50 protein-coding genes, 3 pseudogenes and 2 riboswitches are annotated in these 56,830 nt (G+C 68.5%); of the genes and pseudogenes, 16 read left to right on the top strand and 37 right to left on the bottom strand.

Annotation, left to right across the window (positions count from 1 at the left end):
• From AWC03_RS05585 to modA, 4 genes and pseudogenes are all read right to left on the bottom strand, one after another.
• Positions 1–182, bottom strand: a pseudogene (locus tag AWC03_RS05585) (alanine and proline-rich secreted protein Apa); the annotation flags it as partial.
• A gap of 121 nt (positions 183–303) precedes the next feature.
• Positions 304–1,410 carry a sulfate/molybdate ABC transporter ATP-binding protein gene (locus AWC03_RS05590; RefSeq protein WP_085239538.1) on the bottom strand — a complete coding sequence of 369 codons (1,107 nt, stop codon included), beginning with the start codon at positions 1,408–1,410 and terminating at the stop codon, positions 304–306.
• Entirely contained in the window at positions 1,407–2,213 is an 807-nt protein-coding gene (locus AWC03_RS05595; RefSeq protein ID WP_085239539.1) for an ABC transporter permease, read from the bottom strand. The genes AWC03_RS05590 and AWC03_RS05595 overlap by 4 nt, the downstream gene beginning before the upstream one ends.
• A 3-nt stretch (positions 2,214–2,216) precedes the next feature.
• Positions 2,217–2,990 carry a molybdate ABC transporter substrate-binding protein gene (modA, locus tag AWC03_RS05600; protein WP_085239540.1) on the bottom strand — a complete coding sequence of 258 codons (774 nt, stop codon included), beginning with the start codon at positions 2,988–2,990 and terminating at the stop codon, positions 2,217–2,219.
• Between the two features lie 250 nt (positions 2,991–3,240).
• Between modA and AWC03_RS05605 the strand changes: the two genes are divergently transcribed.
• From AWC03_RS05605 to AWC03_RS05620, 4 genes are all read left to right on the top strand, one after another.
• Entirely contained in the window at positions 3,241–3,918 is a 678-nt protein-coding gene (locus AWC03_RS05605; RefSeq protein WP_085239541.1) for an SDR family oxidoreductase, read from the top strand.
• A gap of 59 nt (positions 3,919–3,977) precedes the next feature.
• Positions 3,978–4,895, top strand: a complete 918-nt coding sequence (locus tag AWC03_RS05610; protein WP_085239542.1) for an LLM class F420-dependent oxidoreductase — start codon at positions 3,978–3,980, stop codon at positions 4,893–4,895.
• A gap of 111 nt (positions 4,896–5,006) precedes the next feature.
• Positions 5,007–5,387, top strand: coding sequence for a DUF4189 domain-containing protein (locus AWC03_RS05615; RefSeq protein ID WP_085239543.1), 381 nt, complete (start codon positions 5,007–5,009; stop codon positions 5,385–5,387).
• A gap of 200 nt (positions 5,388–5,587) precedes the next feature.
• Positions 5,588–6,976 carry an NAD(P)/FAD-dependent oxidoreductase gene (locus AWC03_RS05620; RefSeq protein WP_085239544.1) on the top strand — a complete coding sequence of 463 codons (1,389 nt, stop codon included), beginning with the start codon at positions 5,588–5,590 and terminating at the stop codon, positions 6,974–6,976.
• 44 nt (positions 6,977–7,020) lie between these two features.
• On the opposite strand, the gene AWC03_RS05625 is transcribed toward AWC03_RS05620, so the two are convergent.
• A complete protein-coding gene (locus tag AWC03_RS05625) occupies positions 7,021–7,434 on the bottom strand; it encodes a PaaI family thioesterase (RefSeq protein ID WP_085239545.1) in 414 nt (137 codons plus the stop codon).
• Positions 7,435–7,691: 257 nt separating this feature from the next.
• On the opposite strand from AWC03_RS05625, the gene AWC03_RS05630 reads away from it, so the two are divergent.
• The 4 genes from AWC03_RS05630 to AWC03_RS05645 all read left to right on the top strand — a co-directional run bounded on the left by AWC03_RS05630 (position 7,692) and on the right by AWC03_RS05645 (position 12,103).
• Positions 7,692–8,111 carry a BlaI/MecI/CopY family transcriptional regulator gene (locus AWC03_RS05630; protein ID WP_085239546.1) on the top strand — a complete coding sequence of 140 codons (420 nt, stop codon included), beginning with the start codon at positions 7,692–7,694 and terminating at the stop codon, positions 8,109–8,111.
• 14 nt (positions 8,112–8,125) lie between these two features.
• Positions 8,126–9,076, top strand: a complete 951-nt coding sequence (locus AWC03_RS05635; protein ID WP_085239547.1) for a M56 family metallopeptidase — start codon at positions 8,126–8,128, stop codon at positions 9,074–9,076.
• A 101-nt stretch (positions 9,077–9,177) separates the two neighbouring features.
• On the top strand, positions 9,178–10,647 hold the full coding sequence (gene gndA, locus AWC03_RS05640; RefSeq protein WP_085239548.1) for an NADP-dependent phosphogluconate dehydrogenase: 1,470 nt from the start codon (positions 9,178–9,180) through the stop codon (positions 10,645–10,647).
• A 19-nt stretch (positions 10,648–10,666) separates the two neighbouring features.
• The gene (locus tag AWC03_RS05645) at positions 10,667–12,103 is read left to right on the top strand and encodes a GuaB1 family IMP dehydrogenase-related protein (RefSeq protein ID WP_085239549.1); all 1,437 of its coding nucleotides are present in this window, start codon (positions 10,667–10,669) and stop codon (positions 12,101–12,103) included.
• A gap of 13 nt (positions 12,104–12,116) precedes the next feature.
• Here AWC03_RS05645 and AWC03_RS05650 read toward each other — a convergent pair whose 3' ends face one another.
• Positions 12,117–12,743 (bottom strand): GNAT family N-acetyltransferase, encoded by a 627-nt coding sequence (locus AWC03_RS05650; protein ID WP_085239550.1) that lies wholly within the window; start codon positions 12,741–12,743, stop codon positions 12,117–12,119.
• Between the two features lie 291 nt (positions 12,744–13,034).
• Here AWC03_RS05650 and AWC03_RS05660 point away from each other — a divergent pair, with 291 nt between their 5' ends.
• From AWC03_RS05660 to AWC03_RS05685, 6 genes are all read left to right on the top strand, one after another.
• Entirely contained in the window at positions 13,035–14,402 is a 1,368-nt protein-coding gene (locus AWC03_RS05660) for a hemolysin family protein (RefSeq protein ID WP_085239552.1), read from the top strand.
• Between the two features lie 8 nt (positions 14,403–14,410).
• Complete coding sequence (locus AWC03_RS05665; protein ID WP_090421975.1) at positions 14,411–15,439, top strand: hemolysin family protein; 1,029 nt, start codon at positions 14,411–14,413, stop codon at positions 15,437–15,439.
• A gap of 291 nt (positions 15,440–15,730) precedes the next feature.
• Positions 15,731–17,926 carry a malate synthase G gene (locus AWC03_RS05670; protein WP_085239554.1) on the top strand — a complete coding sequence of 732 codons (2,196 nt, stop codon included), beginning with the start codon at positions 15,731–15,733 and terminating at the stop codon, positions 17,924–17,926.
• A 108-nt stretch (positions 17,927–18,034) separates the two neighbouring features.
• On the top strand, positions 18,035–20,071 hold the full coding sequence (locus AWC03_RS05675; protein ID WP_085239555.1) for a hypothetical protein: 2,037 nt from the start codon (positions 18,035–18,037) through the stop codon (positions 20,069–20,071).
• A 235-nt stretch (positions 20,072–20,306) separates the two neighbouring features.
• Positions 20,307–21,560 (top strand): 3-oxoacyl-ACP synthase KasB, encoded by a 1,254-nt coding sequence (gene kasB, locus AWC03_RS05680; RefSeq protein ID WP_085239556.1) that lies wholly within the window; start codon positions 20,307–20,309, stop codon positions 21,558–21,560.
• A gap of 65 nt (positions 21,561–21,625) precedes the next feature.
• Positions 21,626–22,498: a haloalkane dehalogenase gene (locus tag AWC03_RS05685; RefSeq protein WP_085239557.1), complete on the top strand. Its 873-nt coding sequence runs from the start codon at positions 21,626–21,628 to the stop codon at positions 22,496–22,498.
• Positions 22,499–22,513: 15 nt separating this feature from the next.
• Here the strand turns inward: AWC03_RS05685 and gcvP are convergent, their stop codons facing one another.
• The 12 genes from gcvP to AWC03_RS05745 all read right to left on the bottom strand — a co-directional run bounded on the left by gcvP (position 22,514) and on the right by AWC03_RS05745 (position 36,122).
• Entirely contained in the window at positions 22,514–25,351 is a 2,838-nt protein-coding gene (gene gcvP / locus AWC03_RS05690; RefSeq protein WP_085239558.1) for an aminomethyl-transferring glycine dehydrogenase, read from the bottom strand.
• A 42-nt stretch (positions 25,352–25,393) separates the two neighbouring features.
• Positions 25,394–25,518, bottom strand: a riboswitch (glycine riboswitch).
• Between the two features lie 2 nt (positions 25,519–25,520).
• Positions 25,521–25,618: riboswitch (glycine riboswitch) on the bottom strand.
• Between the two features lie 41 nt (positions 25,619–25,659).
• A complete protein-coding gene (locus AWC03_RS05695) occupies positions 25,660–26,265 on the bottom strand; it encodes a MerR family transcriptional regulator (protein ID WP_085239559.1) in 606 nt (201 codons plus the stop codon).
• A 282-nt stretch (positions 26,266–26,547) separates the two neighbouring features.
• On the bottom strand, positions 26,548–27,042 hold the full coding sequence (locus tag AWC03_RS05700; protein ID WP_007170013.1) for a bifunctional nuclease family protein: 495 nt from the start codon (positions 27,040–27,042) through the stop codon (positions 26,548–26,550).
• 105 nt (positions 27,043–27,147) lie between these two features.
• Positions 27,148–27,906 carry a transcriptional regulator FtsR gene (ftsR, locus tag AWC03_RS05705; protein WP_085239560.1) on the bottom strand — a complete coding sequence of 253 codons (759 nt, stop codon included), beginning with the start codon at positions 27,904–27,906 and terminating at the stop codon, positions 27,148–27,150.
• Positions 27,906–28,367, bottom strand: a complete 462-nt coding sequence (garA, locus tag AWC03_RS05710; RefSeq protein ID WP_276038948.1) for a glycogen accumulation regulator GarA — start codon at positions 28,365–28,367, stop codon at positions 27,906–27,908. Before garA ends, ftsR begins: the two co-directional genes overlap by 1 nt.
• A 262-nt stretch (positions 28,368–28,629) precedes the next feature.
• Positions 28,630–29,028: a glycine cleavage system protein GcvH gene (gcvH, locus tag AWC03_RS05715; protein WP_085239561.1), complete on the bottom strand. Its 399-nt coding sequence runs from the start codon at positions 29,026–29,028 to the stop codon at positions 28,630–28,632.
• Between the two features lie 28 nt (positions 29,029–29,056).
• The gene (locus AWC03_RS05720; protein ID WP_085239562.1) at positions 29,057–29,896 is read right to left on the bottom strand and encodes a DUF881 domain-containing protein; all 840 of its coding nucleotides are present in this window, start codon (positions 29,894–29,896) and stop codon (positions 29,057–29,059) included.
• Between the two features lie 99 nt (positions 29,897–29,995).
• Complete coding sequence (locus tag AWC03_RS05725; RefSeq protein ID WP_007170008.1) at positions 29,996–30,328, bottom strand: small basic family protein; 333 nt, start codon at positions 30,326–30,328, stop codon at positions 29,996–29,998.
• Between the two features lie 49 nt (positions 30,329–30,377).
• On the bottom strand, positions 30,378–31,304 hold the full coding sequence (locus AWC03_RS05730) for a DUF881 domain-containing protein (protein ID WP_085239563.1): 927 nt from the start codon (positions 31,302–31,304) through the stop codon (positions 30,378–30,380).
• Positions 31,297–31,926: a CDP-alcohol phosphatidyltransferase family protein gene (locus AWC03_RS05735; RefSeq protein ID WP_085239564.1), complete on the bottom strand. Its 630-nt coding sequence runs from the start codon at positions 31,924–31,926 to the stop codon at positions 31,297–31,299. The genes AWC03_RS05730 and AWC03_RS05735 overlap by 8 nt, the downstream gene beginning before the upstream one ends.
• 151 nt (positions 31,927–32,077) lie before the next feature.
• Positions 32,078–34,426, bottom strand: a complete 2,349-nt coding sequence (secA2, locus tag AWC03_RS05740; protein WP_085239565.1) for an accessory Sec system translocase SecA2 — start codon at positions 34,424–34,426, stop codon at positions 32,078–32,080.
• A 52-nt stretch (positions 34,427–34,478) separates the two neighbouring features.
• On the bottom strand, positions 34,479–36,122 hold the full coding sequence (locus AWC03_RS05745; RefSeq protein WP_085239566.1) for an acetolactate synthase: 1,644 nt from the start codon (positions 36,120–36,122) through the stop codon (positions 34,479–34,481).
• 93 nt (positions 36,123–36,215) lie between these two features.
• Here AWC03_RS05745 and AWC03_RS05750 point away from each other — a divergent pair, with 93 nt between their 5' ends.
• The gene (locus AWC03_RS05750; protein ID WP_085239567.1) at positions 36,216–38,141 is read left to right on the top strand and encodes a vitamin B12 ABC transporter pemease/ATP-binding protein BacA; all 1,926 of its coding nucleotides are present in this window, start codon (positions 36,216–36,218) and stop codon (positions 38,139–38,141) included.
• 43 nt (positions 38,142–38,184) lie between these two features.
• Here AWC03_RS05750 and AWC03_RS05755 read toward each other — a convergent pair whose 3' ends face one another.
• From AWC03_RS05755 to AWC03_RS05765, 4 genes and pseudogenes are all read right to left on the bottom strand, one after another.
• Complete coding sequence (locus tag AWC03_RS05755; RefSeq protein ID WP_085239568.1) at positions 38,185–39,648, bottom strand: FAD-binding protein; 1,464 nt, start codon at positions 39,646–39,648, stop codon at positions 38,185–38,187.
• Positions 39,645–39,752, bottom strand: a pseudogene (locus AWC03_RS28280) (hypothetical protein); the annotation flags it as partial. The pseudogene AWC03_RS28280 and the gene AWC03_RS05755, both read right to left, overlap by 4 nt.
• 2 nt (positions 39,753–39,754) lie before the next feature.
• Positions 39,755–40,255 carry a VOC family protein gene (locus tag AWC03_RS05760; RefSeq protein WP_085239569.1) on the bottom strand — a complete coding sequence of 167 codons (501 nt, stop codon included), beginning with the start codon at positions 40,253–40,255 and terminating at the stop codon, positions 39,755–39,757.
• A 117-nt stretch (positions 40,256–40,372) separates the two neighbouring features.
• On the bottom strand, positions 40,373–41,059 hold the full coding sequence (locus AWC03_RS05765; protein ID WP_208859402.1) for a TetR/AcrR family transcriptional regulator: 687 nt from the start codon (positions 41,057–41,059) through the stop codon (positions 40,373–40,375).
• A 112-nt stretch (positions 41,060–41,171) separates the two neighbouring features.
• On the opposite strand from AWC03_RS05765, the gene AWC03_RS05770 reads away from it, so the two are divergent.
• Positions 41,172–41,627 carry a nitroreductase/quinone reductase family protein gene (locus tag AWC03_RS05770; RefSeq protein ID WP_085239571.1) on the top strand — a complete coding sequence of 152 codons (456 nt, stop codon included), beginning with the start codon at positions 41,172–41,174 and terminating at the stop codon, positions 41,625–41,627.
• A 5-nt stretch (positions 41,628–41,632) separates the two neighbouring features.
• On the opposite strand, the gene AWC03_RS05775 is transcribed toward AWC03_RS05770, so the two are convergent.
• The 15 genes and pseudogenes from AWC03_RS05775 to AWC03_RS26770 all read right to left on the bottom strand — a co-directional run.
• Positions 41,633–42,316: an Rv1815 family serine proteinase gene (locus AWC03_RS05775; RefSeq protein WP_085239572.1), complete on the bottom strand. Its 684-nt coding sequence runs from the start codon at positions 42,314–42,316 to the stop codon at positions 41,633–41,635.
• Positions 42,317–42,411: 95 nt separating this feature from the next.
• Positions 42,412–43,302, bottom strand: a complete 891-nt coding sequence (locus AWC03_RS05780) for a sterol desaturase family protein (RefSeq protein WP_090423290.1) — start codon at positions 43,300–43,302, stop codon at positions 42,412–42,414.
• 138 nt (positions 43,303–43,440) lie between these two features.
• Positions 43,441–44,157, bottom strand: coding sequence for an MgtC/SapB family protein (locus tag AWC03_RS05785; protein WP_085239574.1), 717 nt, complete (start codon positions 44,155–44,157; stop codon positions 43,441–43,443).
• Positions 44,158–44,302: 145 nt separating this feature from the next.
• Entirely contained in the window at positions 44,303–44,623 is a 321-nt protein-coding gene (locus tag AWC03_RS05790; protein WP_085239575.1) for a DUF732 domain-containing protein, read from the bottom strand.
• 100 nt (positions 44,624–44,723) lie between these two features.
• Complete coding sequence (locus AWC03_RS05795) at positions 44,724–45,050, bottom strand: DUF732 domain-containing protein (RefSeq protein WP_085239576.1); 327 nt, start codon at positions 45,048–45,050, stop codon at positions 44,724–44,726.
• Between the two features lie 78 nt (positions 45,051–45,128).
• A complete protein-coding gene (locus tag AWC03_RS05800) occupies positions 45,129–46,538 on the bottom strand; it encodes a PPE family protein (RefSeq protein ID WP_085239577.1) in 1,410 nt (469 codons plus the stop codon).
• Between the two features lie 71 nt (positions 46,539–46,609).
• Entirely contained in the window at positions 46,610–47,869 is a 1,260-nt protein-coding gene (locus AWC03_RS05805; protein WP_085239578.1) for a PPE family protein, read from the bottom strand.
• A gap of 642 nt (positions 47,870–48,511) precedes the next feature.
• Complete coding sequence (locus tag AWC03_RS05810; protein ID WP_046182844.1) at positions 48,512–48,796, bottom strand: WXG100 family type VII secretion target; 285 nt, start codon at positions 48,794–48,796, stop codon at positions 48,512–48,514.
• Positions 48,797–49,138: 342 nt separating this feature from the next.
• Positions 49,139–50,971, bottom strand: a complete 1,833-nt coding sequence (gene eccA, locus AWC03_RS05815; protein ID WP_085239579.1) for a type VII secretion AAA-ATPase EccA — start codon at positions 50,969–50,971, stop codon at positions 49,139–49,141.
• Positions 50,968–52,167: a type VII secretion protein EccE gene (gene eccE, locus AWC03_RS05820; RefSeq protein ID WP_085239580.1), complete on the bottom strand. Its 1,200-nt coding sequence runs from the start codon at positions 52,165–52,167 to the stop codon at positions 50,968–50,970. Before eccE ends, eccA begins: the two co-directional genes overlap by 4 nt.
• Before the next feature lie 19 nt (positions 52,168–52,186).
• Positions 52,187–54,007: a type VII secretion-associated serine protease mycosin gene (locus AWC03_RS05825; protein ID WP_085239581.1), complete on the bottom strand. Its 1,821-nt coding sequence runs from the start codon at positions 54,005–54,007 to the stop codon at positions 52,187–52,189.
• Entirely contained in the window at positions 53,985–55,496 is a 1,512-nt protein-coding gene (gene eccD / locus AWC03_RS05830) for a type VII secretion integral membrane protein EccD (RefSeq protein WP_062899480.1), read from the bottom strand. Before eccD ends, AWC03_RS05825 begins: the two co-directional genes overlap by 23 nt.
• Complete coding sequence (locus AWC03_RS28085; protein WP_276328772.1) at positions 55,493–55,624, bottom strand: hypothetical protein; 132 nt, start codon at positions 55,622–55,624, stop codon at positions 55,493–55,495. The genes eccD and AWC03_RS28085 overlap by 4 nt, the downstream gene beginning before the upstream one ends.
• 137 nt (positions 55,625–55,761) lie before the next feature.
• On the bottom strand, positions 55,762–56,664 hold the full coding sequence (locus AWC03_RS05835; protein WP_062899479.1) for an ESX secretion-associated protein EspG: 903 nt from the start codon (positions 56,662–56,664) through the stop codon (positions 55,762–55,764).
• A gap of 87 nt (positions 56,665–56,751) precedes the next feature.
• Positions 56,752–56,830 (bottom strand): annotated as a pseudogene (locus AWC03_RS26770) (type VII secretion protein EsxI); the annotation flags it as partial.

Here is a 56,830-nt window from a genome sequence, read left to right on the forward strand (position 1 = left end):
GGACCGGCCGCCGGGGGCGGGGCCGTCGTCGTGGTCGGCGGGACCGGGGTCGGGACCTCCGGGTCGGCGTACGAGGTCGCCGGCAATGCGATCGTGACGGCGCTGGCACTGGTCACCGTGGCGATCGCCAGCGTCGCCCACAGGCCTTTGCGACGTGTCGAGTTGGGCTCCACCTGATCCATGGCGACGAACCTACCGTGTTACCGCTGTGACGCAAGGAGCCTTGCGGACAATTGCCGCGCCGTTTCGCCGATGTTGCCGACGCGCAACCCGCGGGGCGGCCGGGCGCTCCCGCCCACCCACTCAGTGCGCCGCCGGATGCAGCGCCACCTCGTGCGCTTTCACCGCGAACCACACCTTCTCCCCGGGCGCCAGCCGCAGTTCGGAGGCGGCGTCGACGGTGATCTCCGCGGCCAGCCCGGGAGCGCCGTCGGGTTGCTGCTCCCCGCGCACCAGCACCGCCGACCCGCGCATGTCCAGCTCTGCGATCGTCACCTCGACCGTGTTGCGCGGGCTGCCGAGCGGCCGCTCCCGATAAACCGCCACCGCCGTGGGCGGGAAGACCGCGATCGCATTGCGGCCCGGCGCCAGGTCGTCAGGCCGCTGGCTCGCGGCGGCCGCATGCCAGCGGGCACCGTTGCGCGCGCGCAGGGAGGCGTCCGGGGCGACGGTCCCGTTGACAAGGTTGATGCCCGCGATGCGCGCCCCGAAATGACTGCGCGGCGCAGTCAGCACATCGGAGACGGGCCCGATCTCGGCGACCGCGCCGCCCTCGAGCACCAGCACCCGGTCCGCCAGGGTGAACACGTCGAGCAGGTCGTGCGTGACCAGAACGACCGCGCAGCCAGTGCGGCGGACGACGCGGCGCAACACCGCGCGGATCGCCGCGGCCGCGGAGACGTCGAGACCGGCCAGCGGCTCGTCGAGCAGCAGCACGTCCGGCTCGGCGGCCAGCGCCCGCGCGATCGCCACCCGCTGGGCTTGACCGCCGGACAGCCGCCGCACCTTGCGGTCGGCCAGCCACTCGGCGTCCACCTCGCGCAGCCAGCGCAGCGCCGTGGCCTTCGCCTCGGCCCGGGCGGGGCGGAGACGCCCGCGGCGGCTGTGCGGCCCGAAGGCTACGTTGGCGGCAACGCTCATGTGCGGGAACAACAACGGCTGCTGCAACAGCAGACCGACACGGCGGTCGTGGGTGGCCACGTCGACCCCGGCCGCGGTGTCGGTGAGCACCCGGTCCCCCACCCGCACGAAGCCCCGATCCGGGCGGATCAGCCCGGCGATCACATGCAGCGTCGTGGACTTGCCCGCACCGTTGGGGCCGAGGACCGCCAACACCTCGCCCGACTGCACCGCGAACTCCACGTCCAGTGGGCGATCCGTCACGACGGCGCGCAGCTGCACCCCGCTCATGGCCGCGGCTGCCCGGCTTCGGCCCCGGCGAGCCGGTGCGCGCCCAGCCCCAACACCACCAGCGCCGCGACGGCCACCAACAGCATCGACAACGCTACCGCCGCGTCGGCGTCGGTCACCCGCTGCAGATAGATCTCGAGCGGCAGCGTGCGGGTGACCCCTTGGCGGGAGCCGGCGAAGGTCAGCGTCGCACCGAACTCGCCCAGCGAGCGGGCGAACGCCAGCACCGTTCCCGACGTCAGGCCGGGTCGCAGCAGCGGCAGGGTGACCCGCCACCAGACGGTGCTGGGCCGCGCCCCCAGGGTCGCCGCCACCACCTCGAAGTCGGCGCCCGCGGTGCGCGCGGCTCCCTCCAGCGAGATGACCAGGAACGGCAGCGACACGAAGGTTTGCGCCAACACCACCGCGGCCGTGCTGAACGCGATGCTGATGCCGGCCGCTTCGAGATAGCGACCGAGGAGCCCGAACCGGCCGAACGCGTAGAGCAGCGCGATCCCGCCGACCACCGGCGGCAGCACCAGCGGCAGCAGGATCAACGGCCGCAGCAGCCGCACCGGGCGCGCGGTGCTGCGGGCCAGCACCAGCGCCATCGGCACACCCAGCAGCACACACAGGGCTGTGCTGGCGGCGGCGGTCCGAAGGCTGAGCAGCAGGGCCGTCAGCGACGACGAGCTGGTGATCAGGGACCAGAAGTTCGGCCAGTCGACCTTGACCGCGATGGCCAGCAGCGGCAGCACGACGAAGACGGTCCCCACGGCGGCGGGGACGTATACCCACCGGGGCAGATCCGTCGGCCGGTGCACGGTTCAGGGTTTGGCGAAGCCCGACTGGGCGAGGATGTTCTGACCGGCCTCAGCGGTCACCAAGGCCACGAACCGCCGCGCCAACGTTGGTTGCGGCGCGTGTTTCAACACCGCGATCGGATAGCGGTTTACCGCGCCGGCGGCCTCCGGGAAACTCACGGTCGCCACCTTGTTCCCCGCGCCGCGGGCGTCGGTGACGTACACCAGCCCGGCGTCCGCCTGCCCGGTGGTGACCTTGTTGAGGACGTCCGTCACGCTCGGCTCCTCGCTCACCGGGTGCAGGCGCACTCCGGTGCTGTCTTCGACCCGTTGGGTTGCCGATCCGCACGGCACGGGCTGCTGGCAGACCACCACGCCCAGCCCGGGCCTGGCAAGGTCGGAGAAGGATCCGACCTTTTTGGGGTTGCCGGGCGCGGTGACGATCACCAACGTGTTGGAGGCGAAGTCCGCTGGGTCGCCGGCGAGCAGGCCGGCCCTGGCGACCGCGTCCATCTGCGCGGTGTCCGCCGAGGCGAAGACGTCGGCGGTCGCGCCCTGCGTCAACTGGGTGGCCAGTTCCGAGGAACCCGCGAACTCGAATTCGACGTTGCTGCCGGCGTTTTGGGCTTTGAACTGCGAGCCGATCTGGGTGAACGCGGACTTCAGCGAGGCCGCGGCGAACACCACGACGGTTCCCGGGCCCGCAGCGGGCTGGGCGGGCCGTGTGGAAGCGCATCCGGCCAGGCCCACCGCCAGTGCCATCGAAACCGCACCGGCCAGCATCCCGATCCGCCGCATGCGTGCACACTAACCCGCCGACGATGCGGTCCGCTGCGGGGCTTGATCGGCGCAAAAAAGTGGCGGCCGAATAGTTACGCAAATGATCCGCGCGTCGCGGCGTCAAGAATTTCGCCGACTAGCTACTGTCCAGTAACATCTAGGCAGATTGATGCCATAACGTGCTGAGATCCCAGGCAGTCCCCGCAGCGGGCCCCGTGGCTGGGCCGCGGAGCCCGGGTCTGGGTTCAACGTTGAACACGAGGAGGTCATGGCAGTGGAGGTGTTGGTCACCGGCGGAGATACCGAACTGGGGCGCACAGTGGCCGAAGGCTTCCGCGATGACGGTCACAAGGTGACCCTCGTGGGCGCGCGGCGCAGCGAGCTGGAGATCGCCGCCAAGGAATTGGACCTGGACGCCATCGTGTGCGACACCACCGACCCGGCGAGCCTGACCGAGGCCCGCACCTTGTTCCCCCACCATCTCGACACCATCGTCAACGTTCCCGCGCCCTCCCGGGAAGCCGGTGACCCCCGCACCTACTCCATCGCCGACACGGCGGATGCCTGGCGGCATGCCCTGGACGCGACCGTGCTGTCGGCGGTGCTGACGGTGCAGACCGTGGGCGATCATCTGCGCTCGGGCGGCTCCATCATCAGCGTGGTGCCCGAGAACGCGCCTGCCGGAAGCGTGGGCGCGGCGATCAAAGCGACGCTGTCGAATTGGGTCGCGGGACAGGCCGGCGTCTTCGGCACCCGGGGCATCACCGTCAACGTCGTCGCCGGCGGGCGCAGCGTCCAGTCCGGTTACGACGGCCTGTCCCGCACTCCCCCGTCGCTCGCCGAGGAGGTCGCTCGCCTGGCGTTGTTCCTGACCACCCCGGCGGCCCGCCACATCACCGGTCAGACGCTGCACGTCAGCCACGGCGCACTCGCTCAATTCGGCTGAGGGCGTAATCCGGCGTCGGGCCGTATCGTGTCGCGCGGAGCCGCACTACGGTAGAGCGCGTGGCGATTCGACTCGGTCTGCAGATTCCCAACTTCTCCTACGGCACCGGGGTGGAGGAGCTCTTCCCCACCGTCATGGCGCAAGCCCGCGAGGCCGAGGCGGCCGGCTTCGACTCGGTCTTCGTGATGGATCACTTCTACCAACTGCCGATGCTGGGAGATCCGGACCAGCCGATGCTGGAGGCCTACACCGCGTTGGGCGCGCTGGCCACCGCCACCGAACGAGTCCAGTTGGGCACCTTGGTAACCGGAAACACCTACCGCAACCCGGCGCTGCTGGCGAAGACCATCACCACCCTCGATGTGGTGAGCCAGGGCCGCGCGATCCTGGGCATCGGCACGGGCTGGTTCGAACTCGAACATGACCAGCTGGGTTTCGAATTCGGCACCTTCACCGACCGGTTCAACCGGCTCGAGGAGGCGCTACAGATCATCCTGCCGATGATCAAGGGCGAGCGGCCAACCTTCTCGGGCAAGTGGTATCAGGTGCGCGAGGCGATGGCGAATCCCCGCTTCCGCGAACACATTCCGCTGATGATCGGCGGCAGCGGCGAGAAGAAGACCATCCCCCTGGCGGCACGCCACTTCGACCACCTCAACGTGATCGCCGGATTCGACGAGCTGCCGGGCAAGTTGGAGGTTGTGCGGCGGCGCTGCGAGGAGGTCGGCCGGGACCCGGCGACGCTGGAGACCAGCACGCTGACCACGGTGCTCGTCGACGAGAGCGCGAAACCCGATCAGATCCCCGCCGAGATGACGCAGCGCATGGTGGTCGGCAGCCCCGACTCGGTCGCCGACCAGATCAAAACCAAGGTGCTGGACGCCGGCATCGACGGCGTGATCATCAACGTGCCGTTCTACACCCCCGGCGTGATCCGTGCCATCGGCGAAGCGCTGCGCCCGGTCGTCGGGCTGTAGCTCGCGCCCGCGTGGGGTCGCGGATTGGTCGCGCCGCGGTAATACTTCCCTGTAGCAGCGTCTACCTGCGCCCCACGGCGCAGCGCGGAAGAACAGGGCGGGGAGCAGGCCATGAAGAAACGAGCCCTGGCGGCGATCGCGGCCGGTGTGGCCTTCGCTGCCCCCCCGATCGCGCAGGCCGACAACAACTGGATCGCCATGGCGATCTCGGATTCCACCGGCCGCATCAACATCGCCGACGGAGCGGCCAGCCAGGGCGCGGCCGAGAAGGCGGTCATGGACACGTGCCGCAAGAGCATCAGCGACTGCCGCCTGCTGGCCAGCGGTGATGGCGGTTGCCTGGCGCTCGCGGTGAATGCGGCCAAGTCCAGATACTTCGGGGGTTGGGGGCCGACCCGCGAAGAGGCGGAGGCCGCGGCGCTGGCGCGGGCACCGGGCGGAACGATCCAGCCCGGCCACGACCACTGCGCGGGCGAAGGCTCCAGCCAATAACGAGGCGCCGCGCCGGGTGGACTGACGACCCTGATAGTTACGCCACAGTGCCGGCCATCCACCAGGCATTTCGGACGGGAACACCGTTAGTGTTGCAAACAACACATGCTTATCAATTAGGTTTCCGGGTACCCGCCTGACTAGCGTTGTGGCTAACTGCAGTCGCGTGTCCAAAAGCCCCCGTCAGGAGCAGCGGAAACATGAGCCCCCCACCAGAAACCACAGCTGGAACCGAACGTCGCCACCAGGTCGTCATCATCGGTTCGGGATTCGGTGGACTCAACGCGGCAAAGAAACTCAAGCACGCCGACGTCGACATCAAGCTGATCGCGCGTACCACCCACCACCTGTTCCAGCCGTTGCTGTACCAGGTGGCGACGGGCATCGTGTCCGAGGGTGACATCGCCCCGCCCACCCGCGTCATCCTGCGCAGGCAGCGCAACGTCCAAGTGCTGCTCGGTGACGTCACGCACATCGACCTGGCCAGGAAGTCCGTCGTATCCGACTTGCTCGGCCACACGTACGAAACCCCTTACGACAGCTTGATTATCGCCGCCGGCGCGGGACAGTCGTACTTCGGCAACGACCACTTCGCCGAGTTCGCGCCCGGGATGAAATCGATCGACGACGCGCTCGAGGTGCGTGGACGGATCCTGAGCGCCTTCGAACAAGCCGAGCGGTCACGTGATCCGGAACGCCGGGCCAAGCTGCTGACCTTCACCGTGATCGGCGCCGGCCCCACCGGCGTCGAAATGGCCGGCCAGATCGCGGAATTGGCGTCCCACACGCTGAAGGGCTCGTTCCGTGGCATCGACTCCACCAAGGCGCGAGTGATCCTGCTCGACGCCGCGCCCGCCGTGCTGCCGCCGTTCGGCGACAAGCTGGGCATGCGGGCGCGCGCCCGGCTGGAGAAGATGGGCGTGGAGATCCAGCTGGGCGCGATGGTCACCGACGTCGACCGCAACGGCATCACGGTGAAGGACGCCGACGGCACGGTCCGGCGCATCGAATCCGCCTGCAAGGTATGGTCCGCCGGCGTGCAGGCCAGCGGGCTGGGCCGCGACCTCGCCGAGCAGTCCTCGGTGGAGCTAGACCGGGCGGGGCGGGTCAAGGTGCTACCGGACCTGTCGATCCCGGGACACCCGAACGTGTTCGTCGTCGGCGACATGGCCGCCGTCGAGGGCGTTCCGGGCGTGGCCCAGGGCGCGATCCAGGGCGCCAAGTACGTCGCCAACACGATCAAAGCCGAACTGGGCGGGGCGAATCCGGCCGAGCGGGAGCCGTTCCAGTACTTCGACAAGGGGTCCATGGCCACGGTTTCGCGGTTCTCCGCGGTGGCCAAGGTCGGGCCCCTGGAGTTCAGCGGCTTCATCGCCTGGCTGATGTGGCTGGTGCTGCACCTGGTCTACCTGGTCGGGTTCAAGACCAAGGTCAGCACGCTGCTGTCGTGGACGGTGACGTTCCTGAGCACCCGGCGCGGTCAGCTGACCATCACCGAACAGCAGGCCTTCGCCCGCACCCGCCTCGAGCAACTCGCGGTGCTGGCCGCGGAAACCAAACGCCCGGCGACCGCCAAGCGCGCCAGCTAGCCGCCCGGCCGGTCGGCCCGCCACCTGCTCAGCGCCCGGTTCGCCTACTCCTCGAGGTTCTGCAGGCGCACCTGGCCCCGCGCGACCACGCGGTCGTCGGCGTCGGTGATGGTGACCAGCCACAACTGTTGGCGCCGGCCGCGGTGGATCGGTTCGGCGGTGCCGTACACCATGCCCGAGCCGATGGAACGCAGAAAGTCGGTGTTGTTGTTGACCCCCACGACATTCCCGCCGCCGCGGGTCGCGAGCCAGGTGTAGGCGGCCACGCTGGCCATGCTTTCGATGATCGAGCAGTAGACGCCGCCGTGTACCAGGCCCATCGGCTGCAACAACTTGGGGGTGACCTCGAGCTCGGCGCGGGCGCCGTCGGGGCCGAGCTCGGTGAATCGCAGCCCGATCTCCTGGTCGAAGGGCGCGGTGAAGTCCGCGGGGATGGTCGTTTCCGGAGGCTGTGGCACGTTCTGTGTCTACACCATCGGTCCAGGAAACGGCTGAGCCCCGTGCCGTTGGGCACGGGGCTCGCCGATCGAGTAGACCGGGGGTCACTGCAGCCCTCAGGACTCTGCCGCGGTCGCTGTTCGCTCGACTCGGTTAGCATAGGCAAGGCTGCCCTAATTTCGCAAGCACCAATCGGTGGCGGGTTGGGTAGCTTCGGTACGACCGGCGGTAGTAACCGGGGAGTACGATGTTGTCGACGCTCAGGAGAGAACGCACTATGGCGAAACTGACCCGGCTGGGGGACCTGGAACGCGCCGTGATGGACCACTTGTGGTCCACGCCGGAACCTCAAACGGTCCGCCAGGTCCACGACGCGCTGTCGGTGCGGCGCGACCTCGCGTACACGACGATCATGACCGTCCTGCAACGGCTGGCCAAGAAGAACCTGGTCTCCCAGATCCGGGACGACCGCGCCCACCGATACGCCCCCGTGCACGGCCGCGACGAGTTGGTCGCCGGGCTCATGGTCGATGCGCTGTCCCAGGCCGAGGATTCCGGCGGCAGACAAGCCGCGCTGGTTCATTTCGTCGAGCGGGTGGGCGCCGACGAGGCGGAAGCGCTTCGGCGCGCGCTCGCCGAACTGGAAGTCAATCAACGCAACAACGCGTCAGCCGCTGGCGCGTCGTCGGAGGATTGAGGGAGACTGACAGCGTGTCCGCGCTGGCCTTCACCATCCTCGCGGTGCTGCTGGTCGGCCCTGTGCCGGCACTGTTGGCACGCGCGAGCTGGCCGCTGCGCGCGCCCCGCGCCGCCATGGTGCTGTGGCAGGCCGTCGCGCTGGCCGCGGTCCTCTCGGCCTTCAGCGCCGGCATCGCGATCGCCACGCGGCTGCTCATGCCCGGTCCCGACGGGCGGCCCACCGCGAGCATCCTCGGCGACGCGGGCCGGCTGGGGTGGCCGCTGTGGGCGGCATACATCGGCGTCTTCGCGCTGACCGTGCTGGTCGGGGCCCGGTTGATGGTCGCCGTGGTCCGGGTTGCCATCGCCAATCGGCGACGGCGGGCCCATCACCGCATGGTGGTCGATCTCGTCGACGTCCGCCACGACGCGGCGCTCCCCCAGCCCTGTGCCCGCAGGCGCGACCTGCGCGTTTTGGACGTTCCGCAGCCGCTCGCCTACTGCCTGCCCGGGGTGCGCAGCCGGGTGGTAGTCAGCGAGGGAGCGCTGAATGCGCTCGCCGAGGCGGAGGTCGCGGCGATCCTCACCCACGAGCGCGCTCATCTGCGAGCCCGGCACGACCTCGTTCTGGAAGCGTTCACCGCGGTGCACGCCGCGTTCCCGCGGCTGGTGCGCAGCGCGAACGCGCTCGGCGCGGTACGGCTGCTCGTCGAACTGCTCGCCGACGACGCCGCCGTGCGCGCGGAGGGCCGCGCCCCGCTGGCCCGGGCGCTGGTCGCCTGCGCGGCGGGACGGGCGCCGTCGGGTGCGCTGGCCGCGGGCGGTCCCAGCACCGTGGTCCGCGTGCGCCGGTTGTCCGGGTGCGGCAACAGCCTGGCGCTCTCGGCGGCGGCATACCTGGCCGCGTTCGCCGTGTTCGTGGTGCCCACCGTCGCGTTGGCCGTACCGTGGCTCACGGAGCTGCGGCGGCTGTTCAACCTCTGACGCCAGGGCGAAGCCATCACCCCGGGCCGGCGTCTGTCCGCTGTGCCACAGTGTCACGGAAAGCTTTTCGGCAACGTTCTGAAGACTTGAGAGGCGAAGACATGGGTTCGTCGGACAACCCGACTGGTTCCAAGACCGCTACCGCACAGATCGGTGTCACCGGCCTGGCGGTGATGGGGTCGAACATCGCGCGCAATTTCGCCCGGCACGGCTACACCGTGGCGCTGCACAACCGGTCGGTCGCCAAGACCGACGCGTTGCTCACAGAGCACGGTGACGAGGGCACGTTCGTGCGGTCGGAGACCATCGCGGAATTCCTGGCCGCCCTGGAGAAGCCGCGCCGCGTGCTGATCATGGTCAAGGCCGGCGACCCCACCGACGCCGTCATCAACGAGCTCGCCGACGCCATGGAAGAAGGCGACATCATCATCGACGGCGGCAACGCCCTCTACACGGACACCATCCGCCGCGAGAAGGCGATGCGCGAGCGCGGCCTGCACTTCGTCGGCGCGGGCATCTCCGGCGGCGAGGAGGGCGCGCTCAACGGCCCGTCGATCATGCCCGGCGGCCCCGCCGAGTCGTACAAGTCGCTGGGCCCGCTGCTCGAGGAGATCTCCGCCCACGTCGACGGCGTCCCATGCTGCACCCACATCGGCCCCGACGGCGCCGGTCACTTCGTCAAGATGGTGCACAACGGCATCGAATACTCCGACATGCAGCTGATCGGCGAGGCCTACCAGCTGCTCCGCGACGGGCTCGGCAAGACCGCCGGGCAGATCGCCGACGTCTTCGACGAGTGGAACAAAGGCGACCTGGACAGCTTCCTCGTCGAGATCACCGCGCAGGTGCTGCGCCAGACCGACGCCAAGACCGGCAAGCCGCTGGTCGACATCATCCTCGATGAGGCCGAGCAGAAGGGCACGGGCCGCTGGACGGTCAAGTCGGCCCTGGACCTCGGCGTCCCGGTCACCGGGATCGCCGAGGCCGTGTTCGCCCGCGCGTTGTCGGGCTCGGTGACCCAGCGCAAGGCCACCACCGGGCTGGCCTCGGGCGAACTGGGCCACCAGCCGGGTGACGCGCAGCAGTTCACCGAGGACATCAGGCAGGCCCTGTACGCGTCCAAGATCATCGCCTACGCGCAGGGCTTCAACCAGATCCAGGCCGGCAGCGCCGAATACGACTGGGGCATCACGCCGGGCGACCTGGCCACCATCTGGCGCGGCGGGTGCATCATCCGGGCCAAGTTCCTCAACCGAATCAAGGAGGCCTTCGACGAAGACCCCGAGCTGCCGACGCTCATCGTCGCGCCGTACTTCCGTAGCGCGATCGAGGCCGCGATCGACGGCTGGCGACGCGTCGTGGTGACGGCCACGCAGTTGGGCATCCCGATCCCGGGCTTCTCGTCGGCGCTGTCCTACTACGACGCCCTGCGCACCGAGCGCCTGCCCGCCGCACTGACCCAGGGCCTGCGGGACTTCTTCGGCGCGCACACCTACGGCCGCATCGACGACGAGCCGGACAAGCGTTTCCACACGCTGTGGAGCGGCGACCGCAGCGAAGTCCCCGCCTAGTCCTGGAAGACTGGACGGCGTGAGGTTTCTCGACGGGCATCGGCCCGGGTACGACCTGACCTACAACGACGTCTTCGTCATGCCGAACCGGTCGGAGGTCGCGTCACGCTTCGATGTCGACCTGTCCACCACCGACGGCTCGGGAACCACCATCCCGGTGGTCGTCGCCAACATGACCGCGGTGGCCGGGCGGCGGATGGCGGAAACGGTGGCACGGCGGGGCGGGCTGGTAGTCCTGCCGCAGGACATCCCGATCACCGCGGTGCAGCAGACGGTCGAGTTCGTCAAGAGCCGCGACCTGGTGCTCGACACCCCGGTGGTGCTGGGCCCCGACGATTCGGTGTCCGACGCCACCGCGCTGATCCACAAGCGCGCACACGGGGTCGCCGTCGTCGTCTTCGAGGGCCGACCGATGGGCTTGGTGAGCGAGTCGAGCTGTCTCGGCGTGGACCGCTTCGCCAGGGTGCGTGACGTCGCCAGCACCGATTTCGTGACGGCCCCGGTCGGCACCGAGCCGCGCAAGGTCTTCGATCTGCTCGAGCACGCCCCCATCGGGGTCGCGGTGGTGACGAACGCGGACGGCACGCTGGCGGGGGTGCTGACCCGCACCGGTGCCGTGCGGACCGGGCTCTACACCCCGGCCGTCGACGCCCGCGGGCGGCTGCGGGTGGGTGCGGCCGTCGGCATCAACGGCGATGTGGGGGCCAGGGCGCGGTCCCTGGCCGAGGCGGGTGTGGACGTGCTCGTCATCGATACCGCACACGGGCACCAGGTCAAGACGCTCGACGCGATCCGCACGGTCGCGGCGCTGGAACTCGGGCTGCCGCTGGTGGCCGGCAACGTCGTCTCCGCCGAAGGCACCCGCGATCTGCTCGGCGCCGGGGCGAACATCGTCAAGGTCGGCGTCGGTCCGGGGGCGATGTGCACCACCCGGATGATGACCGCCGTGGGCCGCCCGCAGTTCTCGGCGGTGGTCGAATGTGCTTCGGCGGCAAGGGAATTGGGTGGACATGTGTGGGCCGACGGCGGGGTCCGGCATCCGCGCGACGTGGCGTTGGCGCTGGTCGCCGGGGCGTCCAACGTGATGATCGGGTCGTGGTTCGCCGGGACCTACGAGTCTCCCGGGGACCTGATGCGCGACCGCGACGACCAGCCCTACAAGGAGAGCTACGGCATGGCTTCCAAGCGCGCGGTGGTCGCCCGCAGCGCCGCCGACACCGCGTTCGAGCGCGCCCGCAAAGCGCTGTTCGAGGAAGGCATTTCGACGTCGCGCATGGGGCTCGACCCGGACCGCGGCGGCGTCGAGGATCTGCTCGATCACATCACCTCGGGTGTGCGTAGCACCTGCACCTACGTCGGCGCCGCCAACCTCACCGACCTGTACGAGCGGGCCGTCGTCGGCGTGCAGTCGGCCGCGGGGTTCGCCGAAGGCCATCCGCTGCCGCTGGGGTGGTGATCCGCCCCGGCGGTCATGCGCCGGCGGCCGGGCGTTCCAGGGCGTACAGCGACATGCGCCGGTTTGTGGTGTCGTGCTCGCCGAGAAACGCGCATCCGACGTCCTCGCACACCCGGCGCGCCGCGGTGTTGCGGTGATCGGGGTCGAACATGATCCGACGGCATCGCGGCTCCACGGAGAAGACGCTGTCGACGATCCGCGGCAAGAGCATCAGGCCCAATCCCCGGTTCATCAGTTCCGGGTCGGCGATGGCGGCGTGCACCCCCACGTCGTAGGGTTCGGCGTCGTAGTACTCCGAAATCAAATCCTTTGCACCCCAATATATTTCGAGGTATGCACAATCCGCGCCGCGGATGCTCCCCAGCAGCGGCAGCGAGTACGTTCCGTCGAGCTGCGCGCCCAGATGCCGTTCCCACCGGGGCGTCGGCCAGTCGTATTCCCAGGCCGCCGCAAGGTGCGGACGGTTCATCCATTCCGCCACCGTGCCCGCGTCCGTGCGCTGCGCGACGCGCAGCGCGAAGGGCGGATCCAGCGCGGGAAGCGGCGGCCGCGCCAGGCGCGCGATCTCCTCGGTGAGGTCCAGGCGCTCGCGGGGAAGGGCCTGGGCTGATCGGGTTTCGGATCGGGCTTTCGACGCCATAGTCCGCCCAGCCTATGGGATAAGGTTAGGCAACCCATAGTCGGGTCGAGCGGGTGGCCGGCAACGGCAAACCCGAAAACGGTGGTTGACCGGGTGCGCCGGCGACCCGGCTACGATGAATCAGCAACGACCGGGGCGACCTCGTCCGCACCGGCTCCAGGCAGCGAAGGGATCGACGTGCCGCAGGCACCCATGCAGGCCATGGGCTTTCGGGCGCGGCGGTCCTCGGACGCGGCGCCCGATGCGGAGCCTTCCCCGGCCCCGCAATCGCCCAGCGGGCGGCGGTGATCCATGAACGCCACCGTCACCGTGATCAGCGTCGTGGCCATCGCCCTGCTCATCTTCGGCAACGCGATCTTCGTCGCCGCCGAGTTCTCGCTCACGACACTGGACCGCAGCGCCGTGGAGGCCAACGCCCGCGGCGGCGGGCGCCGTGACCGCGCGATCCGGCGCGCGCACCACAAGTTGTCGTTTCAGCTGTCCGGCGCTCAACTCGGCATCTCCGCCACCACCCTGGCCGCCGGTTACCTGACCGATCCGATGCTGGCCAACCTGCCGCACCCGTGGTTCGACGCGATCGGGATCTCCGAGCGGGCGGCCGACGCCATCATGGCGTTCCTGGCGCTGGTCGTCGTCACCTCGGTGTCGATGGTGTTCGGCGAGCTGGTCCCCAAGTACCTGGCCGTCGCGCGGCCGTTGTCGACCGCGCGGGCGGTGGTCGGCGTCCAGGTGCTGTTCTCGACGCTGTTCACCCCGGCGATCCGGCTGACGAACGGTGCGGCGAACTGGATCGTGCGCCAGCTGGGTGTCGAGCCGGCCGAAGAGCTGCGGTCGGCGCGCTCGCCGCAGGAACTGATTTCGTTGGTGCGCTCGTCCGCGCGCAGCGGCTCCCTGGATGCGGCCACCGCGTCGCTGGTGCGGCGCTCGCTGCAATTCGGCGCCCTGACCGCCGAGGAACTGATGACGCCCAGGTCGAAGATCGTGGCGCTGCAGACCGACGACACGGTCGCCGACCTGGTGGCCGCCGCGGCCGAATCCGGATACTCCCGCTTCCCGATCGTCGACGGCGACCTCGACGAGACCGTCGGCATCGCCCACGTCAAGCAGGTGCTGGCCATCCCCGCGGCCGAGCGGGCGCGCACGCCGCTGACCACGGTGGCGCAGCCCGTGCCGGTGGTGCCCTCGACGCTGGACGGCGACGCCGTCATGGCCGAGATCCGCGCCAACAGCCTGCAGACCGCGATGGTCGTCGACGAATACGGCGGCACCGCGGGCATGGTGACCGTCGAGGACCTGATCGAAGAGATCGTCGGCGACGTCCGCGACGAACACGACGACGCCACCCCCGATGTGGTGGCGGCCGGCACCGGCTGGCGCGTCTCGGGTCTGCTGCGTATCGACGAGGTGGCCGCCGCCACCGGCTTCCGGGCCCCGGAGGGGCCCTACGAGACCATCGGCGGGCTGGCACTGCGCGAACTCGGCCACATTCCGGTGGCCGGCGAGACCGTGAAGTTGCCCGCCCTGGACGCCGACGGGCTGCTGGACAGCTCGCTGCGCTGGCAAGCGACCGTGATCCGGATGGACGGTCGACGGATCGACCTGCTGGAGCTCAACGAGCTGCATGGTCACGGCGAGGGCCCGAAAGCGGGGCACCCGTGAGCGATCCCATGGGGGTGTTCCTGGCGATCCTGCTGATCGGCGTCAACGCCTTCTTCGTCGGGGCGGAGTTCTCGTTGATCTCGGCCCGGCGCGACCGCCTCGAGGCGCTGGCCGAGCATGGCAAGGCCCGGGCGGTCACCGTCATGCGCGCCGGCGAGCAGCTTCCCGCCATGCTGGCCGGGGCCCAGCTCGGAGTCACGGCCGCCTCCCTGCTGCTCGGGCGCATCGGTGAGTCGGCGGTCTCCAGCCTGCTGCGCTCCGCGTTGGGGCTGACCGGTATTCCGCCGGCCCTGCTGCACACGTTGTCGTTCGCGATCGCGTTGGCGATCGTGGTCACGCTGCACGTGCTGCTCGGCGAGATGGTGCCCAAGAACATCGCGCTCGCCGGCCCCGAGCGAACGGCGATGCTGCTGGTGCCGCCCTACCTGGCCTACGTGCGGGCCGCCCGGCCGTTCATCGTGTTCTACAACAAGTGCGCCAGCGTGGTGGTGCGCGCGCTGGGCGTGGAACCCAAGGAAGAGCTCGAGATCACCGTCTCCCCCGTCGAGCTGAGCGAGATGATCGCCGAATCGGAGTCCCAGGGCCTGCTGGACCGCGAGGAGCACACCCGGCTGACCCGGGCGCTGCAGATCCGCACCCGGGTGGTCGGCGATGTGGCGGTCCCGCTCGCCGACGTCCACGCGGTGCCGGTGGCCGGGGCGGGCAGCGGCCCGACCGTCGGCGCCGTCGAGCAGGCCCTGGCCCAGACCGGCTACTCGCGGTTCCCCGTCGCGAACGTCAACGGCGACTTCATCGGCTACCTGCACATCAAGGACATGCTGACCCTCGGCGACGACCCCCACACGGTGATCGACCTGGCGATGGTGCGTCCCCTTCCCCGGCTGCCCAGGTCGCTGCCGCTGGCCGACGCGTTGTCCCGGATGCGCCGCAGCAACAGCCATCTGGCGCTGGTGACCGACGCCGGCGGCGACGTGGTCGCGATGGTGGCGATGGAAGACCTGGTCGAGGACCTCGTCGGCACGATGCGCGACGCGTAAGGGTCACCGGTCTCCCGGTCGGGCAATGCCGAGCCCGTATGATTTTCAGGGGCTGCCAGTCAAGTGCCAGTCAAGAAAGTGCTGGAAGGTGAAGGATTCCCGGCGTGCCGATGCGTTGCTGGAATTCGATCCCCTGGTTCGCCGCTGTGGCATGGATTCAGCTGTCAGCGCAGCCTGACCTGGTGCGGCGGGTCGGGCGGATACGCTCACCGGGCTGCTGCTCGGTACGCTGAAGGCATTGCCCTTCCGGGCCAATGGCGGCCAGAAGAGGCTTCATTATGGAGGAGAATCATGACTGATCGCGTGTCGGCGGGGAACCTGCGCGTCGCAAGAGTGCTCTACGACTTCGTGAACAACGAGGCCCTGCCCGGCACCGATATCGACCCGGACAGCTTCTGGGCCGGCGTCGACAAGGTCGTCACCGACCTCACTCCGAAGAACCAGGAGTTGCTCAACCGCCGCGACGAGCTGCAGGCCCAGATCGACAAGTGGCACCGGCAGCGCGTGATCGAGCCGTTCGATGTCGATGCGTACCGGCAGTTCATCACCGACATCGGTTACCTGCTGCCCGAACCCGACGATTTCACGATCACGACCTCGGGCGTCGACGACGAGATCACCACGACCGCGGGTCCGCAGCTGGTGGTGCCGGTGCTCAACGCCCGGTTCGCGCTGAACGCGGCGAACGCGCGTTGGGGCTCGCTGTACGACGCCCTGTACGGCACCGACGTCATCCCCGAGAGCGATGGCGCGGAGAAGGGCACCAGCTACAACAAGGTCCGCGGCGACAAGGTCATCGCCTACGCGCGCAACTTCCTCGACCAGGCGGTGCCGCTGGAATCCGGCTCCTGGGCCGACGCGACGGGGCTGTCGGTCGACGACGGCCAGCTGAAGGTCGCGACCGCCGACGGGACCGTCGGCCTGGCCAGCCCGGAGAAGTTCGCCGGCTACACCGGCGAGCTCGGTTCCCCCGACTGGTCGGTGCTGCTGGTCAATCACGGCCTGCACATCGAGATCCTCGTCGACCCCGAGTCGCCGGTCGGCAAGACCGACCGCGCCGGCATCAAGGACGTGGTCCTGGAATCGGCCGTCACAACGATCATGGACTTCGAGGACTCGGTGGCTGCCGTCGACGCCGACGACAAGGTGCTGGGCTACCGCAACTGGCTCGGGCTGAACAAGGGCGACCTGTCCGAAGAGGTGGACAAGGACGGCAAGACCTTCACCCGCGTGCTGAACCAGGACCGCACCTACACCACGCCCGACGGTGCGGGCCAGCTGACCCTGCCGGGTCGCAGCCTGCTGTTCGTCCGCAACGTGGGTCATCTGATGACCAACGACGCCATCGTTGATGCTGACGGTAACGAGGTGTTCGAGGGCATCATGGACGCGCTGTTCACCGGGCTGACCGCGATCCACGGGCTCAAGACCGGCGACGCCAACGGCCCGCTGACCAACAGCCGCACCGGGTCCATCTACATCGTCAAGCCCAAGATGCACGGACCCGACGAGGTCGCGTACACCTGCGAGCTGTTCAGCCGCGTCGAAGATGTCCTGGGCCTGCCCCAGGCCACCCTCAAGGTCGGCATCATGGACGAGGAGCGGCGTACCACCGTGAACCTCAAGGCGTGCATCAAGGCCGCCGCCGACCGCGTCGTGTTCATCAACACCGGCTTCCTGGACCGGACCGGCGACGAGATCCACACGTCGATGGAGGCCGGTCCGATGATCCGCAAGGGTGCGATGAAGAACAGCACCTGGATCAAGGCCTACGAGGACGCCAACGTCGACATCGGCCTGGCCGCCGGCTTCAAGGGCAAGGCGCAGATCGGCAAGGGCATGTGGGCGATGACCGAGCTGATGGCCGACATGGTGGAGCAGAAGATCGGCCAGCCCAAGGCTGGCGCCACCACCGCCTGGGTGCCTTCGCCGACGGCCGCCACCCTGCACGCGATGCACTACCACTACGTCGATGTCGGCGCCGTGCAGGAGGAGTTGGCCGGCCAGAAGCGCACCACCATCGACGAACTGCTGACCATCCCGCTGGCCAAGGAGCTGGCCTGGGCCCCCGAGGAGATCCGCGAGGAGCTCGACAACAACTGCCAGTCGATCCTCGGCTACGTGGTGCGCTGGGTCGCCCAGGGTGTCGGCTGCTCGAAGGTGCCCGACATCCACGACGTGGCGCTGATGGAAGACCGTGCCACGCTGCGGATCTCGAGTCAGCTGCTGGCCAACTGGCTGCGCCACGGCGTGATCACCGAGGAGGACGTGCGGGCCAGCCTGGAGCGGATGGCGCCGCTGGTGGACGAGCAGAACGCCAAGGATGCGGCCTACCTGCCGATGGCGCCCAACTTCGATGACAGCCTGGCGTTCCTGGCCGCGCAGGACCTGATCCTGACCGGGACGCAGCAGCCGAACGGCTACACCGAGCCGATCCTGCACCGCCGCCGGCGGGAGGTTAAGGCCCGCGCGGCGCAATCAAATTGAGCTCGTGCCTTAATCGGGCTCACCACGCATCGGTGCAGCTGGTGACTAAGATCGGCGGCGGGTTGACAACAAGTCGGATGGATCGACGGAAAGGCGACGGGCACCGCTATGGGTAGGCACAGTTTGCCCGACCCTGAGGACTCCGCCGACCAGCCGTACGAAAGCGGCGAGACCGGCGACCACCACCCCGACGACTTCTCGGCCGAGGGCCACCACCCGGACGACGAGGAATTCACGGCGGACGACTACTCCGCGGGCGAAGACCTCTACGCCGAGGACGCGTTCGAGGACGACACCGCCGACGAATACCCGGAGTTTCCGCCACGGCAGCCGGGCCCGGCGGCCGCGGAGCCGCCCGCCGCGTCGCCATCGCTGTTCGGCCGCGGCCACCGGGGGCTCGGCGAATGGCGCGGCGGCCATCGCAGCGTGGGCGGGCGCCGCGGAGTGAGCATCGGCGTGATCGTTTCCCTCGTCGCCGTCGTTGTGGTGGTGGGCGGCGTGATCCTGTGGACCTTCATCGGTGACGCCCTGTCCAACCGCTCGCACAAGGCTGCCGGACGCTGTGTGGGCGGCAAGGAGACCGTCGCCGTCATCGCCGACCCGTCCATCGCCGATTCGGTGCGGCAGTTCGCGGAAAACTACAACTCCTCGGCCGGTCCCATCGGGGACCACTGCATGGAGGTCAGCGTCAAACCGGCGGGGTCCGACGCGGTGCTGAACGGCTTCATCGGCAAGTGGCCCGCCGAGCTGGGTGGGCAGCCGGCGTTGTGGATTCCGGGCAGCTCGGTGTCGGCCGCGCGGCTCGCCGGGGCCACGGCGCAGAAGACCATCACCGACAGCCGTTCGCTGGTGACGTCGCCGGTGGTGCTCGCCGTCCGGCCGGAGCTCCAGCAGGCCCTGGGCAGCCAGACGTGGGCGGCGCTGCCCGGGCTGCAGACCAACCCGAACGGGCTGGCCGGCGTGAACCTGCCCGCCTGGGGTTCGTTGCGGCTGGCCGTACCGATGAACGGCAACGGCGACGCGGCGTTCCTGGCCGGGGAAGCGGTAGCGGCCGCGGCCGCACCCGCCGGCGCCCCGGCGACCCAGGGCACCGGCGCGGTGCGCGCGCTGCTGAGCGGGCAACCCAAGCTGGCGGACAACTCGCTGACGGAGGCGATGAACACGCTGCTCAAACCCGGTGACCCGGCGACCGCGCCGGTACACGCGGTGATCACCACCGAGCAGCAGCTGTTCCAGCGCGGCCAGTCGCTGCCAGACGCCAAGGGCGCCTTGGCGTCCTGGTTGCCACCCGGGCCGGCGCCGGTCGCCGACTACCCCACGGTGCTGCTCAGCGGCTCGTGGCTCACGCAGGAGCAAACCTCGGCGGCGAGCGAGTTCGACCGTTTCATGCGCAAGCCCGGCCAGCTCGCCAAGCTGGCCAAGGCCGGCTTCCGGGTCAACGGGGTCGCACCGCCGAGCAGCCCGGTCACCACGTTCCCCGCCCTGCCGGGGACGCTGTCGGTGGGCGACGACGCGACGCGCGCGACGCTGGCCGAGGCGATGGCAGCCCCGTCGAGCGGGCTCGCCGCGACCATCATGCTGGACCAGTCGATGCCCGGCCAGGAGGGCGGAAAGACCCGGCTGGCCAACGTGATCGCGGCGCTTCAGGACAAGATCAAGGCGCTGCCGCCCACCTCCACGGTCGGGCTCTGGACGTTCGACGGCCACGAGGGACGATCCGAGGTGCCCGGTGGGCCGCTCGGCGACCCCGTCAATCCCCCCAGTGGCCAGCCGCGCTCGGCGGCGCTGGTGGCCGCGTTGGACAAGCAGTACTCGTCGCCCGGCGGGGCGGTGTCGTTCACCACGCTGCGGATGATCTACCAGGACATGCAGGCGCATTACCGTACGGGGCAGACCAACTCGATATTGGTCATCACCGCGGGGCCACACACCGACCAGACGTTGGACGGCCCCGGGTTGCAGGACTTCATCCGCAAGAGCGCGGACCCGGCGAAACCGATCGCGGTGAACGTCATCGACTTCGGCGCCGACCCGGACCGCGCCACCTGGGAAGCGGTCGCCCAGCTCAGCGGTGGCGGTTACCAGAACCTCGCCACGTCGGCGTCGCCCGACCTCGCCGCGGCCCTCAACGCGTTCCTGAGCTGAGGGCCGGTTCCGCCCGCGCAAGTACCGTAAGCGAACTTGGCGGCGGGGTCTTCACGTCCGCGACCGCGACTTGGCGTTAGGCTCGATCGAGGTTGATTCCACGGCCGACGCGATGGGGAGCACTGCGAAGGTTCCGGAGTTGAGTGCCCTCCCGTTGATCCTGAGGGCGCCCGATGGCGCGCGGGTCCGTGAAGACGGCCGGGGTGGCGCTGCGAAAGGATGATCCACGACCGAAATGACGAATCTGATTACTGGGCAAGGGCTTCCGGACGTGGTCGTCACCGGGATCGCCATGACCACCGCACTGGCCACCGACGCCGAGACCACCTGGAAATTGCTACTCGACTGCCAAAGCGGGATCCGCGAGCTCGATGACCCGTTCGTAGAGGAGTTCGACCTGCCCGTTCGCATCGGCGGGCACCTGCTGGAGGAGTTCGACAGCGAGCTCAACCCGGCCGAGCTGCGCCGGACGGGGTACCTGTCAAGAATGTCGGCCATCGTCAACCGGCGGGCGTGGGACCACGCCGGCTCCCCGGAGGTCGACCCCAACCGCCTGCTGGTGTCCGTCGGCACCGGATTCGGTTCCGGCGAGGAGTTGGTGTTCACCCGCGACACCCTGCGCGCCCGCGGCGTCAAAGCGGTCTCGCCGCTGGCCGTCAGCAAGTACATGCCCGACGCCGCCGCCCAGGCGGTGGGGCTGGAACGGCACGCCAGGGCCGGCGTGATGACCCCGGTGTCCGCGTGCGCGTCCGGGTCGGAGGCGATCGCACGCGCCTGGCAGGCGATGGTGTTCGGTGAGGCCGACGTCGCGATCTGCGGTGGCGTGGAGACCCGGATCGAGGCCGTGCCCATCGCCGCCTTCGCCAACATGCGGATCGTGATGTCGACGAACAACGCGAATCCGGCCGGCGCGTGCCGCCCGTTTGACAAGGACCGCGACGGTTTCGTGTTCGGCGAGGCCGGCGCGCTGATGGTGCTCGAGACCGAGGAACACGCCAAGGCTCGCGGGGCGCGCATCCTGGCCCGGTTGATGGGCGCAGGCGTGACCTCCGACGGCTACCACATGGTGGCGCCGGACCCGAGCGGGAACCGGGCCGGGCACGCGATGACGCGCGCCATCCAGCTCGCGGGCCTCACACCCGGCGACATCGACCACGTCAACGCGCACGCCACCGGAACACAGATCGGTGACCTGGCCGAGGGCAAGGCCATCAACAACGCGCTGGGCACCAACAAGCCGGCGGTGTACGCGCCGAAATCGGCCCTCGGGCACTCCGTCGGCGCGGTCGGCGCGGTGGAGTCGATCCTGACCGTGCTGGCGCTGCGCGACCAGATCGTTCCGCCGACGTTGAACCTGGAAAACCTCGACCCGGAGATCGATCTGGACGTGGTGTCGGGTAATCCGCGCCGGGGCAACTACCAGTACGCCATCAACAATTCGTTCGGGTTCGGCGGGCACAACGTCGCCCTGGCCTTCGGCAGGTACTGAAACGTCAGCGGCCCGTTGTCGTCACACTCCGGGCCTAGCATCATGAACGCTACCGAAGGAGCGCCATGAGCATCGATTTCACCCCCGACCCCGCGCTCTATCCGTTCCAGTCGCGCTGGTTCGACAGCTCGCGAGGACGCATGCACTACATCGACGAAGGTGACGGCCCGCCGATCCTGCTGTGCCACGGCAACCCGACGTGGAGCTTCCTGTATCGCAACATCGTCATCGCGCTGCGTGACCGCTTCCGTTGCATCGCACCGGATTACCTCGGCTTCGGACTCTCGGACCGGCCCGCGGGGTTCGGTTACAAGGTCGACGAGCACGCCCAAGTGGTGGGTGAGTTCGTCGACCACCTCACTCGACGGGAAGGTCTGGACGGCTTTGTGACGATGGGGCAGGACTGGGGCGGTCCCATCAGCATGGCGGTCGCGGTGGAGCGCGCCGACCGGGTGCGCGGTGTCGTCCTGGGCAACACCTGGTTCTGGCCCGCGGACGAATTCACCACCAGGATGTTCAGCCGGGTGATGTCCAGTCCCCCGCTGCAATACGCGATCCTGCACCACAACTTCTTCGTCGAACGCCTGATCCCGGCCGGCACCCAGCACCGCCCCACCGATGCGGTGATGCAGCACTACCGGGCGGTCCAGCCCAGCGCCGACGCCCGCAGGGGCGTCGCGGAGATGCCCAAGCAGATCCTGGCCGCCGGTCCCCTGCTGGCCCGGCTCGCTCGGGAAGTGCCGGCCAGGCTCGGCGCCAAGCCCGCGCTCTTTGTCTGGGGGATGAAGGACTTCGCGTTCCGGCCCGGCCCCACCCTGCCGCGCATGCGCGCGGCCTTCCCGGACCATGTCGTGGTCGAATTGCCCAACGCCAAGCACTTCATCCAGGAGGATGCCCCGGAGCAGATCGCGATGGCGATCATCGAGCGCTTCGGCTGACCGCCCGCGCGGGATTCAGGCGAACGCCTCCACCGGCGGGCACGAGCAGACCAGGTTGCGGTCGCCGTAGGCGCCATCGATGCGCCGCACCGGCGGCCACACCTTCGGCCGGAAGCTCTTGCCCAGCGGGTAGGCGGCGTCTTCGCGCGTGTACGGGTGCTGCCAGTCGGCGACCAGCAGGCACTCGGCGGTGTGCGGCGCTCCCCGCAGCGGATTGTCGTCCACGGGCCACTCCCCCGCGCCGACCCGGTCGATCTCGCCGCGGATGGCGATCATCGCTTCGCAGAAGGCGTCGACCTCGGTCAGGGTCTCGCTCTCGGTGGGTTCCACCATCAGCGTGCCGGCCACCGGGAAGCTCATCGTGGGCGCGTGAAAGCCGTAGTCGGCCAACCGCTTTGCCACGTCGTCGACGGTCACACCGGTGGACTTGGTGATCGCCCGCAGGTCCAGGATGCATTCGTGGGCGACCATGCCGTTCTCCCCGGTGTAGAGCACGGGGAAGTACTCGTCGAGCCGGCGGGCGATGTAGTTGGCCGACGCGATCGCGGTCAGCGACGCCGCGCGCAGGCCGTCGGCGCCCATCATCCTGATGTAGGCCCAGCTGATCGCCAGGATCGAAGCCGACCCGTAGGGCGCCGACGACACCGGGTGGCCCTGGGGCAATTCAGGGGCGTGCGGGTGGCCGGGCAGGAACGGGGCCAGGTGCGCACGCACGGCCACCGGTCCCACCCCGGGCCCCCCGCCGCCGTGCGGGATGCAGAACGTCTTGTGCAGGTTCAGGTGGCTGACATCGCCGCCGAACTTCCCCGGCCGGGCCAGGCCGACCAGCGCGTTGAGGTTGGCGCCATCGACGTACACCTGGCCGCCGGCGTCGTGGACGGCCGCGCAGATCTCGGCGATGTCGTGCTCGTAGACGCCGTGGGTGGACGGGTAGGTGATCATCAGCGTGGAGAGCTCATCGCCGTACTGGGCGACCTTGGCGCGCAGGTCATCCAGGTCGACGTCGCCGGCCCGGCCAGGCTCGTCGTGGCAACGCACCACCACCACCCGCATGCCGGCCAGCGCCGCCGACGCCGCGTTGGTGCCGTGCGCGCTGGACGGGATCAGGCAGATGTTGCGGTGCGGCTCACCCCGGCTGGCGTGGTAGTCGTGGATGGCCAGCAGGCCGGCGTATTCGCCCTGCGAGCCGGCGTTGGGTTGCAGCGAGACGGCGTCGTAGCCGGTGATCTGCACCAGCCAGGTCTCCAGGTCGCTGATGAGCCGGCGCAGCCCCGGGGTGTCCGATGCCGGGGCGAACGGATGCTGGCGGGCGAACTCCGGCCAGGTGATGGGTTCCATCTCGGCGGCGGCGTTGAGCTTCATCGTGCACGAACCGAGCGGAATCATGCTGCGGTCCAAGGCGATGTCTTTGTCCGCCAGCGTCCGCAGGTAGCGCATCATCGCCGTTTCGGTGCGGTATTGCGTGAACGCGGGGTGGGTCAGGAACGCCGAGGTGCGGGTCGCGATGTCCAGGCCGGCCGGCTTGCCGGCCCTGACGCCGAAGGCCTTCAGCACCGCCGCAACGTGGGCGTCGGTGGTGGCCTCGTCGCACGCCACCGAGACGTGGTCGGCGTCGACGCGCCACAGGTTGACGCCGCCGGCCTTGGCGGCGGCCACCACCTCGTCGGCGCGTCCCGGCACCCGGGCCAGCACCGTGTCGAAGAACTTGTCGTGCACCAGCGCGTCGCGCAGGCCTGCCGCGACGGTTTCGGCGTGTCCGTGGACGCGGCGGGCGATCGCGGTCAGTCCGTCGGCGCCGTGGTAGCTGGCATACATGGCGGCCATCACCGCCAGCAGCACCTGCGCGGTGCAGATGTTGCTGGTCGCCTTGTCCCGCCGGATGTGCTGCTCACGGGTCTGCAGTGCCAGCCGGTAGGCCGGGGACCCGTCGGTGTCCATCGACATGCCGACCAGCCGGCCCGGCAGTTGCCGGGCATGGTTGGCGTGCACCGACAGGTATCCGGCGTGTGGGCCGCCGAATCCCATTGGCACACCGAATCGTTGCGTGGTTCCGAACGCGACGTCGGCGCCGATCTCCCCCGGCGGTGTGATCAGCGTCAACGCCAGCAGGTCGGCGCCGATGGCGACCAGCGCGCCCCGCTCGTGGGCCGCCGAAACCAACGCCGACCAGTCCGTGATCCGACCGCTGGCGCCGGGCAGCTGGGTGATGACGCCGAAGAACTCGCCGTCGGGCAGGCCGTCCCGCAGGTCGACGGTGACGATCTCGATGCCCAACGGCCGCGCCCGGGTGGCCAGCACGGCCGCGGTCTGGGCGAACAGATCGGCGTCGACGGCGAGGCGGTTCGACGTCCCACGGGTCGCGCGGTGCATCAGCGTCATGGCCTCGGCGGCCGCGGTGCCCTCGTCGAGCATCGACGCGTTGGCGACCTCCAGCCCGGTCAGGTCGGCCACCATCGTCTGGAAGTTCAGCAGCGCCTCCAGGCGGCCCTGGCTGATCTCGGGCTGATACGGCGTGTAGGCGGTGTACCACGCCGGGTTCTCCAGGACGTTGCGCACCAGCACCCGCGGGGTGAGCGTGTCGTAGTAGCCCTGCCCGATCATGGAGACGGCCACCGTGTTGGCCTCGGCCAACGCCCGCAACTCCGCCAGCGCCTCCGATTCGGTGACGGCGGGCGGCAACTCGTCGAGGCCCGGCGCCGCGCCGCTGCCGGTGAGCTTGTCGAGGATGCCCGCGGGTACGGCCTTGGCGGCAAGCTGGTCGAGCGAATCGACCCCGATGACGCCCAGCATGGCCGCGACGGCCTGGGCGTCCGGGCCGATGTGGCGGGCTGCAAAGGTTGTGTGGTCCGGCACGGCGGGTCTCCTGAGGTGGCGGCAGAGGCAGAGGACTAGCGGTCCCCTCCCTCTGTCTTCACCCGTTCGCCGGGCGCCTGAGAGATTCGGCGCCCGTTGGTGTTCGGGCGCCTTTCCCCATCGGCGGGTGCGGACCGCGAGGGGTCAGCACCGCTTTCCAGAGGCATCGTTTACCTGCGCGGTCCGGGTGCCTGAGAGGTTGGCGGAGAGGTGTTGCTCCTTCGGCGTCCGTGACTGGCCGCCACGGAACTCTCCCGCACAAGTGCGATGCGTGAGCCAGTTTACCCGCCCGAATCGCGTGGGTGCGCTCAACCGATCTTGCGGTCGCGGTGCTTGCGGCGGGAGGCCAGCTCGTCCTCCGGCGCGGCGATCGACTCGCCGCCGTCGGCCCGCTCGCCGGGGAAGTCGGCGATCACGCCGGTCAGCTCGCGCATGGCGCCGGACACGGCGATGCCGAACACGCCCTGCCCGCCCTGCAGAAGGTCGACGACCTCTTCGGCCGACGTGCATTCGTACACCGTGGTGCCGTCGGAGAACAACGTGATGTTGGCCAGGTCCTGCACGCCGCGCTGGCGCAGATGATCGACCGCGACCCTGATGTTGTGCAGCGAGATCCCGGTGTCGAGCAGCCGTTTGACGATCTTGAGGACCAGGATGTCCTTGAACGAGTACAGCCGCTGGCTGCCCGAGCCGGCCGCGCTGCGGATGGACGGCACGACCAGCGAGGTGCGTGCCCAGTAGTCCAGCTGGCGGTAGGTGATTCCAGCGATCTGGCAAGCGCTCGGGCCCCGGTATCCCACCAGCTCGTCGGGCACCGAGTCGTCGGGAAACAGTCCGGGCTGCACGGGTGCTTCCGGTGCGGCGGTCGCGTGGTCAGCTAGGTCCAGCTGTTCTTGGCGTGGCTGCTCGCCCACGGTGCTTCCTCTCGCCGATCGCGCTTTCGTTTCCAGCTGCGTCACTGGCTGCGTCGCAGCCACGTTTGCTCAGGCCCGAGTGCTAGAGAGCTTACGCTTTTCGATAGCCACCGCGCCCTTAAGTCGTGATCAAAGTATGGCCGCCGCCGGGCCAACTGAGGGCGCTATCCGCCAGGCGTGTCGACATCCCGGGGCTAGTTGAAACAGATCCGTGATGTCGATGCCCAGGGTAGTACGCGCACCGCGGGCGCCCAAACCGCGCTCACGCGGCCCACAGATGGCCTACGTCGCCTTGAAATCGTCGGGCGACACGCTGTCGAGAAACTCCTTGAACTTCTCCACCTCGTCCTCGCGGACAGCGGTGCCGCCCTCCTCGTCGCTCTCGTCGGGGATGAGCAGGCCGGCCTGGGCCAGCACGGCCTCCTCGACGTAGATCGGAACACCGACGCGCAGCGCTATCGCCACCGAATCCGAGGGTCGTGCGGACACGGTGATGTTGCGGTCGAAGACCAGGTCGGCGTAGAACGTGCCCTCTTGCAGGTCGACGATCCGCACCTCCTTGAGCGAATGGCCAAGCGCGGCAATGACATCCCTGATCAGGTCGTGTGTCAGCGGGCGGGGCGGCTCGACCCCCTGCTGCTCGAGCGCGATGGCGGCAGCCTCCGATTGGCCGATCCAGATCGGCAGGTACCGGTCGCCGTCGGTCTCGCGCAGTAACAGGACCGGCTGGTTCTGCGGCTGCTCCACGCGAATGCCGACAACACGAACTTCACCCATTTGTGTCTGCCCTCCGCATGTGCTGCCGTGTCGGTTCTTGGCGCGACGACGACGCCGAATTACCGCTGTGCCGCCGAAGACCAAGCTATCGACGAAGTCTAGTCCTCAGCGATGAAGAACGTCGCGAACGGCGGATTTGATCAGCGACGTGTGCAACGTGATGGCCAGGGCCGCCACCTCGCGGGCCAGGTCGTCGGCGCGGTCGCGGGCGCCGGCCTTGTCGGCTTTGATTAGCGGCCCGGCGATTTGGGCGATCAGGTCCGATTGCCGATCCGCCGCCGAGCGGAAAGCGCGAAGATGCCGCGGCTCCACACCGTATTCGGAAAGCGCACGCGCGCACTGCAGGATGACGACGGCGTGTTCGTCGAATAAGCCGCCCGGGCCGGTGGTGATCACCCCCGCCTTCAGCAGCGCCGTCAACAGGTCGTCGTCGACCCCGGAGCGCTCGAGCAGGTCTTCACGACTCAGGCGAATGCTCGACGGCGCCACCGCGGCCGTGTCGGATCCGGGCTCCGGGCCCCCGGCACCGGCCTCCCCGACTCCCGCCACGGACACCAGGCGCGGCGCGGAGTAGGGCGAGCCGAACGGCGGCAACTCGCCGTCGGGCTGGGCGTCCAACTGTGCCCGGATGACCTTGAGCGGTAGGTAGTGGTCGCGCTGCGCGGTCAGGATGAAACGCAACCGGGCGCAGTCGTATGCGGTGAATCTCCGATAGCCCGACGCGGCACGCTGTGGCGTCACCAGTCCCTCGGCCTCCAAGAAGCGAATCTTGGAGATCGTGACATCGGGAAAGTCCGGCCTCAACATCTCCAGGACCGTCCCGATCGACATCCCGGCCAGCGCCGGGCTATCGGGCGCGCTCACTAGCCTCCGGATCCTCCGTCCTCACCCTGCTTGGGCCCGGTCAAAAACACCAAGCGGAACTTGCCGATCTGCACCTCGTCGCCGTTGGCGAGCACCGCCGAGTCCACGGGCTCCCGGTTGACGTAGGTGCCGTTAAGGCTACCGACATCCACCACGTTGAATTCGTTGTTTTCCAACCTGAATTCGGCGTGGCGGCGGCTGACCGTGACGTCGTCGAGGAAAATGTCGCTGTCCGGATGCCGACCGGCCGACGTGATCGGCTGGTCGAGCAGGAAGCGCGACCCCGCGTTCGGCCCCCGCTTGACGACCAATAGCGCCGAGCCGGCCGGGAGGCCCTCCACCCCGGATACCGCACTCTCGGTGCCGGCCTGCGCCGGGGCATCCAGTTCGTTGAGGAAGTCGGCACGGAAGACGGAGGTCGTCTCCACCGTGACTTCGTCAGAGGTCTGGTCGTTGTCCATGTCCGTCACGCGCTGCTCCTCACTGGCCGCTGTGGCGTTGTCTGACCGGGCCGCTCGGCCGGCTGCTCACTAGGTTTCTTCGCCCGGTACTGCCGATTACCGCGACCGGGGCCTTCAAGTGTCGATGTGTCGACGGTACCGCGCATAGGTCTGCAATGTGCCCCCCACCCGACGATCGAAAGGCCGATCTCCCGCCTTTCCCCCGCCGGCCTGCCGCGCCGCTCGCGTCGCCGCGCAGGGCTGGCAGGCACCTTAGCAACCGTCATTCGGTCAGCGTTCCGCGGTAGGCCTCCGCGTCGAGCAGCGACGAGATGGCCGACTCCAACGCGGCGGTGTCGGCCGTCCGCACCTCGACCAGCCAGCCCGCCCCGTACGGGTCGGAGTTCACCAGCTGCGGACTGCCCTCCAGGTCAGCGTTCACCGCCGATACCGTGCCCGACACCGGGGCGTACAGATCCGACACCGATTTTGTCGACTCCACCTCGCCGAACGATTCGCCCGCGGTCAGTTCGGTGCCGACCTCGGGCAGCTGAACGAAGACGACATCGCCGAGCGCCGACTGGGCGAAGTCGGTGATGCCGACCCGCGCGGTGTCCTCAGCGCTTCGGCGAACCCACTCGTGTTCGGCGGTGTAGTGCAGATCGGGTGGGATGTCGCTCACGAGTGGTCCTGTTCTGTTGGCGAATTGCTCACTTGACGGGCTGAGCGTATTGGTGCGGTTTTGGTTGTCGCAAGGTGGTCACGTCCACCCGGTCGGCCTGCCGGACGGACATCCGCGCCCCGACACGCTTGACGCTGTCCTCGGCGCCGCCCGGTATGTTCATCGCCGCGGCCAGGGTGGGCGGATCGCCAATCGCCAGAATTGAATACGGCGGCGTCAGCGTCTTGTTGTCGACGGTCAGCGAGCCAGGGGTACCCACTACCCAGGTATCGACACCTACCCGCACCGACTGGTGTGCGTCGTTGATCTCGATGGCCTCCGCGCCGGCGGCGCGCAGTTCGTTGATGACGTCGAGCATGACCTCCGGCGCCACTCCGGGCCCGGGATCGTCGATCGTGACGATGACGCCCGGCCCGGTGGCTCCGACCGCGCCGGCCAGGATGGACAGCGCCGCCAGCCTGGCCTGTGCGGCCGCGATGGCGGCCTGGTCGTTGTTACCGGACGCCTGCAGCGAATTCAGCGTGTTCTGCAATTCGCTCACCTCGGCGTTGAGGGTGGCCTCCCGCTGCCGCAGCGAATCCAGCAACACCAGCAAGTCCGCCGGGCGCGCCGTGTCCAGCGAATCGCCCGACTCGTTCTGGCGGACCTGCGTGACGATGGCGATGCCCAACAGCAGACACAACAGCACCGCCAACGTCCCGAATGCCATCCGGGAACGACCACCGCGGACCAGGCCGGACAACCCGGTGCGGTGCACCGGCCCGATCTCCGGGCGGGGGCTTTTCGTCGGCAGTTCGTGGCGGCCGTGCTGCGCGCGGCCCGCTGCTTCACGGCTTTCGGCGGCGCCGTCTGCCGGGTCCTGGCTCACGCCGGCCTCACCGCAGTCATCACGCCGCTCCTCTTCATCTCTCCGTCCCCCTCGCCGCTTCGCGGCTGGGGGTGCCCCCACTGCATCGTCGCCTGCGCATCACGCCCCGAACAGCCGGCGCCGCAGCGCGGCGGCGTTGCCGAAGATGCGGATTCCCAACACGACGATGATGGCCGTGGACAACTGCGTGCCCACACCCAGTTGGTCGCCGACATACACGATCAGGGCCGCCACGAAAACGTTGAACACGAACGAGATCACGAAGACTTTCGGGTCGAAGATCCGCTCCAGGTAGGCGCGCAACCCGCCGAACACCGCGTCGAGCGCCGCGACCACCGCGATGGGCAGGTAGGGCTGGACGACCTCGGGCACGGCGGGGTGGAAAACCAGGCCGAGCACGATGCCGATCGCCAGCGCCGCGATGCCGATCATGCTCGATGTCCCGACTCGCACAGGGGGTGCTGTCTGCCGAGGACTTCTCTCACTGTGGCCCAATCTGTTTGGCGAACTTGGTGTCGCGGATCGATCCGGCGGGAAGCGTCAGTCCGTCGGCGGCGTCGACGGTGACGACGACGCCATAGGAGGCCTCGAGCAGCCTGAGCCGCTGCCGGCCGGAGCTTTGGTCGAAGACGTCCCGCATCGCCCGCGGCGGTCCCACCGCCAGGATCGTGTACGGGCTGTTGGTGGGGTTGTTGTCGACGAGGATCGCCCCGCCTGCCTGCCGGATGGTCGCGTCGGGCCCGATGCGGACGCCGCCGACCGAAATCGCCTCGGCGCCGCTGGCCCACAACGAGTTGACGACCAGCTGCAGATCCCGGTCCAGGATGATCTGCCGGCTGCCGCTGATTCGCTGTTTGGACACGTCGGAAAGGTTCGGGCCGGCGCCCGGGTCGGTCACGGTCACCTTCAGTCCGGGGCCGATCACCGCCGTGCTGGCCGCCGCCAGACCCAGCGCGTCGAGGCGCGCCAACAGCCGCTGCCCTTCGGCGTCGTCGGCCAGCGCGCGGCGCTGCACGTCGTCCACCCGTGCAGACAGCTCGCTGCGCCGCTGGGCGAGCTTGGTCGCCGAGTTCTCGGTCGAACGCACATTGCCCAGCAGCAGCTGCTGCGCGGAGCGCACGCCGGGGGCGACCGAGCGGGCCTGGGCGACCGCCGCGGCGAAGACCGTGGCGATCAGCAGCGCCGCCAATGCCTGCCAGAGCCAGCTCGCTGCGCGTTCGTGCCCCCCGCCGGCGCCGGCGGCGTCGCTGCGCCTGGCAGCGGCGGCGGCGTAACCGGGATCCAGGTGCTCGGACAGCAGGGCACGCAACAGTGAGGGCACCGGGATCAGCTTCGGCCGCGCGGCCACATGGGCGCTGCGGCCGGCGTTCGGGTCGTAGCCGCCGAGCAGGCGGTCGCCGTCAGCCATTTCCGACCGCCTTGGACGCCGCGGGCGGGCGAGTGCCATGTCTGAGCCGCGGCATCCGCCGCACGACCAACGTCATCTGGACGGCGTACAGCGCGAACGACCAGAGGTAGGCGTACAAGCCCCAGATCAGGAACGCCCAGCCGCAGGCGCCGACGACCCGGCTCCACAGCGCGTCCCAGGTGCCGAGCAGCACCAGCGGAAAGCCGGACATCAACGCGAACGTGGCGGCCTTCCCGATGTAGGTCACCGGCAGCGCGGACAGCCCGCGGCTCCACACCAGCGGCAGCGTCGCGGCCAGCAGCCCGTCACGCGCCAGCAGGATGGCGACGAACCACCACGGCACGATCCCGCTCCACGCCATCACGACGGGAACGCCGACCATGTACAGGCGGTCGACCGCCGGGTCGAGCAGGACACCCAGCCGCGACGACTGGTCGAGCAGCCGGGCGATCTTGCCGTCGGCCCAGTCGGACGCACCGCTGAACATCAAGATCCCGACCGCCCAGCCGTTGGCGTGCGCGACCAGCAGGGCGTAGGCGAACACGCCGATGAGCACCAGGCGAATGGCGCTCAGCGCGTTGGGCACCGTCAGCACCCGGCTGGGCGGAAGCGCCGGCTCCATAAGCCGTGACCTTAGCCCGACGACGATGCGGTCCGCAGCGCGGACCGCGGTGGGCACCCCCAGCCGCATGGCGGCGAGGGGCGAGTCGGGCAATGGGCTCAGTGAATGCCGACTGGGCGGCTGGGCGCACACTCGGTGGTCCGCGCGCGACCTAGCGGAAGACCCCGGGCAGGCTCAGGGTCGACAGCGTGTCATCCGACAGCGGGTTGTCGTTGACCATGTAGGTCCACGTCGACGTCGGCCGGGCCAGCTTGGAAAGGTCCAGCCCCTGTTCCTCTTCCAGGACGTTGGCGGTCTCGAAGGTCTGCTGCGCGGCCTCGATGGCGTCCGCGGCCAGCGACGCGAACGCGTCGACGGCCAACCGGTGGAACTCGTCCAGCGGGTTCTGCCGGCCCAGCGCCCGCAGGTGGATGCTTTCCCGGATGTCGGCCAGGTATGCCAGGTGATCGGCCCAGCCGCGGTCCAGGTGATAGAGCATGATCTGCCGGCAGATGGTCTCCAGCCGATCCTCGGGGATTCCCCCGCGAGCGGGAGGTGCCCCCACCTCGGCCAGCTCCTTGTACCGCTTGGGCGCCAGCTCCGCGAGCTCCTCGCGCGCGGTTGGCGTGCGCAGCAACGTGTTTCGCCGATCGACGATGATGGCGCGCTGCTGGGCGATGAGCTGGTTGTAGCGCCAGGTGTTGGCGTGCACGTCGAGCATCCGGCCCTCGGCGACGCGCTGGGCGTGGTCGAGCAGCCCGGCCGCCTTGGGGCTGACGATCCGCCCGTCGTCGTCGGTTTCCATGGGCAGCTTGTTGTGGTCGAGGTTGGCCGCCACGACGTCGTCTTCCCAACTCGAGAAGAACACCGACGAGCCCGGGTCGCCCTGGCGCCCGGCGCGCCCGCGCAGCTGGTTGTCCAGTCGCTCGGTGTGGTGCCGGCCGGTGCCCACCACGTGCAGCCCGCCGAGTTCGGCGACCCTGTCGTGGTCGGCTTCGTCGGAGCCCCCGAGCCGAATGTCGGTGCCCCGTCCCGCCATCTGTGTCGACACGGTGACCACCCCGAACTTGCCGGCCTCGGCGATGACCTCCGCCTCCTCGGCGTCGTTCTTGGCGTTGAGCACCACCGCGGGCACGCCGCGGCGCAGCAGCCGCTCGTGCAGTTCCTCCGATTCGGCCACGTCGCGGGTGCCGACCAGCACCGGCTGCCCGGTCGCGTGCACCTCGGCGATGTGCGCGACGATCGCGTCGTTCTTGGCGGCGTCGGTGATGTAGACGCGGTCGGACTCGTCCTCGCGAATGTTGGGTTCGTTCGGGGGAATTGGTGACACGCCCAGCTTGTAGAACTGGCGCAGCTGCTCCCCGGCCGCCAGCGCCGTTCCGGTCATTCCGCAGACGGTCTGATAGCGGTTGATCAGCGCCTGCACCGTGATGGTGTCGAGCACCTCGCCGGTTTCGGTGGTCTCGATCCCCTCCTTCGCCTCGACGGCGGCCTGGAGGCCGTCCGGCCAGCGTTGCAGCTGCGCGATGCGGCCGCGCGCGGCATTGATCAGGTGCACGGCGTCGTCGCGGACGATGTAGTGCACGTCGCGTTGCAACAGCACGTGCGCGTGCAGGGCGACGTTCACCTCGGTCAGGGTCGTGCCGACGTGCTCCTCGGAGTAGAGGTCGATGCCGCCGAGCGCCTTCTCCACTTTGCGGGCCCCGACGTCGGTGAGATGGACGTTGCGGCTGTCGGAGTCGGTGTCGTAATCGGTCTCCGGGGACAGCTCACCGACCAGCTTGATGATCTCCAGCCGCGGCGTCTCGCGGTGCGTCGTGCCCGCCAGCACCAACGGCACCAGCGCCTCGTCGACCAGCACCGAGTCGGCCTCGTCGATCAGGGCCACGTCGGGGTTGGGCGACACCAGGTCGTCGACGTCGACCACGAGCTGGTCGCGCAGCACGTCGAAGCCGATTTCGTTGACCGAGGCGTAGGTGACGTCGCAGCCGTAGGCCGCGCGGCGCTCCTCGCTCGTCGACTCGGCGGTGATCCAGCCGACCGTCAACCCCATCGCCTCGATGAGGGGGCCCATCCACTCCGCGTCACGGCGGGCCAGGTAGTCGTTGATGGTCACCACGTGGACATGCCGCCCGGCCAGGGCGTACCCGGCCGCGGCGATCGCCCCGGAGAGGGTCTTGCCCTCACCGGTGGCCATTTCGATGACGTCGCCGGCGAGCATGCGCAGCGCCCCGAGCAGCTGCACGTCAAACGGACGTAGGGTCGTCGATCTTTCGGCCGCCTCCCTGGCGATGGCGAGGAACTGCGGGATGTCCTCGGACTCGGCGAGGTCGTCGAGTTTGAGCAGCCCGGCGGCCTTGCGTAGCTGCTCGTCGGTGAGGCCGGCGGCTTCCTCGTCGTATTCCGACGAGTCGGTGACCTGGGCGAGGGACCGGCTGCGGTTCTTCTCGGTGCTGGCGCCGAGCAGTCGCCAAAAACGGCTGCTCAGACGGCCGGGCTGCGGGCGGGGGGTCTTTGACACAGGTCAACGGTACGCGACCCGCCAGCCCGCGGGTCCGCCCGCGACACGCGGTTCACGCGAGGTTGGAGCGCCGGGGATAGGCCACATCGGGGTCGGTGAGCACGTTGACGACGGCGGGCAGGCCGCTGGCAAAGGCCCGTTCCAGCGCGGGCCGCAGCCCGGCCGGCGCGGAGACCAGCTCGCCGTGGCCACCGAGGGCGCGCACCACCTCGTCGTAGCGTGTTCCCGGGCGCAGTTCGGCCACCACCGAATAGCCGTACAAGGCCTCCATGGGGTGCTTCTCGAGCCCCCAGATCCCGTTGTTGCCGATCACAGAGACGACGGGCACGCGGTGGCGTACCAGGGTGTCCCATTCCATGCCGCTGAAGCCGAACGCGCCGTCGCCCTGCAACAGGACCACCTGGCGCTCGGGCCGGGCCAGCTTGGCGGCCAGGGCGTAGCCGGGGCCCGAGCCGAGGCAGCCGAAGGGGCCGCTGTCCAGCCAGCAGCCGGGCAGGTAGCTGTCGATCACCCGGCCGGCGTAGGACCCGAAATCACCGCCGTCGATGACGACGATGGCGTCGCGGTCCAGCATCGGGGCGAGCTCGGCATACACCCGCATGGGGTGCAGCGGGATGCGGTCGTCGGCGAGCTCGGCCTTCTCCTTGCCGCGCGCCGCGGTCTCGGCCGTCCGCAGTTCGTCGATCCAGTCCCGGTGGTCGGTGCCGCCCCCGGCGGCCAGCGCCGCAAGTGTCGACAACAGGTCGCCGTAGAGCTCGGCTTCGACAGGGCGGGGATGATTGCGCTGCGGTGCGCTGCGATCCGCGACGATGAGCCGGGTCTGCGCGCCGAACACCGCGCCGAAGCCGAGCCGGAAATCCATGGGCACCCCGACGATCAGCGCAACATCGGCCTCGCCCAACGCTTTTCCGCGCACCCGGGAGAACGCCAGCGGGTGATCGGCGGGCACCGCGCCACGGGCCATTCCGTTCATCAGCACCGGGATCTGCAGTTCCTCGGCAAGGCGTAGCAGGGCCGCCTCCCCGTGTCCCCACCAGACGTTGGTGCCCGCCATGATGACCGGCCGCTTCGCCCCGGACAGCAGGCCGGCGGCGCGGCCCAGCGCGTCACCGTCGGGAGTCGGCCCCGGCGGCAGGTCGGCGAGGGCGCCGGGGCGGCCGTGATCCTCGGACATTGAAAACACGTGGTCCATGGGGAAGTCGACGAAGCCGACGCCCGACGGGGCGCCGACCGCCGCCCGCAGCGCCTCGTCGACCAGCCGTCCCGCGTCCTCGGCCGACTGCGCCGTGGCGGCGAAGCGGGTCAGCGGCGCCACGAACGGCACGTGGTCGATCTCCTGCAGCGAGCCCATGCCCCACCGCCCCGCGGGCGCCCGCCCGCCCAGCACGACGAGGGGCGACAGGTTCTGCTGCGCGGCCGCCATCGCGCTCATCCCGTTGGTGACGCCCGGTCCCGCGGTGAGCGCGGCGACGCCGGGCACCCGCGTCACTTTCGACCAGCCTTCGGCGGCGAAGGCCGCGGTCTGCTCATGGCGGGTGTCGATCAGCCGGATGCCCTCCTCTCGGCAGCCGTCGTAGACGGAGAACAGGTGACCGCCGGACAAGGTGAAGACGGTGTCGACACCGCTGGCCCGCAGGCGTCGCGCGACGAGCCGGCCCGCGTGCAATGTTTGTGTGGGGATGGCGTCGGTGCTCATAACCGCAGCCTATCCAGATCCTTCGGGTACCTTCGCCGGAGGATTTCAAGTTCCAGCAGAGTCCACCAGCGCGACCGTGAGGAGACAGCGACCATGGGCCCGAAGCCGTTCAAGCCCTCGATCGACTGGTCGACGGCCCCCATCGATTCTTTGCGGTGGGTGGCCGTCGCGTGGCTGATCAGCGCGGTGGTGCTCTTCGTCGTGCTGGTCGCCTTCCGGTATCTCACGCCGTGGGGCCGGCAGTTCTGGCGGATCACCCGCGGGTACTTCGTCGGCGCCCGCAGCGTGCGGGTGTGGCTGATGCTGGGCGTGCTGTTGCTGTCGGTGCTGCTGTCAGTGCGGCTGATGGTGTTGCTCAGCTATCAGGGCAACGACCTGTACACGGCGGTGCAGAAGGCGGTGCAGGGTCTCGCGGCCGACGACGACGCGGTCAAACAGTCTGGGATTCATGGCTTCTGGATGTCGATCGCGATTTTCAGCGTGCTGGCGGTCTTGTACGTGATCCGGTTCATGATCGACATCTACTTGACCCAGCGGTTCATCATCGCCTGGCGCATGTGGCTGACGGCGAATCTCACCGATGACTGGCTCGCCGGGCGGGCCTACTACCGCGACCTGTTCATCGACCACACCATCGACAACCCCGACCAGCGCATCCAGCAGGACATCGACATCTTCACCGCCAATGCGGGCGGCACCCCGAACATCCCGTCCAACGGCACCGGCAGCACCTTGCTGTTCGGTGCGGTCAACGCCGTGGCCTCGGTGATTTCCTTTGCGGCGATCCTGTGGAACCTGTCCGGAAATCTGACCGTGCTCGGCGTTGACCTGCCCCGCGCGATGTTCTGGACCGTGCTGGTTTACGTGCTGGTCGCCACGGTGGTGGCGATCTGGTTGGGCCATCCCCTGATTCGACTCAGCTTCGACAACGAGAGGCTCAACGCCGCATTCCGGTATGCGCTGGTGCGATTGCGCGACGCCGCGGAGGCGGTGGGCTTCTACCGCGGTGAGCGCGTCGAGCGGAACCAGCTGTGGCGGCGCTTCACCCCGATCATCGACAACTACCGCAAATTCGTGCGTCGGACCATCATCTTCAACGGCTGGAACTGGTCGGTCTCGCAGGCAATCGTGCCGTTGCCGTGGGTGATCCAGGCGCCGCGTCTGTTCGCCGGCCGGATCGACTTCGGCGATGTGGGTCAGAGCGCGACGGCCTTCGGCAATATTCAGGATTCGCTGTCGTTCTTCCGCAACAACTACGACGCCTTCGCCGCCTTCCGGGCATCGATCATCCGGTTGCACGGCCTGGTCGACGCCAACGAGAAGGGGCGCGCGCTGCCGACCATCCTGGTCAAGCCGAGCGAAGAGACCGCCGTCGAGCTTCGCGACCTCGAGGTGCGCACGCCGGCCGGCGACCGCCTGATCGACCCGCTCGATGTCCAACTCGCCGAGGGGGATTCGCTGGTGATCACCGGTCGCTCCGGGGCCGGTAAGACCACGCTGCTGCGCAGCCTGGCGGAGTTGTGGCCGTACGCCTCCGGCACCCTGTGCCGCCCCGACGGCGACAACGCGACGATGTTCCTGTCGCAGTTGCCATACGTGCCATTGGGCAGCCTGCGCACCGTGGTCTGCTACCCGAACTCCCCGGATGACGTCTCCGATGCCGAACTGCGGGAGGCAGTCACCAAAGTGGCCCTGGCGCCACTGCTCGACCGGCTCGACGAAGAGCGGGATTGGGCCAAGGTGCTTTCCCCCGGGGAGCAGCAGCGTGTCGCCTTCGCGCGCATCCTGCTGACCAAACCCAAGGCGGTATTCCTCGACGAGGCCACCTCGGCGCTGGACGAGGGCCTGGAGTTCGCGCTGTACCAACTCCTGCGGACCGAGCTGCCCGACTGCGTGGTGGTCAGCGTCAGCCATCGGCCCACCGTCGAGCAGCACCACGAGCAAGAGCTGCAACTGCTCGGTGGCGGCCCGTGGCGGCTGGGCCCCGTGGAGGAGAAGAAGGAACCCGCTCGGGTTTAACGCTTTTGGGCCGCGTGCGCTCCGGCGCCCGGTCGTAACGCGCCTACGCGCCCCCGGCGCGGTGCGCCGCGTGCGCTCCGGCGCGGCGGCCGAAGAACGATCCCTCCCCCAGTTGCGTACCGCTGGCGTAGCCCTTGCCGTCCTGGGCGATGTTGGACGCGCACGCCCCGGCCGCATACAAGCCCGGCACGACCGTGCCGTCGTGACGCAGTACCTCGCCGTCCACCGACGTGGCGAGCCCACCGATGGTGAAACCGGCGTACATCGCCTTACCCAGCGACATGTCGAACGCGCCCCACGGCCCTTGGTCTTGTGCGGCGAGGAATTCGGGCTGCTTGTGGAAGTCGGGGTCCTCGCCGCGGGCGGCGTTGGCGTTGTAGCGGTCCAGCGTCGCCGCCAGGTTTCCCTCCGGAATGCCAAGCGCGGCTTCCATTTCCGGGACGGTCTCCCACCCGTCGATCAGCGGGACCAGCGGCATCTTGGGGTGCTCCAGGTGCGCCTCGTCGACGATGAGGAACGCCGCGCTGTCGGGCTGGTCCATGATGAACCCCGAAGTCCTCGAATGGTACGAATCCTCGGCGACGAAGCGCTGTCCGAGCTTGTTCACGATGATCCCCGTCAACAGGATCGACGGCGGGTACGGCGGGGCCGTGATGAAGATCTGGTCCATGTGCTCGGTTGCGCCGCCCGCCGAGACGCCCAGGCGGATGCCCAGGCCGTCGTCGTACGTATTGCCCAGCACGAACGGTTTCTCGGCCAGCTTGGGCGTGTACTCGGCAACCATCTCCGGGTTCATCACGAAGCCCCCCGCGGCGATGACCACCGACTTTGCCTTGGTCGCACCGGTTTCGGAGAACTGCTTCCACGCGACACCGCTCACCGCACCCGAACCGTCGACGATGAGCTCGGTGGCGCCCGTCTCGTACCGGATCTGCACGCCCAGGTCCGCGGCGCGCTTGAGCAGCAGGTCGATCACCATGCTGGCGCCGCCGGTGTCGCCGGGCACGGGGACCTTGTGGCCGCGCGGCGCCGGCACCGCCTTCTCCAGGAATGGCCACACCTTCTCGTTGCCGGTGAACATCAGCCCCTCGGTGTTGGGCTGGATGACCGCCTTGCCCGGGAAGTAACTGCGCTCGAATTGAAAACCCAAGTCTTCCAGCCAGTTGAAATGCTCGACGCTGCCCTCGCAGTAGGCGCGAATCTTGTCGTGGTCGGGCTGGCGGGACACGGCGACCAGGTACTTGTACATCTCCTCGGCCGAGTCGGGGTGACCGGTCGCCTGCTGGACCGCCGTTCCGCCGCCCAGGTAGAAGTGGCCCCCGGCAAGCGAGGTGGTGCCGCCCGCCGCTGCGGCGCGCTCCAGCACCAACACGCGCGCCCCGGCGGCCGCCGCGCTGACGGCCGCGCAGCCACCCGCGATGCCGAAGCCGACCACGACCACGTCGACATCATCGGACCACGACGTGACGTCGTCCGCGCTGACCGTTGCCGGTATCTCGGTGCTCATTGGCGCCACTCCTCTTCATCCCTGCGTCCCCCTCGCCGTCCCCCGCAAGCGGGAGGTACCCCCACCGCGGCTGGGGGTGCCCCCACTGCGTCGTCGCTGGCGCGGCTCATCGCTGCTCCTGTTTGATGTAGTCGTAGAACGCCCTCATCTCGGGTGCGATGTAGGCGATCTCCACAAATGGCACCGCCGCCTGTGGCGCCGAGAGATAACCGAACTGGATCCCGCCGGGCATCACACCTTGCTGCACCACCGCCGCTCCGAACTCCGCGGCCCCGGCCAACGTCGCCTCGAACTGCTCGGGGCTTTCCACCTCCATGCAGATGTGGTGCAGACCCGGCCCGGATTCGCGCAGAAAGTCACTATAGATGTTCTCGCCGCGGAGCGGTTGGATCAGCTCCAGTTGCATGTCACCGAGGTAGCTCAGCGAGATGCTGGCGACGAAATCGGCCGGCTTACCGAGGTAGCTGCAGGAGTCCGGAGCAAAGTGCACGTCGGGTATCCGGACCCATTTGCGCACGCCTAACATGCCGGTAAGGGCGGTTTCGGTGGCGGCCAGGTCGGTGGTGACCCACGCGATCTGCGTCGGTGATTCAACGAGAACGGTCATCGTCTCGCAGGATAGTCCAATGGCTCGCCCGCCAGTAAGGGCCGCGGAGACTTTGCCACGACGAGCCGCCGCGGTCACGCCGAAGCCGGGTGAACATGTTCTAATTCGGCCCCGCGACTATCCGTGCCGGCCCAGCATGTCCACCAGCAGCCGAAGCTGTGCCTCGAACACCGCCTCGGGATCGGTCAGGGTGTCGTCACCGTACTGCCCGAACACCTCGAGGCTGATCGCACCCAACACGCCCGCCCACAACAGGAAGCACTTGGCGACGACCTGGTCATCGCCGGGGAACCCGAACTCCTGGCGGATCCGCTCGAAGTCCGACGACATGGGTTGGGGCGCAACGGCGTCCGTGAGCCTGATGTCTCCGGTGGCAATCCCCGACGCCACGGCGTCGAAGAAGGCGGCCACCACTCTGGTTCCCACCGCGACGGTGCGTTCGGGTGGCGCGTGATACCCGGGCACGGGGCTGCCGTACAGCAGGGCCCAGCGGGCCGGGTGCGCGACGGCCCACCGCCGTGTGGCCAGCGAAATCGCGACGACATCGTCACTCCAGAGGTCCCCGACCGCCTCACGGGCCCGGTCCACGGCGTCGGCCAGGTCCGTGTAGGCATCGACCAACAGCAGCGTCAGCAACTCGTCCCGGCTGGATACGTACCGGTACACGGCCGACGACACCATGCCCAGATCCCGGGCGATCGCACGAACGGACAGCCCGGCCGCGCCGCGTTCGACCAACTGCCGGCGGCCGAGCTCGACGATGCGCGCCTCGATCTGCTCCCGCGTTTCCTGGCGTTTGCCCACGAAGTGAGTCTGACACAACCGAGATCACTGCTCTTGCTTTCTGGGCAGGACTGTGGCAGCGTGCGCGGTTGAGAGAGCGGTGCTCTCTCTTATTCCGGCAGGAGGACACGACATGTCGACGCGATACGAAGAGCCGAACGGATTGGCCCGGGCCGCCAACGCGGTGATCCGCTGGCTTGCCGAGATCGGGGTCAGCGTCGCCGGGACGCGCGCGCTGCGGGTCCGGGGGCGCAAGAGCGGCAAGCCGCGGACGGTGGTCATCAACCTGCTCACCGTCGACGGCGTGGACTATCTGGTCTCGCCGCGGGGGAACACCCAGTGGGCACGAAACGTCAGGGTCGCGGGCGTGGTCGAGACGGGTCCCCGCTGGCGCAGGCGGCGCGCCCGAGCCAGCGAGGTGGCCGACCCGGCGAAGCCCGAGCTGCTGCGGCGGTATCTGGACCGCTGGTATTGGCAGGTCAAGGACTATGTCGCGGGGCTGACCCCGGACAGCACCGATGAGCAGTTCCGCGCCGCCGCACCGACGATCCCGGTGTTCGCGCTCGCGGAGGCGAACGGGAACCGCTGAATCGCTTAGCGGGCGCCGACCCGCGCCACCCCGAGGTCCTCACGGACCTCTTCGGACGTGGCCCGCCACGACACCGCCGCCGGGAAATTGCCCCAGACGCTGTTGAAGATCCCCACGAGCAGGCCGGGGCCGGCGCTGGAAGGCAGGTACACCGGGCCGCCGGAGTCGCCGTTGTGGCTCTGTACGCCGTTCGACATGGTGAACCAGCCGTTGTTGACGCTTTCCACTGTCCCGCAGGTCTCGCCGGTGCTGACCCCGAAGTGGCAGATCGCCTGTCCGGGGGCGAGCGCCGCCGCCGGATTCGAGATCAGCGGACGCCCGCCCGGCAGGACGTTGTTCGCCATGACGCCGTTGTCCAGCACGATCGCCTCGTAGTCGGTGATCAATTGGTCGGTGGCCACGGTCGTGCCGCTCGGTGTGTTGTCCCGGAAGGCGGCCAGGCGGCCGATGACGGCTCCCCCGCGGTCGGTGACGACTCCCGCGCCGCCGCGGCAGTGCCCCGCGGTGAACGCGATCTTGAGGGCGGGGTCGACGTAGCCCAGCGTGCAGACGCGGTTGTCCTGTCGAATCTCCATGCCCGGATAGACCACGACGGGGTCGGCTTTGGCCGGCGCGGGTGGCAGGGCTTGCGCGAGCGCGGCGGCGGTGACGGACGCGATGAACGCGTGCATTGCCAGGCGACGCACCATCGAACTCCGATCCGTCGGGGCCAAATCTCGACCGATTTGAGATTACGGCGTGACTTTGCGTTACGCAGAAGTGTTCGCGCCGTCCGCCGCCGGCGTTACGTCGTCGTCGCGAGGGGAAGCGCGGCCTCCGGGTGGCCCGCGGTGCGCGGAGCCCAGCCCGGCGGGCCGAACACGTAACCCAACCGATCCCGCAGGCGGGTCGCCGATCGCCAGTCGCGGGCGATCGCCACGTACTCGTGGGTCTGCAGCTTCCAGATGTTGAACGTGTCGACCTGCTTGGTCAGCCCGTAATGCGGGCGGAACAGCTCGGCCTGGAAGCTGCCGAAAAGGCGGTCCCAGACGATGAGGATGCCGCCGTAATTCTTGTCGAGGTAGATCTGGTCCATCCCGTGGTGCACCCGGTGGTGCGACGGGGTGTTGAACACGAATTCGAAGGGTCGTGGCAGCTTGTCGATCCGCTCGGTGTGTACCCAGAACTGGTAGATCAGGCTGATGGAGAAACTGAAGAACACCATCCATGGCGGGACTCCCAACAGCGGCAGGGGAACCCACATCAAGATCTCGCCGCTGTTGTTCCACTTCTGGCGCAACGCGGTGGCGAAGTTGAAGTATTGGCTCGAGTGATGCGCCTGATGCGTCGCCCAGATCAACCGGACCCGGTGGGCGATCCGGTGGTAGGCGTAATACAGCAGGTCGACACCAAGGAGCGCGATGACCCACGTGTACCACCTGCCCACCGAGAGATGCCACGGCGCCACGTAGGCGAAGAGCGCGGCGTAGCCGAACAGGGCCAGGGTCTTCCAGGCGGCGGTGGTCCCCACCGAGACCAGTCCCATCGAGATGCTGGCCATCGAGTCGCGGGTGAGGTAGGCGCCGGAGACGGGCCGTTGCTCCTCGACAATGCTTTCCAGCTTCCGGGCCGCCGCCCATTCCAGCGTCAACAGCAACAAGAAGAACGGAATGGCAAGCAGCACCGGGTCCCGCATCTGCGGGGGCAGCGCCGACACAAAGGCTGAGAGCGTACTCACAGGGACAAGACTACGACGCGCGACGCGGTGGTCGGGTCGCCTTGGTCCGGTATGCGGGCCGCACCGGCTCGACGTGGACCGATGGACGCCCGGGCCCTAGCCGCGCCCCTCCGATTGCGCTTCGTCGCCGGCGTACCACTGCACCGCCCGGACTCCGGGTTGCAGGGACAGCTCCGCCACCAACCGCTCCAGCCGGGAGGGGGCGTCCCCGTCCATGAGTAGGTGTGCGGTCAAGGTGATTCCGTCGTCGTCGGCCTGACCGGTATGGATTCCCCGCAGCGTGATGTCGTTGCTGCTGGCGTGCTGCACGATCTGGGCGCGTGCGTACTTCTCGTGCTTGGGGCGAGAGACCACCTGCACCAGGTAGGGCCGCAGGCTTTCGTCTTCGTCGCCGGTGTTGTCGCGGTCGATCAGCCTGCCCAGGGGCCGCCCGAGAAGGTGGATGCCGATCACGGTCCCGGTGCCGATCAACGCGAAAACCAGATGGCCGGACGCCGCCAGGACACCGATCGCCGCCGAACACCACAGGGTGGCGGCGGTGTTCAGGCCGCGGACGTTGACCCCTTCACGCAGGATCACCCCACCGCCGAGGAACCCGATGCCGGACACGACGTACGACGCGACCCTGGTGGGGCTGGTGTCCGTGGTGGCGGCGGCGTACAGCACGAACAACGTCGCGCCACCGGCGACCAGGGCGTTGGTGCGCAGGCCGGCCCGCCGCGCCCGCCATTGCCGCTCCAGACCGATGAGGGCGCCACAACCCACCCCGACGGCAAGCCGGAGCGCGAAATCAGCGACGCTCAGCGTCTCCATCGGCGCTCCCTTTCTCGTCCGCGGTTCCGCGCGGGCAGCCAATCAGATTCAGGTGAACGGCCGGTGGACCACAAGCCCATCAGTCACTGTGCGTCCACGCGCCCGACACCCGTGGGCAACCTGCGGACGCGATGGCGGCGCCGAGCTAGCTCTTGTTGAGTTGCTGAGGACAGTAGTACTTCGCGGCGATCGCCAAAAACGACGTTGCGTGATCGGTGGTGAGTCCGGGGTTTTGGGCTTTGAGTTCGTCGACCATCTGGGGCCCGTACTCGCCGTTGCCCATCGACTCGCACACCGCTCGCGCGAACTGGACGGCCGCGTCCGAGGTCTTGTAGGTGATACCCGCGCTGCGCAGCGACGCCAGAAAGCTCGACTCGTCGGCGCCACCGGTATCGGGCTCGCCGTACGCGGGCGCCGCAAATGTGATCACGGCGCAAGCACCGATCAGCGCCCCGAGCAGCTTCATAGCTGGCGATTGTCTCATGTCGGATCGTCGTGCGCAGCGCGGCAGCGCGATGGCTGAATCGCGTTAGCGCTCAGGGCGACTCGGCGATCGCCGCCGCGCGTCAGGCTTTGCTGAGTTGGTGCGGGCAGTAGTACTTCGCCGAAAGCATGGCGAAGTTGGACGCCATCTCCATGTCCATACCCGGATTGTGCATCTTCACGTCGTGCAGCACCTCCAGGCCCGACTCCCCGTTGTTGAGGCACGAACACACCGCCCGGCCCGCCCCGACGGCCGCATCCGGGCTGGCGAAGCTGAAGCCGGCTTGATGCAGGGCGGAGAGGAACGCACCGTCGTCACCGTCGGGTTCCGGCGGAGGACCGGCGTGTGCCGGCGCGGCCAGGCCGATCACGAGGGGAACACCCACGAGCAATAACCACCGTTTCATCACTTACCTTCTTTCATCGCGACGGCAATACGTATTGGACGCCAGCTCTTTCGCACTTGAACCGCTGAATATCATTGGCAACTAACCAATTTGGGCGTCAGCGGGCAAGATCTTGGACTTGTCGCCCTTTTTCAGGTGCACCGCGTGGATGCCGGGCTTCTTCGCCAGCTGCTCGAGCAGGGCGTCGAGGCCTTCCTGATCGACGCTGTGGTGCTGCACCGTTTCCGGTTTCTCCGATATCTGCGCGACCAGCCGCTTGAGCTGTTCGGGCGACTGTTTGTCTTTGAGATCCTTGATCGGTTTCATCCGGTTGCGCACGCCGGCACCGACCACGGTGGGCCCCCCGGCGCCGAGCGCGCTGCCCAGCATCCCCGCCATCCCCATCGAACTGAACAGGCTGCCCTCGCCGAGCGCGGCGGCCGGCACCGCCTCGGGCCCGGCGGCCGACAGCGCGGCGGCCACCGTACGGATGGCCGGCGTGGCCGAGGCCCAGCTGGGTGGAACCGTCAACGACCCCACCAGCGTGCCGCGGGCGAAGCCCGCCGTCGGGCTGAGGGCGTCGAAGAGCGTTCCCCGGCTGAAGCCGAGCGCCCCGAGCCCCGCTCCCAGTGCGTCCTTCGGCAGCGCACCGTAGGCGACGGGCGGGGCGAACTTGAGCCACTGTGAAACGGGGAAGTTGATCAGCAGTCCGATGTCGTTGAACGTGGTGGTGAGGCCAAGCGGGACCTTGACGGCGTTGTACATCGCTGTGTAGTAGTTCGCCCCGCCGGGGACGGTGTTCAAGAGGTTTGTCCAGAAGGTTTGGTAGGCGGTGCCGAGGTTGGCGAGCCACGCCAGTGGCCCGGTGGCCCCGGTGGTGGTGCTGGCCACGTTCGCCGTTCCTGCGATGTTTTTGGTGACGGCGCCGGCAGTCGTGTTCACGGCCCGAGTCAGCGCGGCCGCCTGCATCGGCGCAGCCGCTTTGCTGGTCGTCTGCGGGGCGGGGCTGAACTCCTGCAAGCTGTTCGACACGGTCGCGGACGACGCGAAGTACGTGTCCATCGCCGTCGCGTCTTGGGCCCACATATCGCCGTATTCGGACTCATTCGCCGCGATCGCGGCGGTGTTCTGCCCGAACAGATTGGTCGCCACCAGCTGCGCCAACAGCGCGCGGTTGGCCGCGATCACCGGCGGCGGCACGTGTGCGGCGAACGCCGCCTCGTAGGCCGCGACGGCCTGCGTGGCCTGCGCCGCGGTTTGAGCGGCCTGGGCTGCGGTCTGCTGTATCCAGGCCACGTATGGCGCGGCCGCGGCCGCCATGGCCATCGACGACGGGCCGACCCACGGCCCGGTGGTCAAACTTGACACCACCGACGAGTAGGCGGACGCGGTGGACTGCAGGTCGGCCGCGAGGTTCTCCCACGCCGTCGCCGCAGCAACCAGGGACTCGGCTCCCGGGCCGCTGTACATCCGGCCGGAGTTGAACTCCGGCGGAAAGGCTCCGTAAAACATCGCTATTCCCCTTGCCTGCTCGAGCGCACCCGCATGTGCGGTGCTGGACTGGTAGGTGTTGTGGTCATCGGTCAGTCCTCGAGGGCGGGGATGACGATAATGGTGGCCGCGGCGGGATCGGCCTCGGCGACCACGCCGCCGAGCGAGCCGGCAGCCTTGACAGCGCTGGTGCCCACCGAATGAGTTGCGCTGCTGGCGACGGCGCGGCCCAACAGACTGGACAGCCCCATCTGGCTGAACATGCCCTCTTCGCCGGCCAGTGTGGCGGCCGGGACGGCGAGGTTGGTGGGCATCACCTGAGCGAGCGTCCGCATCGCTGGGGCGGCTTCGGTCCAGCCTTGCGGCACCGACATGCTCCCGACGAGGGCCGCCTTACCCACCGAGCCTGACACCTGTCCGCCGACAGCGGAGCTGAGCATAGGCCTGACCGCACTGGACCCACTGGTCAGCGGCGCAAGCGCACCGGTGATCGCCTTCGGGCCGGACAAATAGGCCGCGGCGCTCTGCCCGTTCTGGCCCCACGCGTACGCCTGTCCGAACGACAGGAACGGGCCGCCGGGAATGGTGCTCCACGACTGCGGCGAGTACACGCCGGTGGCGGCCGCCCAGAAAGTGTTCCAGTTCTGGACGATGGGAGGCACGGTGAGCCCGGTCGAAGTCGTGCCGGCATTCGGTGCCGCGCTGCCGACGTTCGAGACAGCTTGCATCGTGGTGCTCAGGTGCGACAACTGCACGGCGGTGTTCGAGCTGGACTGCGCACTGGACTGGGTGACCGCGGCCGCCTGCATCGGGGCGGCTGATTGGTTGGTGGTCTGGGGCGGCTCGGCGAACGGCGTCAGCTGCGATGCGGTCGCCGACGAGGCCGCGTAGCCGTACATCGCGGCGGCGTCCTGCGCCCACATCTCCATGTACTGGGCCTCGGTGGCGGCGATTGCCGGGGTGTTCTGGCCGAGGATGTTCGTGGCGATCAACGTCGCCAGCAGCGCGCGGTTGGCCGCGATCACCGGCGGCGGGACCGTTGCGGCGAAAGCCGTCTCGTAGGCGCCCGCGGCCAGCTTGGCCTGGGTGCCGGTCGCTTCGGCCTGCGCGCCGATGGCGTTGATCCATGCCACGTAAGGGGCCGCCGCGGCGGCCATCGCGATCGACGACGGCCCCGTCCAGGGTCCCGCCGTCAGCGCTTCGACCACCGAGTTGTACGACGCTCCGGTGGCCTGCAACTCGGCGGCCAACTCGTCCCACGCCGCCGCGGCGGCCAACAACGGACCCGACCCCGCGCCGACGTACATCCGCCCCGAGTTAACCTCCGGCGGAAGCGCTCCGAAATCCAGCATCTCCTACCTCCGGTCCCCTAAGTGGCCGCCATGGTAGGCGGGGCTTTGCTGCCCTGGCCGCATCCGACCCACGGTTCTAATGAAACGCATCAAATCCGTCCTTGAGGCCATGAGCTCATTTCACACGTGTCGGACAACAGACCATTTCTCCTTACCTGAAGCCCCCGAAAAGATTGGTGCGCAGCCCACTTCTTTGGCTGCACCACGAATATAAGGGAATCGTGACCGCACTGTATTCGGCCAGCGTTCCCGGCAGGTAACGCCGTGTAAAAAGCAAATGTCACCGAGCCGTTCGATCGTGTGAGAACTTTGCCCTCCCAGCTATTTCTGTTAGCCCATAGACATAGTGTTCAGCCCTGCTTTATGGCGCACACCAGCAACGGTTCGTGACGAATTTCACAACCGCGGCTTTACAATGCAATGATTGGCATAGCCGACGCTATAGCGCCGCTAGGCTAAATCAACTCTGACCTAAGATTGATGCGGAATCGCAGAGCCCGAATAACCTCCTATTTCATCCTGCAATACAGCACAAAAGGCCGCGTGCAGCAACGCTGCAAAACACTCATCGGTTTCTGGACCGACAGGCTCTTTGTGACCGTGTCAGCCCGCAATAATTTATGTCCTCAATTTCACACGTGGTTACGCCCAGCTGGATCCGACGGCGCTGTCGGTGCTGGCCATGTTGCTGCCGGCGCTTTGCACCTTCTGCCCGTGGGCGTTGGCCTGCTCGTAGATCACCTGGAAGTTGCGACCCAACTGGGTGATGAACTCCTGGCAGGCCACCGAACCCGCACCGCCCCAGAAGTCACCCGCAGCAAGCACATCGCGCACGATGGCCTGATGTTCGGCCTCCAGAGACGCGGCCTGGGCGCGGATCAAGGCACCGTGGGCGTCGACATCGCCGAACTGATAGTTGATTGTCATGCAATTCCCCTAGCGTTCATCAACACGAAGGGTAAACGGACTACGCTGCCGCGCCGCTGATTAGCTGCTGACAGTTTCCTGTGGGCGCAGTTTCCGCAGTTCATGTGGGTTTTTTCGAGAAGACCCGCGGGGTCGTAACGCCGGTCAGAAAGTTGCCGAGACGCCCGACTTTCCTCAACGTGACATGTAAAAAACCGCCGCCTCGGCGGTGCCCGCGCCCAGGGTTGCCGGCGCCGAGAGCCGCGACCAGCCACCTCTGATGGCCTGGCAGCCCGGGCCGCGGTCGGGCCGGGCATCCACCGACGCCGGATTACGCGCTACCCGGCGGGCACCGGAACCGATTTACGCGGGCTTATTCTCGGCGACTGCCGCACTGAGGCCCTCGGCGAGGTCCTCCTGCGTCAATTCCCTGAACCGCAGGAGCTGCCGCTCGCTGAACTCGGTGACGTCGCTGGCCAGCACCGCATCCAGGTCCTCGTCGTCCAGGCGGAAGCTGCGGTGGTCGCGGGCCTTCTCCACCACGTTGCGCACGAAACCGGCATTGCCGAGCGTATCGATGCCGCGGATCAAGTCCCCGTCTTCGGAGTAGCTCTCGTCGAGATAAAACCTGGTGTACGAAGGCAACAGCGATTGGGCCGCTTCCTCGGTGATGACGTCCTCATTTTCCTGGCCCATCAACCGGGTCAGCGCCACCAGCTCGTCCGGCGTATAGCTGAAGAACTCGATCACGGTCGAAAACCGCCGCCGCAGACCCTGATTCACGTCGAGCATCTTTTCCATCGCCTTGGCGTAGCCCGCACCGAAGACCACCAGTTCGTCACGGTGGTTCTCCATGTACAACAGCAGCGTGTTGATGATCGCGTTGCCGTACGGGTCACCCTGCTGGTAACCCTTCTCGTGCAACGTGTGCATCTCGTCGAAGAACACCGCGCCGCCCAGAGCCTCCTCGAGCATCTCCTCGGTGTTCTTCTCCGCGTCGGCCATGTATCGGCCCAACAGCTTGGTCCGGCTGGTCTCCACCACCACCGGCTTGCGCAGCACCGTCAAGCCGCACAACTGCTTGGCGAAGGCCCGCGCCACCGAGGTCTTACCGGTGCCGGGCGGCCCCAGCAGCAGGGTGTGGCGCGACGTCACCGGCACCGGGAGGCCCATCTTGGCGCGCGCCAGGTTCACCTTCGTCGTCGCCTTGATGAGTTTGATCTCCCGCTTGGCGCGTTCCATGCCCAGCATCGCGTTGAGCTCCGCGTCACCCTCGGCGAGATACCGGGCGGCCTCCTCGGCGTGGCGCGCGGCCTCCACCTCCGCCCGGGTCGGCGCGCTGTCCGCATCCCACGGATCAGTCCGCGCCTCAATGGTTTCCGGGTCCGTCAGCACGAGTCGATAGTTCGGGTTGTCCAGCGCTTCACGGGCCGGACTGAACTTCGGATCCCGAGAGTACACCCGCCGCAGCAGTTCGACGGCCTCTTCCTCGCGTCCCAGGTGTCGCAAGCACATGCCCTGCGTATAGAGGGCGATGTTGGCCGCGCCCGGCACCCGGTCACCCTCGACGGCGTCCCGGCCACGCCGCAGCGCCTCCTCGAAGACGCCGAGCGACGCCAACGCCGTGGTTGCCATCGCCGCGCCGGCCGCCTTCAGCTCGGGCTGGCGCCAGACCTTGCCCTCCGGGAACTGATTGAGCACCTCCGGCCACCGCCCGGTCCGGAAATACAGCACGCCCCGCACGTAGTCGACCAGTTCCTGCTCGAACGGCTGGCGGGGTTCGATCCCGTCGAGCAGCTCCGAGGCCTCCTCGTAGCGCTTGGCCTCGGCGAGTACAGCCGCGTAAGCGCATGCGAGTGATTCCACGCTGGTGACCGCAAGCTGCAGGAACAAACCGTCGGAAACCTGGGGACGGAACTGCAGGTCGGTGACCCCGAGCCGGCGGGTCTCCCACCCGAAGGTCCGGACCGACGCCCACGCGCCGGCGAGTACCTCGATGCTGCGCTCCCCCGCGAGCAAGCGCGCCAGCCAGGCGTCGCACATCCCGGGGTCCAGGTTGGTGGCCGTGGTGAACATCTGCGACGCCACCTGCGGGTTGTGGCTCGGCTGTAGCCCGTTGACCGATATCCCGGATGCCAACAGGCCGGCGACCATCGCATTGCGGGCGCCTTCAGCCGTCGATTGCGGCCGCGTCATTGCGCTACAGGCACGCCCGCCGGGCTCCCTTGCAGCTGGCCGACCGACAGCACCAGGTCGTCTTCGTCGTCACGCAAGCCGCGGCTCGGCACGACAAGCCGGTCGCGTGTGGCCGGCGCCGGCAAACTGGCGCGTACCGCCGCCAGCTGGCGTCCGGTGAGGCGGTTGAGGCCGGCAGACACGTCGCGGGGCAGCCGCTTCTCGCTGTGGTAGCGGACCCAGGCCGACATCTGGGGCCGGCCCGCGCGAGCGGTCAGCCGGACGGTCAGCACGGTGGCCACGGTATCCGCCTGCCACAGCTCGTCGAGCGTGTCGGTGGAGATGTCTGCCGGCGTCACCCAGAAGCTGGTGGTGAAGCCGTTGAAATGCTTGAGGTGGCGCCAGCCCGGCCGGCTCCAGGTCGGCTCCAGGTCGGCCAGCACCGCGCGATCCACCTCGGTGATCTCCTCGGCGGTCAATGGCCGTGCGGCACAAGTGAGTCCGTCGAGATCCTGGGCAAGCCGCTCGGTGGCCGCCACAAACGTCGACGCCAGCGAATCACGGACGGCCACCGCGGCGATGTTGCGCTGCGGGTTCATCCGCAGCACCAGCCAGGTCCGGCGGACATACGAGGTGGGCTCCCCGTTGGCCACCTCCCACTTCTCCGGACCCCAGTCGTCGAGCTTCGACAACTCGGCGGCATTGCCGCCGCGGCGCACCTTCACCGACACGATGTCGATGTCATCGAGGTGAATGTCGAACTGCCGCAAGCCATCCGCGACGGCCTGCACCATCAAGGTGGGCGGCGACGTCCGGTGCCGGTGCCGCGACGACGGGTCATCGTCGCCACCGTTGACCGCGATCACCGTCACCAGCTGGCCGTCGTACTCGCGCACGCCGACCTTGTCGCGCCCAAATCGGCGCTGGTAGTCGAGCGCCGGAGTGCAGCCGGCGCCCAGCGCGGTGCCCGGATCGGCCGACCAATCCCACAGCCAGGTCGCCAATCCCGATGTCACCGTGATGCCGTGATAGGTCACCAACGACAACAGCGCGATCAACGCCGCGAGGCCGACACCCACCCAGAACGCGATGCGATAGGTGCCCTGCCAGGACTCTGGGCAATGGCTGGCGACCACCAGGATGGCGATGTCCACCAGGAACACCGCCGTGACCCGTGGCCACGACAAAGACAACCCGAACCTGCGCTGAGCTTTCATGACTGTTGCTGCTCCGCCCTCATTGCTGCTTCCGCGATCGCTTCATCAGCATCGCCGTACCGAACACGCCCCCACCGATAAGTAACGCCCCGAGCAGGCCTCCGCCGGCCACCCACACCGGCACCATATCGCGGGGTGGGGCGGGCTTGGGGATGTTCAGCGGCGCCGAAAGTTGCTGCGGCGGCTTCAACGGCCCCTCGGGCACGTCCCACGTCAGCGCCGCCACCGGGTCGACGACGCCGTGGCCGATCTGGTTGTCCACGCCGCGCGCCGGTGCGCGGGCGGTGCGGGTCAGCCGGTTGATGACCTGGTAAGCCGACAGCTCGGGGAACTTGGCGCGAACAAGCGCGGCAACACCGGACACGATCGCGGCCGAGAAGCTGGTGCCGGACGGAACCAGCAGCGTGTTGTCCGGTCCGTCAATCGCGTTGATCACGCCGTCGTCGCGGGGGGATAGCCCGACGACGTCGGTGCCGGGTGCGGCGATGCCCACCCACGGACCGGCCACGCTCGTCGATGCCTGCCCCTGGTTGCCCTGGGTCAACGGCCGGCCGTCTTCGTCGACCGCCCCTACCGTCAGCACGTAGTCGCTGAACCAGGACGGCGTCACGACCGTGGTGACGGAGCGCCAGTTGCGAGGGTCGTTGGGCTGCAAGGGATCGTGCGGCGGGTTCTGCTTGCAGTCCTTCTTGCTGGTGTCGCCGGCCGCGGCCACGATGACGGCGTTCTTGTCGACCGCCGCGTAGCGCACGGCGGCGCCCAGCGCGCGCTGGTCGATGATGTTGCGGGCGCTCATGCAGGTCACGTCCGAAATGTTGATCACCTGCGCGCCCATGTTGGCGGCGTGCACGATCGCGCGCGCCATCGTCTGCACGTCGTCGACCTTCGCGCGGGTCTGCGGGTCCTCGTCGCCGGTGTAGGCGTCCTTGAGGCCGAAGGCCTGGCTGGACTGGCGGATCGCGATGATGTCCACGTCGGGGGCGATACCGCTGAATGCGTCGGGACCGGCCGCGGGTGCCGGCGGCGGGGGCGGCGGGGGCGGCGGCGGATCGAGCGGCCGCGGGTTGTCAACGCGGACCACATGCGCGCCACCGGAATAGCTCGGGATCGTCACGGTGCCGCCCGTGTGGCTGCCCGCCGGCGCCTGGCCGGCCGGCGGCGGTCCCGGAGGCGGCCCCGCCGGTTGCTGCGGCGGCGCCGGGGCCGGTGGCGGCGCCCCGAAGGGGCCCGGTGGGGGCTCCTCGGTCGGCGGGACCATCGTCACGGTCTGCGGCAGGGGGGACAGCGTCACCGTCTGGGGCGGCGGCGCTTTCGGCGGCGGTTCGGTGGTGGGAATGGTGACCGGCCGGCGCGGCGCCGCCGGTGGCACCCCCGCGCCGTTGGCCGGGGCGGCACCGATCATCGAGGCCACGATGGTGCCGTGCGCGTCGCAGTCCGACAGCCCGTCGCCGCCCATGACGTAATCACCGCCGGGGATCAGGTGCGGAAACCTGGGGTGCGGGCTCACACCGGTGTCGATAACGGCCACCTTCACGCCGGCACCGCGGCCGAACTGCCATGCCTCCTGCAAGTTCAGCATGTCCATGTACTTGGGCTGCAGCCGGAAGTCCGTGCCGGGCAAGACTCCGACCTCGGTGCAGTATGAGTTCTGCTTCATCGGCGCCGGCGGGCCGGGCGGACCGTCGGGCGGCACCGCCCCCGGGTCGATCGTCGGCGGCGAAATCGCATAAGCGGGCGGTAAGCCGGCCAATGCTCCTGAGGCGAGCAAGATGGCGGCGAGGGCGGCAGCGGATGCGCGCCCTCGCCACACCTTGCTGCTACCGGTAGCGGATCGCTGCATAGACATTCATCAACCACAATGCCAGCGGGAAGATCGGCATCAGGCAGAGGTATTCGATCCATTCCACGAACTTGCGGAACAGCGGGCTGTAGATCGTGTTGGGCACCACGGCCGCGGAGGTGAGCCCCGCCGCCGGCAGCAGAACCAGGATCGCCGCACTGATCGACACGGCCAGGGGCGACTGCAACACGAGCGCGTACCGCGCCACCACTGCGCCGACGATGAGGACGGCGGTGACGGCGAGGGTGATCGCCTGCCAGCGGTCGACATAGGAGCGCCCGCGCAGCATCAGGAACCCGGCGCTGAAGCCGGCCAACAGCAGCGGCAGCCAGCGTTGACCGGTGTGCGGATCCGACAACGCCGTCAGCGAGACGATCATCAACACGCCCAGACCGATCAGCAGGCCCGACAGGAAGGAACGGGCGCGTTCGGCCTGCACCAGGACGTCGCGGACGGACGCGGGGCCCTCGAGGACCGGGGCGCCACCGTCCGAGCGAACCACGGTGGTGGGCAGGTCGGGCCTGGCCTCGAACACCCACCGGCTGGTCGCCGAGGGGAACACCGGCAGACGGATGCCGGCCAACCGCCGCGAAAGCGCCGGCGCGGTGTGGTAAACGAGCACGCACACCAGGACGACACTGGTCAGAAGTGTCACGGCGCTGGCCATCGCGACCATTCGCGCCAGGGCCGCGATCGCCGTGACCAGGCTGACTGTGATGAGCGCGGTGTACAGCGCCAGCCGGCGCCCGGTGAAGCGCACGGCGAGCATCGCGGCGATGGTGAGCACACCGAAGCCCAAGACCGCGTGCGGGGAACCCACTCCCCCGGGAGGAGCCGCCGCGGCGGCGACCGTGAGGGGCGCCAAGCCGCTCAGCAGGATGATGTCGCCGATCCGGCGATCCTGGTCGGTGCGCGCCCGCATCAGCAGCATCAACGAGACGCCGAGGACCACCGCGGCGATCACCGCGGAGTAGGCCGTCGGCAGCCAGGAGTTGTGGTGCCAGCGGTACCAGAGCAGCAAGCCAGAGGCAGCGGTGACGCCTGCCGCCACCATCGACGCCCCGACCTGGACCGCAACCACCGGATCGATCGCCGCGAACCGCTTGCTCAGGTCCGCCGCCACCGCGGTGGAGATGTGCTCGATGACCTGCGAGCGATGCTCGGTGTCCTGGATGAACCGGATCCACAGCCGGTCACCGTCGTAGACGTCCTGTTCGGTCAGGGACTGGGTCGCCCGCAGCGGCGTGCCGTCGACCAGGCAGAGGGCCCACCTGCCGCGACCCTTGGCCTCCAACGGGGTCTCGCCGAGCTCCCTGAGCCGGCTGTTGACCACCTTCAGCAGCGGCTCGGTCATTACCGACACCGGGGCGTTGGCGTCCAGCAGGACACCGATCTGTACGCCCGCGCCGGCCATGACGCCGACCACGACCGCCCGAGGCTGCGAAACTCCCTCAATGTCAGGCTGTAGCGCTTCAACTACCGCAGTCATCGCCCTGAACCCCTTACCGTCGTGAACGTGTTGCCCCGCGCCGCCAGCCGGGCGGCGGGCTGCGCCGGTCCGCTTTCCGAGGCGCTACGGCTCTCGGGAAAGTGCAGCTCGACTATTCCGAATTCCATCTACCCCGCCTTGCGATTAATAGCTTCGGTGACGCTGGTTCGAGATTTGCTGAATCCCTTAGAGAAGTATGCCGTGTTGGTATCTCAACCGCATGTTGAGTGCAAAGACATTGGTGAACTTTGTGTTTCGGGGAATGTCAGACCCTGCTGTGGGTTTTCCACTCGCCGTAGGGAAGCGTGTCCAGCACGGTCTTGACGCCGACCTGTACCAACTGGGGGGTCGCCGGGCAAATGGCCAGCCAGGCCTCCCCCGACCCGGCCGTCCGCGCCTGTTGGTAGAGCGCGATACGGCCACCGGAACCGTCTTTGAGCGAAAGCACCGAGGCGCTGGGCCCCTTGGCGTCGTCCCGATACTGACGCGCGTACACCGCGGCCTCGGCCGCCGGGTCGGAGAGCGCTTGTCCCAGCGCGGCCACGGTGGCGGCGCTGATGCCCATTCGCCGCAGGTCACCGCCGGAGAACACGTTGAAGCCCGACTCCTGCCACGACTTCGTCGCTTCCAGCATCTCTTCCAGTGGCACGTTCACCGCGTTGATCGCCGCCGGCTCTGCGTGGTGGATCGATTCCAGCGCGTCCAAGACCAAAGACGCGATCGACGCACTGTCGGCGACGGCGACGTCGTCGACAGTGATGTCGCTGCCGACCCGTACCGCGGACACCCAGTGCTGGCCGCGGCGCGCCAGGACCACCCGAAACTCGTTGTCGGGGATGTCGCGCGACCCGGGTGGCTGGTTCTCATCGTCGACCACGCCGTAGAGCAGCTTGCCCCGCGAAAGCAGGGCGATGACCTCGAGGTCCGGCGCGGCGAGCACCCTCATCCGAGCGGCCACATGCTCATTCACCTGGTCGTTTTCGACGATGCCCTGCTCGCGCATCACCGCCATGCCGGGATGCTCGTTGAGCCAGTCGCTCGAGTCGGTCGAAACATATGGCCGGCACCGTAACTCCGGGGCGACGTGCCGAATGTCCAGAAGGGCCTGGAGCATCCAGAAACCGTCGACGTTAACGGTGATGTCGGTGCGCGCGGTCTGTTGGTCCATCAATACCTCAAGGGTTCAAAGTGCACGATAACCGCAGGACGCGGCAGCACACCCATGGGTGGTGTGCTGCCGCGCCTGAAGTTGGGATTAGGCCCAGCTGGACCCAACGGCGCTGTCGGTGCTGGCCATGTTGCTGCCGGCGCTTTGCACCTTCTGCCCGTGGGCG

The organism is Mycobacterium europaeum (genome assembly GCF_002102155.1).
GTDB lineage: Bacteria > Actinomycetota > Actinomycetes > Mycobacteriales > Mycobacteriaceae > Mycobacterium > Mycobacterium europaeum.

Coding starts and splice junctions, on each gene's coding strand:
- AWC03_RS05590 (WP_085239538.1), bottom strand. CDS start 1,410: ATGAGCGGGGTGCAGCTGCGCGCCGTCGTGACGGATCGCCCACTGGAC.
- modA (WP_085239540.1), bottom strand. CDS start 2,990: ATGCGGCGGATCGGGATGCTGGCCGGTGCGGTTTCGATGGCACTGGCG.
- AWC03_RS05605 (WP_085239541.1), top strand. CDS start 3,241: ATGGCAGTGGAGGTGTTGGTCACCGGCGGAGATACCGAACTGGGGCGC.
- AWC03_RS05615 (WP_085239543.1), top strand. CDS start 5,007: ATGAAGAAACGAGCCCTGGCGGCGATCGCGGCCGGTGTGGCCTTCGCT.
- AWC03_RS05620 (WP_085239544.1), top strand. CDS start 5,588: ATGAGCCCCCCACCAGAAACCACAGCTGGAACCGAACGTCGCCACCAG.
- AWC03_RS05630 (WP_085239546.1), top strand. CDS start 7,692: ATGGCGAAACTGACCCGGCTGGGGGACCTGGAACGCGCCGTGATGGAC.
- gndA (WP_085239548.1), top strand. CDS start 9,178: ATGGGTTCGTCGGACAACCCGACTGGTTCCAAGACCGCTACCGCACAG.
- AWC03_RS05650 (WP_085239550.1), bottom strand. CDS start 12,743: ATGGCGTCGAAAGCCCGATCCGAAACCCGATCAGCCCAGGCCCTTCCC.
- AWC03_RS05660 (WP_085239552.1), top strand. CDS start 13,035: ATGAACGCCACCGTCACCGTGATCAGCGTCGTGGCCATCGCCCTGCTC.
- AWC03_RS05665 (WP_090421975.1), top strand. CDS start 14,411: ATGGGGGTGTTCCTGGCGATCCTGCTGATCGGCGTCAACGCCTTCTTC.
- AWC03_RS05670 (WP_085239554.1), top strand. CDS start 15,731: ATGACTGATCGCGTGTCGGCGGGGAACCTGCGCGTCGCAAGAGTGCTC.
- AWC03_RS05675 (WP_085239555.1), top strand. CDS start 18,035: ATGGGTAGGCACAGTTTGCCCGACCCTGAGGACTCCGCCGACCAGCCG.
- kasB (WP_085239556.1), top strand. CDS start 20,307: ATGACGAATCTGATTACTGGGCAAGGGCTTCCGGACGTGGTCGTCACC.
- AWC03_RS05685 (WP_085239557.1), top strand. CDS start 21,626: ATGAGCATCGATTTCACCCCCGACCCCGCGCTCTATCCGTTCCAGTCG.
- AWC03_RS05700 (WP_007170013.1), bottom strand. CDS start 27,042: ATGGGTGAAGTTCGTGTTGTCGGCATTCGCGTGGAGCAGCCGCAGAAC.
- garA (WP_276038948.1), bottom strand. CDS start 28,367: ATGGACAACGACCAGACCTCTGACGAAGTCACGGTGGAGACGACCTCC.
- AWC03_RS05725 (WP_007170008.1), bottom strand. CDS start 30,328: ATGATCGGCATCGCGGCGCTGGCGATCGGCATCGTGCTCGGCCTGGTT.
- AWC03_RS05730 (WP_085239563.1), bottom strand. CDS start 31,304: ATGGCTGACGGCGACCGCCTGCTCGGCGGCTACGACCCGAACGCCGGC.
- AWC03_RS05735 (WP_085239564.1), bottom strand. CDS start 31,926: ATGGAGCCGGCGCTTCCGCCCAGCCGGGTGCTGACGGTGCCCAACGCG.
- AWC03_RS05745 (WP_085239566.1), bottom strand. CDS start 36,122: ATGAGCACCGACGCCATCCCCACACAAACATTGCACGCGGGCCGGCTC.
- AWC03_RS05750 (WP_085239567.1), top strand. CDS start 36,216: ATGGGCCCGAAGCCGTTCAAGCCCTCGATCGACTGGTCGACGGCCCCC.
- AWC03_RS05755 (WP_085239568.1), bottom strand. CDS start 39,648: ATGAGCACCGAGATACCGGCAACGGTCAGCGCGGACGACGTCACGTCG.
- AWC03_RS05760 (WP_085239569.1), bottom strand. CDS start 40,255: ATGACCGTTCTCGTTGAATCACCGACGCAGATCGCGTGGGTCACCACC.
- AWC03_RS05770 (WP_085239571.1), top strand. CDS start 41,172: ATGTCGACGCGATACGAAGAGCCGAACGGATTGGCCCGGGCCGCCAAC.
- AWC03_RS05775 (WP_085239572.1), bottom strand. CDS start 42,316: ATGGTGCGTCGCCTGGCAATGCACGCGTTCATCGCGTCCGTCACCGCC.
- AWC03_RS05780 (WP_090423290.1), bottom strand. CDS start 43,302: ATGCGGGACCCGGTGCTGCTTGCCATTCCGTTCTTCTTGTTGCTGTTG.
- AWC03_RS05785 (WP_085239574.1), bottom strand. CDS start 44,157: ATGGAGACGCTGAGCGTCGCTGATTTCGCGCTCCGGCTTGCCGTCGGG.
- AWC03_RS05790 (WP_085239575.1), bottom strand. CDS start 44,623: ATGAAGCTGCTCGGGGCGCTGATCGGTGCTTGCGCCGTGATCACATTT.
- AWC03_RS05800 (WP_085239577.1), bottom strand. CDS start 46,538: ATGTTTTACGGAGCCTTTCCGCCGGAGTTCAACTCCGGCCGGATGTAC.
- AWC03_RS05805 (WP_085239578.1), bottom strand. CDS start 47,869: ATGCTGGATTTCGGAGCGCTTCCGCCGGAGGTTAACTCGGGGCGGATG.
- AWC03_RS05810 (WP_046182844.1), bottom strand. CDS start 48,796: ATGACAATCAACTATCAGTTCGGCGATGTCGACGCCCACGGTGCCTTG.
- eccA (WP_085239579.1), bottom strand. CDS start 50,971: ATGACGCGGCCGCAATCGACGGCTGAAGGCGCCCGCAATGCGATGGTC.
- eccE (WP_085239580.1), bottom strand. CDS start 52,167: ATGAAAGCTCAGCGCAGGTTCGGGTTGTCTTTGTCGTGGCCACGGGTC.
- AWC03_RS05825 (WP_085239581.1), bottom strand. CDS start 54,007: ATGCAGCGATCCGCTACCGGTAGCAGCAAGGTGTGGCGAGGGCGCGCA.
- eccD (WP_062899480.1), bottom strand. CDS start 55,496: ATGACTGCGGTAGTTGAAGCGCTACAGCCTGACATTGAGGGAGTTTCG.
- AWC03_RS28085 (WP_276328772.1), bottom strand. CDS start 55,624: ATGGAATTCGGAATAGTCGAGCTGCACTTTCCCGAGAGCCGTAGCGCC.
- AWC03_RS05835 (WP_062899479.1), bottom strand. CDS start 56,664: ATGGACCAACAGACCGCGCGCACCGACATCACCGTTAACGTCGACGGT.